Annotated in this window: 46 protein-coding genes and 10 tRNA genes (1 of these 56 running past the window's edge); 19 read left to right on the top strand and 37 right to left on the bottom strand. The window is 57.9% G+C overall.

Going from position 1 to position 55,667, the window contains the following annotated elements; all coding sequences use genetic code 11:
• Positions 1 to 139: 139 nt before the first annotated feature.
• From GHO32_RS15290 to GHO32_RS15265, 6 genes are all read right to left on the bottom strand, one after another.
• A tRNA-Gly gene (locus tag GHO32_RS15290) sits at positions 140 to 215 on the bottom strand.
• A 5-nt stretch (positions 216 to 220) separates the two neighbouring features.
• A tRNA-Glu gene (locus tag GHO32_RS15285) sits at positions 221 to 296 on the bottom strand.
• A 103-nt stretch (positions 297 to 399) separates the two neighbouring features.
• Positions 400 to 475, bottom strand: a tRNA-Gly gene (locus tag GHO32_RS15280).
• A 5-nt stretch (positions 476 to 480) separates the two neighbouring features.
• Positions 481 to 556 (bottom strand) — tRNA-Glu (locus GHO32_RS15275).
• Between the two features lie 103 nt (positions 557 to 659).
• Positions 660 to 735, bottom strand: a tRNA-Gly gene (locus GHO32_RS15270).
• Between the two features lie 2 nt (positions 736 to 737).
• Positions 738 to 813 (bottom strand) — tRNA-Glu (locus tag GHO32_RS15265).
• Positions 814 to 1,186: 373 nt separating this feature from the next.
• Between GHO32_RS15265 and GHO32_RS15260 the strand changes: the two genes are divergently transcribed.
• On the top strand, positions 1,187 to 1,957 hold the full coding sequence (locus GHO32_RS15260; RefSeq protein WP_153333954.1) for a hypothetical protein: 771 nt from the start codon (positions 1,187 to 1,189) through the stop codon (positions 1,955 to 1,957).
• Between the two features lie 160 nt (positions 1,958 to 2,117).
• Here the strand turns inward: GHO32_RS15260 and GHO32_RS15255 are convergent, their stop codons facing one another.
• Positions 2,118 to 2,462, bottom strand: a complete 345-nt coding sequence (locus GHO32_RS15255; RefSeq protein ID WP_048369844.1) for a YggL family protein — start codon at positions 2,460 to 2,462, stop codon at positions 2,118 to 2,120.
• A 232-nt stretch (positions 2,463 to 2,694) separates the two neighbouring features.
• Between GHO32_RS15255 and dacB the strand changes: the two genes are divergently transcribed.
• Positions 2,695 to 4,161: a D-alanyl-D-alanine carboxypeptidase/D-alanyl-D-alanine-endopeptidase gene (gene dacB, locus GHO32_RS15250; protein WP_153333952.1), complete on the top strand. Its 1,467-nt coding sequence runs from the start codon at positions 2,695 to 2,697 to the stop codon at positions 4,159 to 4,161.
• Between the two features lie 79 nt (positions 4,162 to 4,240).
• Here dacB and rlmKL read toward each other — a convergent pair whose 3' ends face one another.
• Positions 4,241 to 6,496, bottom strand: coding sequence for a bifunctional 23S rRNA (guanine(2069)-N(7))-methyltransferase RlmK/23S rRNA (guanine(2445)-N(2))-methyltransferase RlmL (gene rlmKL, locus GHO32_RS15245; RefSeq protein ID WP_153333950.1), 2,256 nt, complete (start codon positions 6,494 to 6,496; stop codon positions 4,241 to 4,243).
• A 543-nt stretch (positions 6,497 to 7,039) separates the two neighbouring features.
• On the opposite strand from rlmKL, the gene rmf reads away from it, so the two are divergent.
• Entirely contained in the window at positions 7,040 to 7,255 is a 216-nt protein-coding gene (gene rmf / locus GHO32_RS15240; RefSeq protein ID WP_082148720.1) for a ribosome modulation factor, read from the top strand.
• 131 nt (positions 7,256 to 7,386) lie between these two features.
• On the opposite strand, the gene GHO32_RS15235 is transcribed toward rmf, so the two are convergent.
• The 9 genes from GHO32_RS15235 to ppsA form a co-directional block, all read right to left on the bottom strand.
• Positions 7,387 to 8,412 carry a quinone-dependent dihydroorotate dehydrogenase gene (locus GHO32_RS15235; protein ID WP_048369838.1) on the bottom strand — a complete coding sequence of 342 codons (1,026 nt, stop codon included), beginning with the start codon at positions 8,410 to 8,412 and terminating at the stop codon, positions 7,387 to 7,389.
• Positions 8,413 to 8,531: 119 nt separating this feature from the next.
• Positions 8,532 to 9,509, bottom strand: a complete 978-nt coding sequence (locus GHO32_RS15230) for an OmpA family protein (protein ID WP_153333948.1) — start codon at positions 9,507 to 9,509, stop codon at positions 8,532 to 8,534.
• Between the two features lie 106 nt (positions 9,510 to 9,615).
• Entirely contained in the window at positions 9,616 to 10,206 is a 591-nt protein-coding gene (gene sigX / locus GHO32_RS15225) for an RNA polymerase sigma factor SigX (protein WP_088500243.1), read from the bottom strand.
• A gap of 93 nt (positions 10,207 to 10,299) precedes the next feature.
• Positions 10,300 to 11,124, bottom strand: coding sequence for a mechanosensitive ion channel domain-containing protein (locus tag GHO32_RS15220; RefSeq protein WP_048369832.1), 825 nt, complete (start codon positions 11,122 to 11,124; stop codon positions 10,300 to 10,302).
• Between the two features lie 2 nt (positions 11,125 to 11,126).
• Complete coding sequence (locus GHO32_RS15215) at positions 11,127 to 11,372, bottom strand: hypothetical protein (protein WP_048369831.1); 246 nt, start codon at positions 11,370 to 11,372, stop codon at positions 11,127 to 11,129.
• 65 nt (positions 11,373 to 11,437) lie between these two features.
• The gene (locus tag GHO32_RS15210; RefSeq protein ID WP_048369830.1) at positions 11,438 to 12,433 is read right to left on the bottom strand and encodes a zinc transporter ZntB; all 996 of its coding nucleotides are present in this window, start codon (positions 12,431 to 12,433) and stop codon (positions 11,438 to 11,440) included.
• Positions 12,434 to 12,474: 41 nt separating this feature from the next.
• Entirely contained in the window at positions 12,475 to 12,966 is a 492-nt protein-coding gene (gene rraA, locus GHO32_RS15205; RefSeq protein ID WP_153333946.1) for a ribonuclease E activity regulator RraA, read from the bottom strand.
• Positions 12,967 to 13,186: 220 nt separating this feature from the next.
• Positions 13,187 to 14,140 (bottom strand): alpha/beta fold hydrolase, encoded by a 954-nt coding sequence (locus GHO32_RS15200; RefSeq protein ID WP_153333944.1) that lies wholly within the window; start codon positions 14,138 to 14,140, stop codon positions 13,187 to 13,189.
• A 102-nt stretch (positions 14,141 to 14,242) separates the two neighbouring features.
• Positions 14,243 to 16,618, bottom strand: coding sequence for a phosphoenolpyruvate synthase (gene ppsA, locus GHO32_RS15195; protein WP_153333942.1), 2,376 nt, complete (start codon positions 16,616 to 16,618; stop codon positions 14,243 to 14,245).
• 178 nt (positions 16,619 to 16,796) lie between these two features.
• On the opposite strand from ppsA, the gene GHO32_RS15190 reads away from it, so the two are divergent.
• Positions 16,797 to 17,615 (top strand): pyruvate, water dikinase regulatory protein, encoded by an 819-nt coding sequence (locus GHO32_RS15190; RefSeq protein ID WP_048386835.1) that lies wholly within the window; start codon positions 16,797 to 16,799, stop codon positions 17,613 to 17,615.
• Between the two features lie 90 nt (positions 17,616 to 17,705).
• Here GHO32_RS15190 and prpD read toward each other — a convergent pair whose 3' ends face one another.
• The 6 genes from prpD to GHO32_RS15160 all read right to left on the bottom strand — a co-directional run bounded on the left by prpD (position 17,706) and on the right by GHO32_RS15160 (position 26,104).
• On the bottom strand, positions 17,706 to 19,190 hold the full coding sequence (gene prpD / locus GHO32_RS15185) for a 2-methylcitrate dehydratase (RefSeq protein ID WP_153333940.1): 1,485 nt from the start codon (positions 19,188 to 19,190) through the stop codon (positions 17,706 to 17,708).
• Between the two features lie 166 nt (positions 19,191 to 19,356).
• The gene (gene prpF, locus GHO32_RS15180; RefSeq protein WP_153333938.1) at positions 19,357 to 20,541 is read right to left on the bottom strand and encodes a 2-methylaconitate cis-trans isomerase PrpF; all 1,185 of its coding nucleotides are present in this window, start codon (positions 20,539 to 20,541) and stop codon (positions 19,357 to 19,359) included.
• A gap of 102 nt (positions 20,542 to 20,643) precedes the next feature.
• The gene (gene acnD, locus GHO32_RS15175; protein WP_153333936.1) at positions 20,644 to 23,235 is read right to left on the bottom strand and encodes a Fe/S-dependent 2-methylisocitrate dehydratase AcnD; all 2,592 of its coding nucleotides are present in this window, start codon (positions 23,233 to 23,235) and stop codon (positions 20,644 to 20,646) included.
• Between the two features lie 75 nt (positions 23,236 to 23,310).
• On the bottom strand, positions 23,311 to 24,438 hold the full coding sequence (prpC, locus tag GHO32_RS15170; protein WP_048369818.1) for a 2-methylcitrate synthase: 1,128 nt from the start codon (positions 24,436 to 24,438) through the stop codon (positions 23,311 to 23,313).
• A gap of 59 nt (positions 24,439 to 24,497) precedes the next feature.
• Positions 24,498 to 25,385 (bottom strand): methylisocitrate lyase, encoded by an 888-nt coding sequence (gene prpB, locus GHO32_RS15165; RefSeq protein WP_048369817.1) that lies wholly within the window; start codon positions 25,383 to 25,385, stop codon positions 24,498 to 24,500.
• Positions 25,382 to 26,104 (bottom strand): GntR family transcriptional regulator, encoded by a 723-nt coding sequence (locus tag GHO32_RS15160; RefSeq protein ID WP_153333934.1) that lies wholly within the window; start codon positions 26,102 to 26,104, stop codon positions 25,382 to 25,384. The genes prpB and GHO32_RS15160 overlap by 4 nt, the downstream gene beginning before the upstream one ends.
• A gap of 281 nt (positions 26,105 to 26,385) precedes the next feature.
• On the opposite strand from GHO32_RS15160, the gene GHO32_RS15155 reads away from it, so the two are divergent.
• The 8 genes from GHO32_RS15155 (at position 26,386) to GHO32_RS15120 (ending at position 35,907) form a co-directional block, all read left to right on the top strand.
• A complete protein-coding gene (locus GHO32_RS15155; protein ID WP_048369813.1) occupies positions 26,386 to 26,922 on the top strand; it encodes an ATP-dependent zinc protease in 537 nt (178 codons plus the stop codon).
• A gap of 5 nt (positions 26,923 to 26,927) precedes the next feature.
• Positions 26,928 to 28,460: an inactive transglutaminase family protein gene (locus GHO32_RS15150; RefSeq protein ID WP_123751834.1), complete on the top strand. Its 1,533-nt coding sequence runs from the start codon at positions 26,928 to 26,930 to the stop codon at positions 28,458 to 28,460.
• Positions 28,460 to 29,443: an alpha-L-glutamate ligase-like protein gene (locus GHO32_RS15145; RefSeq protein ID WP_153333378.1), complete on the top strand. Its 984-nt coding sequence runs from the start codon at positions 28,460 to 28,462 to the stop codon at positions 29,441 to 29,443. The genes GHO32_RS15150 and GHO32_RS15145 overlap by 1 nt, the downstream gene beginning before the upstream one ends.
• A 141-nt stretch (positions 29,444 to 29,584) precedes the next feature.
• Positions 29,585 to 30,928, top strand: coding sequence for an aminodeoxychorismate synthase component I (pabB, locus tag GHO32_RS15140; RefSeq protein WP_153333931.1), 1,344 nt, complete (start codon positions 29,585 to 29,587; stop codon positions 30,926 to 30,928).
• Positions 30,929 to 30,997: 69 nt separating this feature from the next.
• Entirely contained in the window at positions 30,998 to 31,732 is a 735-nt protein-coding gene (locus GHO32_RS15135) for a phosphoadenylyl-sulfate reductase (RefSeq protein WP_048369806.1), read from the top strand.
• Positions 31,733 to 31,890: 158 nt separating this feature from the next.
• Complete coding sequence (locus GHO32_RS15130) at positions 31,891 to 32,409, top strand: sigma-70 family RNA polymerase sigma factor (RefSeq protein WP_048386824.1); 519 nt, start codon at positions 31,891 to 31,893, stop codon at positions 32,407 to 32,409.
• On the top strand, positions 32,409 to 33,395 hold the full coding sequence (locus tag GHO32_RS15125) for a FecR family protein (RefSeq protein ID WP_153333929.1): 987 nt from the start codon (positions 32,409 to 32,411) through the stop codon (positions 33,393 to 33,395). The genes GHO32_RS15130 and GHO32_RS15125 overlap by 1 nt, the downstream gene beginning before the upstream one ends.
• A gap of 76 nt (positions 33,396 to 33,471) precedes the next feature.
• A complete protein-coding gene (locus tag GHO32_RS15120) occupies positions 33,472 to 35,907 on the top strand; it encodes a TonB-dependent siderophore receptor (RefSeq protein ID WP_153333927.1) in 2,436 nt (811 codons plus the stop codon).
• Between the two features lie 175 nt (positions 35,908 to 36,082).
• On the opposite strand, the gene GHO32_RS15115 is transcribed toward GHO32_RS15120, so the two are convergent.
• The 4 genes from GHO32_RS15115 to GHO32_RS15100 form a co-directional block, all read right to left on the bottom strand.
• Positions 36,083 to 36,159: transfer RNA gene (locus tag GHO32_RS15115), tRNA-Asp, on the bottom strand.
• A 19-nt stretch (positions 36,160 to 36,178) separates the two neighbouring features.
• Positions 36,179 to 36,254 (bottom strand) — tRNA-Val (locus GHO32_RS15110).
• Positions 36,255 to 36,473: 219 nt separating this feature from the next.
• Positions 36,474 to 36,550: transfer RNA gene (locus GHO32_RS15105), tRNA-Asp, on the bottom strand.
• A gap of 19 nt (positions 36,551 to 36,569) precedes the next feature.
• Positions 36,570 to 36,645 (bottom strand) — tRNA-Val (locus tag GHO32_RS15100).
• Between the two features lie 161 nt (positions 36,646 to 36,806).
• Between GHO32_RS15100 and rdgC the strand changes: the two genes are divergently transcribed.
• From rdgC to sugE, 3 genes are all read left to right on the top strand, one after another.
• Positions 36,807 to 37,727, top strand: a complete 921-nt coding sequence (rdgC, locus tag GHO32_RS15095; RefSeq protein WP_153333925.1) for a recombination-associated protein RdgC — start codon at positions 36,807 to 36,809, stop codon at positions 37,725 to 37,727.
• Positions 37,728 to 37,849: 122 nt separating this feature from the next.
• Positions 37,850 to 38,815 (top strand): bile acid:sodium symporter family protein, encoded by a 966-nt coding sequence (locus GHO32_RS15090; RefSeq protein ID WP_153333923.1) that lies wholly within the window; start codon positions 37,850 to 37,852, stop codon positions 38,813 to 38,815.
• A gap of 118 nt (positions 38,816 to 38,933) precedes the next feature.
• Positions 38,934 to 39,248, top strand: coding sequence for a quaternary ammonium compound efflux SMR transporter SugE (sugE, locus tag GHO32_RS15085; protein ID WP_048369794.1), 315 nt, complete (start codon positions 38,934 to 38,936; stop codon positions 39,246 to 39,248).
• Between the two features lie 74 nt (positions 39,249 to 39,322).
• Here sugE and GHO32_RS15080 read toward each other — a convergent pair whose 3' ends face one another.
• The 3 genes from GHO32_RS15080 to GHO32_RS15070 form a co-directional block, all read right to left on the bottom strand.
• On the bottom strand, positions 39,323 to 41,197 hold the full coding sequence (locus GHO32_RS15080) for an MFS transporter (protein WP_153333960.1): 1,875 nt from the start codon (positions 41,195 to 41,197) through the stop codon (positions 39,323 to 39,325).
• A gap of 134 nt (positions 41,198 to 41,331) precedes the next feature.
• The gene (locus GHO32_RS15075; protein ID WP_153333921.1) at positions 41,332 to 42,483 is read right to left on the bottom strand and encodes a TDT family transporter; all 1,152 of its coding nucleotides are present in this window, start codon (positions 42,481 to 42,483) and stop codon (positions 41,332 to 41,334) included.
• 120 nt (positions 42,484 to 42,603) lie between these two features.
• Entirely contained in the window at positions 42,604 to 43,800 is a 1,197-nt protein-coding gene (locus GHO32_RS15070; RefSeq protein ID WP_153333919.1) for an MFS transporter, read from the bottom strand.
• 89 nt (positions 43,801 to 43,889) lie between these two features.
• Between GHO32_RS15070 and GHO32_RS15065 the strand changes: the two genes are divergently transcribed.
• Both GHO32_RS15065 and GHO32_RS15060 read left to right on the top strand, forming a co-directional pair.
• Positions 43,890 to 44,483 (top strand): TetR/AcrR family transcriptional regulator, encoded by a 594-nt coding sequence (locus tag GHO32_RS15065; protein WP_153333917.1) that lies wholly within the window; start codon positions 43,890 to 43,892, stop codon positions 44,481 to 44,483.
• Positions 44,484 to 44,556: 73 nt separating this feature from the next.
• Positions 44,557 to 48,024 (top strand): PAS domain-containing hybrid sensor histidine kinase/response regulator, encoded by a 3,468-nt coding sequence (locus tag GHO32_RS15060; protein WP_153333915.1) that lies wholly within the window; start codon positions 44,557 to 44,559, stop codon positions 48,022 to 48,024.
• A 62-nt stretch (positions 48,025 to 48,086) separates the two neighbouring features.
• On the opposite strand, the gene rmuC is transcribed toward GHO32_RS15060, so the two are convergent.
• On the bottom strand, positions 48,087 to 49,451 hold the full coding sequence (rmuC, locus tag GHO32_RS15055; protein WP_178113895.1) for a DNA recombination protein RmuC: 1,365 nt from the start codon (positions 49,449 to 49,451) through the stop codon (positions 48,087 to 48,089).
• Between the two features lie 172 nt (positions 49,452 to 49,623).
• A complete protein-coding gene (locus tag GHO32_RS15050; protein WP_048369784.1) occupies positions 49,624 to 49,947 on the bottom strand; it encodes a hypothetical protein in 324 nt (107 codons plus the stop codon).
• A gap of 973 nt (positions 49,948 to 50,920) precedes the next feature.
• Here GHO32_RS15050 and GHO32_RS15045 point away from each other — a divergent pair.
• Together GHO32_RS15045 and GHO32_RS15040 are read left to right on the top strand one after the other, a co-directional pair.
• Positions 50,921 to 51,145 (top strand): hypothetical protein, encoded by a 225-nt coding sequence (locus GHO32_RS15045; RefSeq protein ID WP_055101665.1) that lies wholly within the window; start codon positions 50,921 to 50,923, stop codon positions 51,143 to 51,145.
• Between the two features lie 653 nt (positions 51,146 to 51,798).
• On the top strand, positions 51,799 to 53,079 hold the full coding sequence (locus tag GHO32_RS15040; protein WP_123751842.1) for an OmpP1/FadL family transporter: 1,281 nt from the start codon (positions 51,799 to 51,801) through the stop codon (positions 53,077 to 53,079).
• Between the two features lie 84 nt (positions 53,080 to 53,163).
• Here the strand turns inward: GHO32_RS15040 and GHO32_RS15035 are convergent, their stop codons facing one another.
• The 5 genes in view from GHO32_RS15035 to GHO32_RS15020 are tightly spaced (at most 55 nt apart) and all read right to left on the bottom strand, a layout consistent with a single transcriptional unit that may run on beyond the window.
• Complete coding sequence (locus tag GHO32_RS15035; RefSeq protein WP_153333913.1) at positions 53,164 to 53,715, bottom strand: glutathione peroxidase; 552 nt, start codon at positions 53,713 to 53,715, stop codon at positions 53,164 to 53,166.
• 55 nt (positions 53,716 to 53,770) lie between these two features.
• Positions 53,771 to 53,893, bottom strand: coding sequence for a hypothetical protein (locus GHO32_RS26885; RefSeq protein WP_256665560.1), 123 nt, complete (start codon positions 53,891 to 53,893; stop codon positions 53,771 to 53,773).
• Positions 53,890 to 55,098, bottom strand: a complete 1,209-nt coding sequence (locus GHO32_RS15030; protein ID WP_153333911.1) for an MFS transporter — start codon at positions 55,096 to 55,098, stop codon at positions 53,890 to 53,892. The genes GHO32_RS26885 and GHO32_RS15030 overlap by 4 nt, the downstream gene beginning before the upstream one ends.
• Before the next feature lie 51 nt (positions 55,099 to 55,149).
• Positions 55,150 to 55,563, bottom strand: coding sequence for a MarR family winged helix-turn-helix transcriptional regulator (locus GHO32_RS15025; protein ID WP_153333909.1), 414 nt, complete (start codon positions 55,561 to 55,563; stop codon positions 55,150 to 55,152).
• A gap of 55 nt (positions 55,564 to 55,618) precedes the next feature.
• Positions 55,619 to 55,667: the 3' portion of an adenosylcobinamide-GDP ribazoletransferase gene (locus GHO32_RS15020; protein ID WP_153338256.1), read on the bottom strand. The gene runs 689 nt beyond the window's last position; the window shows 49 of its 738 coding nt (coding positions 690-738); its start codon lies beyond the right edge, outside the window; it ends in the stop codon at positions 55,619 to 55,621.

The raw sequence follows: 55,667 nt of genomic DNA, 5'->3' as shown, positions 1-55,667 counted from the left end.
GATGCTCGTTTCCAAGCATCGGATTTTGCGGCCTGCGGGCTAAAGGTCAATGAGTCAGTCTTAACTGACTGGCATTAGCCTATAAGGCCTCTTTTTTAATGCTTTAAACAGTGGCTGAGCACTCTTTAAAACAAGAATATGGAGCGGGAAACGAGACTCGAACTCGCGACCCCGACCTTGGCAAGGTCGTGCTCTACCAACTGAGCTATTCCCGCAATAATGGCGTCCCCTAGGGGACTCGAACCCCTGTTACCGCCGTGAAAGGGCGGTGTCCTAGGCCACTAGACGAAGGGGACGTTGCCCGAAACATACGCTGTACGTTTCAGTGCCAACTACACGCACCTAAGTGTGTGCTTTGGCTTTCACTCAACCCCGCCCGAGAGCGAAGCTGCTTAAAAATGGAGCGGGAAACGAGACTCGAACTCGCGACCCCGACCTTGGCAAGGTCGTGCTCTACCAACTGAGCTATTCCCGCAATAATGGCGTCCCCTAGGGGACTCGAACCCCTGTTACCGCCGTGAAAGGGCGGTGTCCTAGGCCACTAGACGAAGGGGACGTTGCCCGAAACGTACACTGTACATTTCAGTGCCAACTACGCTCACCTAAGTGTGCGCTTTGGCTTTCACTCAACCCCGCCCGAGGGCAAAGCTGCTTAAAAATGGAGCGGGAAACGAGACTCGAACTCGCGACCCCGACCTTGGCAAGGTCGTGCTCTACCAACTGAGCTATTCCCGCAATGGCGTCCCCTAGGGGACTCGAACCCCTGTTACCGCCGTGAAAGGGCGGTGTCCTAGGCCACTAGACGAAGGGGACACACTACAACTTCACTGGTTGCATGCGTTTCGCTGTTCGCTTTACGCTGCAATTGGCGCGCATTCTAGAGATGGTTTTGGAAGTCGTCAACCCCAATATGAAAATTTATTGAAATCAATGACTTCCCGTCCTTCTAGGCCTTTTCCTACACAGTGTGACGTATGACTCCTGAGGCCTATATTCCGGCCTCCTACAAGGCGCTATGATGATCAGGCCTGAGTGATGGCCAAATGCACCTATCGAATATGGACCTCTCTATAGATAGCCAACCGCCTGAACTCAGTGAACTAACGCAGCTGTTTCAGATCAAGCCTATTAGCAACACTGCCTGGCACACTCTATGGCAGGCAGACCACCTGAAGAGGTTTTAACGTTGACGCCTTCCATCATCACCCTGCTCGTCGTTGCCGGGATCGTGCTTTTGATCGCCATCGGCTACATCAACCACATGGTGGAACACAACAAGGTGGAAAAAGCCCGGCTCAAAACCGAGCTTAATGACCGTATCCGCCGTTGTAGCGAAGTCAACGAGATCTTTCCCGGGCAACTGATGACGTCGGCACTCAAGTTGTTGCTAACCCGCCTTGAACTCAATGCCACCCAGCGTCTGTTGCTGCTGCAAAAATCCGACGCCAGCTTAAAAGCACGGGTTGCCGAGCTTGAAGCACTGGTTGCGCAAGGTGAGTCGATCCCGGTCAACAACCCGCCCAACCCGATCATGACGGAAGCCAAGGCCAAAGATGTGCGCTTTCTGCTGGAAACGCTGCATGGCCAGATCACCCGCGCCGCCAAAGACCGTGTACTGCCCGCCAATGAAGCCAAGCACTGGCTCAAAGAGATCCGTCACCTGCTGGTGGTGCTGCATATTGAGTTCTTCAATAACCTTGGCCAGTTGGCGTTCCAGCAAAACCAGCCGGGTCAGGCGCGCCTGGCCTATGAGCGCGGCGTGCAGTATTTGCGCAAACAGGCCGACCCTGCCCCGTATGGCCAGTCACTCAAAGCGTTTGAAGCACAATTGGTGCGCGCCAATGCCCTGCTGCAAAGCACGCTGGAGCCCAGCAGCGATGAGGTCAACGCGCTAACTGAAGGCCTTAAAACCGATGAAGCTGAGGGCGACTGGAAGAAGAAAGCCATTTACGACTAAAAATCTGTGCCATGCCCGTAGTCGTTGCCGAGCCTTGCGAGGCTAAGTCCGCAGAGAGGCGCATACAGTGTCAGCTCATGAATTTTTGAAGCAGCGCCCAGGACGGGCAAAGGTATGAAACACACAAAGGCAGCCACGCAGGCTGCCTTTATGTTTGACGTCAGGCTACCGGATTGATTGGCTTTTCCGGGTACCACACGTCCAGCAGCGGGCTTACTTCAACGCTAGTCAGCTCTGGACGAGCTTTCAACCAGGCTTCAACAGCAGCACGTTGCTCTTCGCTGACCGAGCCGCGCTTTTGCAGGCAAACCAGACCGTAGTCGTCGCCGCCAACATAGCCCAGGCCGTTAGCTTCCATGGCTTCTTTCAAGAAAGCGTCAAGGAATGCGTCGACAGCCTCATCCGACAGGTCTTCTTTGAAATCCAGGTTCAGCTCAAAACCCAGCTCCTGAAATTCATCAACGCACAGTTTTTTGCGCAGACGCTGGGAACGATTAGTAGCCATTGAACAATCCTCTTAAGTAATTACCGGCGGCACTTTACCAGCTTCAGGCTGGCGCTGCCCGGTTGCATGTGAGCGACTCATCGTTTTATCCATTAAATAAGTCAATCCCTGGCCTACGCTGATGCACAAGCCCGATAACCTTGGGGCATAATGCCAACACTTTTATGACCATCGAGGGACTTTTTGTTCATGCCCTCTTATTTTCCCCCTCGCCTGCAGGGTTTTACTTTTGATGATTAAATCTTTACGACCATTGTTTCTGGCCAGCCTGTTTTTGCCGCTCGCCTTCGGCGCCAATGCCGCCCCTGTCAACGCCACCCTGACTCCGAAAGTCCAGCAAGCGCTCAAGACCAACAAGCTGCAAGACGACGCGCTGTCCCTGGTATTGCTGCCGCTGACCGGCCCGGGTGTTCCAACCGTCTTCAACGCCGATGTATCGATGAACCCGGCGTCCACCATGAAACTGGTGACCACCTATGCAGCCCTGGAAATGCTCGGCCCGACCCACCAGTGGAAAACCGAGTTCTACACCGACGGCACCCTGAACAACGGTATTTTGCAGGGCAACCTGTACCTCAAGGGCGGCGGCGACCCCAAGCTCAACATGGAGAAGCTCTGGCTATTGATGCGCGACCTGCGGGCCAACGGCGTACAGCAAATCACCGGCGACCTGGTACTGGATCGCAATTTCTTCGAACAACCGCAATTGCCGGTGTTCAACGATGACGGCAATGACGAAAACAAGCCGTTCCTGGTCAAACCCGACGCACTGATGGTCAACCTCAAAGCCTTGCGCTTTGTGGCGCGTAACGATTCGGGCAAGGTGCTGGTCTCGGTGGAGCCGCCTATTGCGAGCATCCGCATCGACAATCAGGTCAAGGCCATCAACGCCAAGCAATGCACCGGCGATGTTCGCTACAACCCCGTCACCCAAACCGACGGCTCGGTAATTGTCACCGTCAGCGGGCAACTGGCTGATGGCTGCAACTCTCAGACGTATCTGTCCTTGCTTGATCACGCGACCTACACCGCCGGAGCCGTGCGCGCCATCTGGAAGGAGCTGGGCGGCAGCATTCAGGGGCAGGACCGTCAGGCCAGCGTCCCTAAAGGGGCAAAACTGCTGGCTCGTGCCTACTCGCCAGACCTGGCTGAGATCATTCGCGACATCAATAAATACAGCAACAACACCATGGCCCAGCAGCTGTTCCTCAGCCTCGGCGCTCAGTTCCGTACCGACGCAGACGGCGATGACGCCAAAGCCGCGCAGCGTGTGATACGCCAATGGCTGGCCAAAAAAGGCATCACAGCGCCGCATCTGGTCATGGAGAACGGCTCCGGCCTGTCGCGTGCCGAGCGTGTGAGCGCACGTGAAATGGCGCAAATGCTTCAAGCCGCCTGGAAAAGCCCCTACGCTGCCGAGTTCATCAGTTCCCTGCCGATCGCGGGCAAAGACGGCACGATGCGCAAGCGCCTGAAAACCACAGCAATGAACGGTCAGGCACACATCAAGACAGGCACCCTGAATACCGTGCGCGCCATTTCCGGCTTTAGCCGCGACAGCAACGGCGACACCTGGGCCGTGGTCGCCATCCTGAACGACCCGCGCCCGTGGGGTGCGTCTTCGATTCTCGACCAGGTATTGCTAGACCTGTATCGCCAGCCAGCCGTGGCTAACCGCGCAGTATCTATCGCGCCATAACGTCAGGCAGGCAATGAAAAACGCCCCCGATCGCAAGAAAGGGGGCGTTTTTTATGGACTGATTACCGCCAGGGCAGCATCAGCGGGCCGTGATTTTCCAGGCTCGGTGGATTTTGCTGTTACGGGCAAAGTCCGGATCGATGGTGCTCGCGGTAATTTCTTCTACGAAATAACGCGCGGCCAGATGCTCGTCCAGAACAAACTTGCGGAAGTTGTTCGAGAAGTACAGCACGCCGCCCGGAGCCAGACGTGCCATGGCCAGATCGAGCAACTGCACGTGGTCACGCTGAACGTCGAAGATGCCTTCCATGCGCTTGGAGTTGGAGAAGGTCGGCGGATCAATGAAGATCAAGTCGTACTCTTCACGGCAGGCATCCAGCCAGGCCATCACATCGCCCTGCTCCAGACGGTTTTTGTCCGAGAAACCGTTCAGTGACAGGTTACGGCGCGCCCAGTCCAGATACGTCTTGGACAAGTCAACGCTGGTGGTGCTGCGCGCACCGCCTTTGGCTGCGTGCACGCTCGCCGTGGCGGTGTAGCAGTACAGGTTGAGGAAGCGTTTGCCGGCCGCCTCTTTCTGGATGCGCATGCGCATTGGACGGTGATCCAGAAACAAGCCGGTGTCCAGGTAATCGGTGAGGTTCACCAGCAGCTTTACGCCACCTTCCATCACTTCGGTGAACTTACCCTGCGCGCTTTGACGCTCGTATTGCTTGGTGCCGCTCTGACGCTCACGGCGCTTGACGATCACCCGGCTCTTGTCGATGTTCAGCGCCTGCGGGATCGCCGCCAGGGCGTCGAACATACGGGCCGAGGCTTTTTCCGGGTCTACCGATTTCGGCGCTGCGTATTCCTGGACATGGACCCAATCGTGATACAGGTCGATCGCCATGGAGTACTCAGGCATGTCGGCGTCGTAAACGCGGTAGCAATCAATCCCCTCGCGCTTGACCCATTTGCCCAGTGCCTTGAGGTTTTTTTGCAGACGGTTGGCAAACATCTGCCCGCCTTCGCTCAAGCGCGGTTGCTCGATGACCACCGGTGCAGGCTTGATCGGGTTGCCGTTCTTGTTGAACTTCTGCTCCACGGGGGCTTCGACCACAGACTCAGCCTGTTCACGCTCGGCCTGACGCTGCTCCGGGGTACGACGTTCGCCTGTCACGAACTGATCCGGGGTGACCTTGATCAACAGCAACTTGCACGGCAAGGCGCCGTTCCAGAACGAATACTGCTTGTGGCTGCGAATGCCCATGCGCTTGCCCAGATCCGGGGCGCCGGTAAACACCGCCGCTTCCCAGTTCAGACAGGCCTGACGCAGACGCTCACCGAGGTTCTGGTAGAGATAGAGCAAGCTTGCTTCATCGCCCAGACGCTCGCCGTACGGCGGGTTGCAGATCACCAGGCCTTTCTGGTTTTGATCAGGGCGCGGCTCAAAGGTCGCCACTTCACCCTGGTAAATCTTGATCCAGTGGCTCAGCCCAGCCCGCTCGATGTTGTTGCGCGCAGGCTGGATCAGACGTGGGTCGGCCTCGTATCCGCGAATCCACAGCGGTGGCTTGGCCATGCCGATTTCGGCACGCTCAGTGGCTTCATCATGGAGTTTTTTCCAGATGGCCGGTACGTGACCCAGCCAGGCATCAAAGCCCCAGTGAATGCGGTTAAGGTTCGGCGCAATGTCGGCGGCGATCATTGCGCCCTCGACCAGAAACGTACCCACACCGCACATCGGGTCAGCCAGTGCGGCGCCCTCAGCGGCCATGCGCGGCCAGCCGGCACGAATCAACACGGCGGCGGCGAGGTTTTCTTTGAGGGGCGCAGCACCTTGCTGCAGACGGTAGCCACGCTGGTGCAGGCTGCTGCCCGACAGGTCCAGGGACAGAATCGCTTCGCCGCGATCCAGGCGCAGGTGGATACGCAAGTCCGGGCTGAACTTGTCAATCGACGGGCGCTCACCAGACGGCGTGCGCAGCTTGTCGACGATAGCGTCTTTGACCTTCAAGGCACCGAAGTGGGTGTTATCGATGCCCGAGCCATGCCCGCTGAATTCAACGGCCAGGGTGCCGTCCGGGACCATGTGGTCATGCCAGTCAACGTCCAGCACGCCGTTATACAGGTCTTCGGCATTCTTCATCGGGAAGCGCTTGAGGACCAGCAAAACGCGGTTGGCAAGGCGTGACCACAGACACAGGCGGTAGGCAGTTTCCATATCTGCCACGCCACGAATGGCCGAGGTGTGCTCGCGAGCTTCCTCAAGACCAAGGCCAATAGCCTCCTCGAGGAGCAGACCTTCAAGGCCTTTAGGGCAGGTAAGGAAGAGTTCGTTACGATCCGACATGGGATTCCTGAGCTTTTAGCTTTCTGTGGGCAGGCAACGCATCGCCTGCTCCGTTTTCAATCAAGCGCTTTTCTTGAAGAGCGCTCGCGTGGCACGAAACTGTGCCGTTCCACTTCAGCAACAACACCCACCCTGAGGCAGAGTGAGTCTAGACGCTGAGGCAGGTCATTCATTAAGAAACAATTGGTCATATTCAGACCCTTCGTCGAATAGTGCCCGATTCAATCAGGCAGCTATTAGCAACGGAGAATGAAACTCATCATCTTTGCAAGCGCTCGTCCTGTCAGGGTTTAACCGGAGCCGGGCGAGTAAAAACAGCCTGTCTTATGGCTGTAACACCATTTTCGTTACGTGCTTATGACAAAACGATCATTCCCTCACCCGAGTGCATTGGTTAGAACTGGACTCAGGTTGTCGCCGCACAGGCAACAACAGAAAGGCTCGCCACGCCGGCAGCGAGCACCCCCGACGGCAGATCAGTCTGCCCCGACCTTTGGAAGGTCGACGCTAAATAAAACAGTCAACAAGTGAGGGAAACACCCTATGAGAAGACTTAAGCGTGATCCGTTGGAAAGAGCATTTTTGCGCGGATATCAAAATGGCGTACATGGTAAATCCCGTGAGCTTTGCCCATTTACTCTACCGTCGGTACGTCAAGCCTGGATTAACGGCTGGCGCGAAGGACGCGGCGACAACTGGGACGGTATGACTGGCACTGCGGGCATCCACAGACTCAACGAAATTAACGCCGTCGGCTAACACTGGACACCTTCCGACATCACCTTGAAGCGACACCGATTTAACCTTGCCGTCCTATCCAGGCGGCGGGCTTCGGCCCAAGGGCTCCTTAAAGGAGCCCTTTTTTATGCCTGCACGCCAGGCGCTACGCGTTACTTGCGTGGCAACGCTGCAATGGCATCAACCGATTCACGAATCAGCGCCGGGCCTTTGTAGATAAAGCCTGAGTAGATTTGCACAAGGCTGGCACCCGCGGCGATTTTCTCAGCCGCGTGCTTGCCTTCTGTAATCCCGCCAGCCGCGATGATCGGCAAACGCCCTGCCAGCTCAGCGGCCAGCACCTTGACGGTATGCGTGCTTTTTTCGAGCACCGGGGCGCCCGACAAGCCGCCCGCCTCATCCCCATGGGCCAAACCTTCAACGCCGACACGGCTAAGCGTGGTGTTGGTGGCGATAACAGCGTCCATGCCGGTCTCCAGCAGCGCCTGAGCCACGAGCACGGTTTCTTCGTCACTCATGTCCGGTGCGATCTTGATCGCCAGCGGTACGCGCTTGCCGTGGCGCTGCGTCAGTTCGTTCTGACGCAGTTGTAGGGCTTCGAGCAACTGCTTGAGCGAATCACCGAACTGCAAGCTGCGCAAACCCGGTGTGTTCGGCGAACTGACGTTGACGGTGACGTAGCTGGCGTGGGCATACACCTTGTCCAGGCAGATCAGATAATCGTCGACGGCACGCTCAACCGGCGTATCGAAGTTCTTGCCGATATTGATGCCCAGAATGCCGCTGTAGCGGGCCGCCTGAACGCGACTAAGTAAATGATCAACCCCAAGATTGTTAAAGCCCATGCGGTTGATAATGGCCTGAGCTTCCGGCAAGCGAAAAATACGTGGCTTTGGATTGCCTGGCTGAGGGCGCGGCGTGACCGTGCCGATCTCAACAAAGCCAAAACCCAATTGGGCGAAACCATCGATGGCTGCGCCGTTTTTATCCAGACCGGCAGCCAGACCGACCGGGTTTGGAAAATTCAGCCCCATGACTGTCACTGGCAGCTTCGCCGGTGCCTTGCACAACAAACCATTAAGCCCCAGACGGCCGCCCGCCCCGATCAAATCCAGCGACAGATCGTGAGAGGCTTCAGGGGACAGTTTGAAAAGCAGCTGGCGGGCCAGGTTATACATGGGCGCAATGGACTCGAAGGGTGACGGAAAGTGGGCGCAATTATAGCCGCGCCGCCTGGCAAATCACAGGCAAAGAAAAACCCGGCCTGAGCCGGGTTTTTCTGGCAGCTTATCTAAAATTAATTAGATTGAGCTTGTACAACGGCTTCAACGCGACGGTTCAGAGCGCGGCCTTCGTCAGTTGCGTTAGTCGCAACTGGATCTGCCTTACCGTGACCAACTGCGTCTACACGGCCAGCCGAAACACCTTGCTGTACCAGAGCCTGACGCACAGAGTCAGCACGACGCTGGGACAGTTTCAGGTTGTAAGCATCGGTACCGACGCTGTCAGTGTAACCATTCACAGTAGTGCTGGTCGCAGGGTACTGTTGCATGAACTGAGCAACGTTCTTGATGTCTGGCAGGTACTGAGACTTAACAACGGCTTTGTCGAAGTCGAACTTAACGTCCAGCTCAACTTTAACCACTTCAGCGATCGGAGCTTCTGGTTCTGGCTCAGCGATTGGTGCTGGAGCTGGAACTGGAGCAGGAGCTACTTTGCCACCGCTGCCACCGAAGTTCACACCCAGACCAACGGTAGGAGCGTAGTCCCAACGGCCGTTGTCCAGTTTGTAGTCAGCTTCAACACCAGCACGGGCGAACAGGTTGTCAGTGATGTACCACTTAACACCGGCGCCAGCAGTCAGGAAAGTCGACTTGTCGCGACCGCTGTGGCCATCAGCCTCAACGTTGGTCATGCTCTTGTGAGCAACACCGCCGGAAACGTATGGACGCAGAGCGTCGCCTACGGTGCCGAAGTGGTACTGAGCGTTCAGACCAAAGTTGTCACCTTGCAGCTTCTGGTGACCAGTGCCGTCGTTCGAACGGGTGTGAGTGGTCTTGTCGTACGCGAAGTTGATCGAAACGTCATCAGTGATGAAGTAACCGATCGAGGCGCCTGGGTTGTAACCGTCTTCAACGTGGTTGACGCTGTCGTTGTACTGTTTTTTGTAGAACAGTTCACCCTCGACCGCGCCTTGGCCTTGTGCCAGGGCACCGAACGAAGTTGCGGCTACAAAGGAACCAATGGCAATGCCCAAGGTGTTTTTCAGTTTCATCCGTTAAATCCCCATCTGGTGATTGTAAAGCAGTCCCACATACCGGGGGACAACTCGGCGGCAAGTCTATCAGACCTTGCCTACACGTAGAGCCATTTGCACTGAACTAAGTTTCAGCAAGACCTGCAAATTTCTCACGCAATTTATCAAGAGCGCGCTTGTATCTCATCTTCGTCGCGCTCAAACCCATATGCATTATGTCTGCGATTTCCTGAAATTCCAGTTCTGCGACAAAACGCAGCACTAAAATTTCGCGATCAATCGGATTCACATGCACCAACCAGCGATCAAGTCCGCCCTTTTCCTCAGGTTTCGGCGCCTTTTCCTCAGACGCTTCCTCAAGGGGGTCAATACTTAATGCGTCCATCAAGCGACGCTTTCGCCGTTCCTTTCGATACTGTGTGATGCATTCGTTGTAAGTGATGCTATATAGCCATGTCTTGAATTTCGATTTTCCTTCGAAATTTTTCAAGCCGTACAACACCTTAAGCATCACTTCCTGACAGACATCATCCGCGTCCCTATCGTTCCCTAAGTACCTTGAACAAACGTTGAACAAAGTGCGTTGATAGCGACGCATCAATTCTTCATAAGCACGCGTCACGTGAAACAACTCATCATGCGCGCGCGCAACCAACTCCTCATCAGAGAGCTCGCGGGGATCGTAGCGCATGGATAGCGATTGGGCTTTATTCAAAACGAGTCGTGCCGACAGTCAGGTCAATGGCCACCGCATCAGCCTTCAAAGCAGGCATTTTTACGGCGGCATACATTAGCAGGGTTTGCCGCATTAGCGGCTTGTCACGTGCTGCTCCAGCAAGATCCGATTGGAAATTGAGACTAGCTCACCTTCCTCGGTCAGCAACGTGGTTTTAACCGTGCCGATCTCTTCGATCTGCCCTTCGACCTCGCCAACTCGCACTTCTTGCCCAACCTGGTACAACTCACGCACATAGATCCCGGCCAGAATCTGACCGGCAATTTCACGACTTCCCAAGCCCATGGCCAGGGCCACAGCCAGACCAACGGTAATCAAAACAATCACAATCACGTGGTTCAGCAGGTCGGTTTTGACCTCCAACTGACTGATAGCCACAGAAATACTGATGATGATGACCAGCCCCTGAGCAACACGCCCCAGGCCACTTGCATAATCAAACCCGACGCTCTCGGCCGCTCCCCGCACCAGGCCATTGAGCAACTGTGCAAGTAGCACACCCGCCAACAACACTAGCAAAGCTCCGAAAACCTTGGGCAAATAAACCGTAAAAATATCCAGTGCCGCAGAAACGCGGTCCAGCCCCAGCGATTGCGCCGCCGACACCAGAAACACCAGCAGGATGAACCAGTAGACAATTTTGCCGATGAGGATCGAGATCGGCACCTTGATGCCGATGCGAGCCAGAATCTTGGTCAGGCCGGTGCCGCCCATGAGGCGATCGAGGCCCAACTTTGCGAGCAACTTGGACAGCAGGGTATCGAGCAGTTTGGCAACCACGAAGCCCAGCAGTACGACAACCAGCGCCCCGAAAAGGTTCGGGATGAAGTTGGCAATTTTAGTCCACAGGGCAGTCATTGCCGTGACCAGGCTCTGAGTCCAGAGATCAAGTTCCATGTTCAATCAGCCTTATCAACAGGGCGAGCAGCAGGTTTGCGCCGCGAAACGGGCGCAATATGGGCCGAACCGCTATTCAATGCAATCGTCAGCGCTTGCATCCAGCGACCGGGCAGGCTGAAAAGATCACCCGCGCCTACCTGGCGATTGGCGGTTTTCAGCACTCGCCCCAAACACGCATCATCGTCACGGCTGGATGACGGCGTTTTGAGCATTTCACGTAGCGACTGTTCAAACGGATCGTGCATATGCACCTCTCGGTATCTCAGTGAAAGACGCAAGCCACTTTAATCGGGTCACATTTCGCGCCCATTCAAAGCCACTGCAAACGTCGATAAAACCACCACTGCACGACGGCAATCACCACCATCAGGCTGCAAACCACCGGAAAACCCCAGGGATTATTAGAGAACGGCACGCCGCCCACATTGATCCCGAGCAAGCCCGTGAGAAATGTAATCGGTAAAAAGATCCCGGTGATCACCCCGAAGCGGTACATGATGCGGCTCATGCGCTCGCTCATGCGCCGGTCTACGGCCTCAAGCACCAGCCCCACGCGCTCTCGCGTGAGTTCGAGTTCTTCCAGGTAACGCGTCAGGCTGTTGTTGAGCTCGTTCCAGTAATCGAGCACATCACTGCTGAACCACGGGATTTTTGTTCGCGCGAGTTGCCCGAAAATATCCCGTTGTGGCGCCAGAAAACGACGTAAACCGGCAGCTCTTCGACGGATCGGCAAAATAGCACCGTGCTCCGGGGTATACCGTTCGTCGGCATCTATCTTATCTTCTTCGTCATCGACGATTTCGGACAGGTCGCCGATCAAGTCCTGGACCTTCAACGTCAGGTTTTGAGCGAGGTACAAGATCAATTCGGCGGAATCTTTCGGGCCATCGCCTTGCTCAAAATCACTGAGCATTTCATCAATGGCACGCAGCCTTCGCAAACGCAGTGAGATAACCCGCTGCGAGCTGCCGAAGATGCGCAGCGAAACCATGTCTTCCGGCTCAGCGCCCGGATTGAGGTTAACCCCGCGCAAAAACAGCAACAGTTCGTTGTTGGGCAAGGTCAACAGACGGGGACGGGTGTTTTCTTCGAGCAGCAAATCACAACTGAAATCGCTCAAACCACTGGAACCGCGCAGCCAGGTCTGGGCTTGCGGGTGACTGCGATCCCAGTGCAACCAAAGGCTTTCATGACTTTGCAGTTCCAGCGTGTCCAGCTCAGTACGCGGGATATGGCGAGCACCGCCCTTACCGTCCAGAACCAGGGCATACACCAGCCCCCACTGTGCGTTGTCTTCCTCTTGCATCCGTGGTCCTTGTGATTAGAGCGTTGAGCTTTTGCCCTGAATCATGTCGGCATTTTCAGAGCTGAAGGCGAAATAATAACGCCATTGTTATCGGCATAAATGAATTCTCCGGGACGGAACGTGACACCCGCAAAGGTCACCGCCACGTTCAAATCGCCAATGCCGCGCTTGTCAGTCTTCATCGGGTGGCTGGCCAGCGCCTGAACGCCCAGGTTTGTCTGTGCAATCACGTCGACGTCACGGATGCAGCCGTAAATCACCAAACCTTCCCAGCCATTTTTAGCGGCCTTTTCCGCCAGCATGTCGCCCAGCAACGCCCGGCGCAGGGAACCGCCGCCATCTACCACCAACACCTTGCCATGCCCCTTGAGTTCAACCTGCTCCTTGACCAGCGAGTTGTCTTCAAAGCACTTGATGGTCACGATCTCACCACCAAAGGAATCACGCCCGCCAAAGTTGCTGAACATGGGGTCCAGCACGTGCACCAGCTCTGGATAGGCATCGCACAAGTCGGGGGTAAGGTAGTGATTCATGAACTAGCTCCTGTTTAAGGTGGGCACAGCAAGATGAAAAACGGCAGCACTACTGTTATAGACGTTCTGACAAGCGCTGGCGTTAAACATGCCACGCACTCGCCAATGAGAACTCATTAGCTAACCAGTCACGAAATGTGACCAGAAACACCACGAGCGTCATATAGTAGCCGCAACCACTACCCGCCGAAACCCCCTACGCCTTGCCGAGCGAGTTCAATCAACGCATCTCAGCGTTGGTTAGCCAGTTGAGCACCCGCGGCCACACCTCTTGCTGAGCCGCCGGGCTCACCAGCATGTCGACATGGTTAAAGTCAGAGCTGAACCCCTGCTCGCGCCCCAGGCACACAAACTGGCGCTGCGCGGCGCCCAGTTGGTCATACAGCTTGCGGCAAGCCCACTCCGGCGTTTGTCGGTCGCCCGCCGCGGCCACCACCAGCACCGGCAGTTCAACCTGTGCCAAGCCGGCCCACCAATCGCGATCCGCGTCTTTAAAACGGCCCATAAAGCCATTCCAGCGCAGGGTTTCGAGTGCGATGCCGACCGGCTCATCTTCAGGGCCACGTTTAAGACGGGTGCCTGACAACTGCGCAAAACGCTTCAACAACAGGTAAGCGCCCCACTGCACCGGCGGGATTTTCAGCGACCAGTAGCGGCGATTGATCTGACAGCCGAAAAACGCCGCCGAGGCCACGTCTGCCGCCTGCAGATACTCACCGCCAAGGGCCGCCGCCAGGCTGATAGCGCCTTGGGAATGGCCGATCCAATGCGGCGTTTGCCCGCTTTGCTCACGCACAAACGCACCAATGGCTGGCAAATCGTAGCGGGCGTAATCCGCCACCCGGTTTTTGGCCCAGTGAATATTGCGCGACGACAAGCCATGGCCGCGCATTTCAGGCAGCCACACATCAAAGCCGGCCCGGGCCAAAAAGGCCCCCAGCCCGACACCTTTGGGCGAATACCAGAACCGACGATTGGAAAAACTGCCGTGCAACAAAATGACCGGCACACCCCGCACCTGGCCCGCATCGGCCATGCCCAGACGGGTCACCACCAACTCCACGGAAATATCCGGGCTGTTGGCGGGCTTCAAGCGATAAACGTCTTCGCTCAGATCACCCCGACGCTCAGCGCTGATCAGGGCAACGGGAAATAAATGGCTGCTGCTTTGCATAATGCTCTTGCACAAAAAAGGGCGAATTCGAACACGAACTCGCCCTAACACGTATAGAGAGCAAGGCAACCGATGGGTTGCCCTGCCCCTTCTCTCAACGACTCAAGCTTGCGCTTGGCCTTCAGCCAGGAAGAACCAGGTTTCCAGTACGGTATCCGGGTTCAACGACACGCTTTCAATGCCTTGCTCCATCAGCCACAGCGCCAGATCCGGGTGATCGGATGGGCCCTGACCGCAAATACCGATGTATTTGCCAGCCTTGTTGCACGCCTGAATAGCGTTGGACAGCAGCTTTTTAACGGCCGGGTTACGCTCGTCAAACAAGTGAGCAATCACACCGGAGTCACGGTCCAGGCCCAGGGTCAACTGAGTCAGGTCGTTGGAACCGATCGAGAAACCGTCGAAGAATTCAAGGAATTCATCAGCCAGAATCGCGTTGGATGGCAGCTCGCACATCATGATGATGCGCAGGCCGTTTTCGCCACGCTTGAGGCCGTTTTCAGCCAGCAAGTCGATCACCTGGCTCGCTTCGCCCAGGGTCCGTACGAACGGCACCATGATTTCAACGTTGGTAAAGCCCATGTCGTTGCGCACGCGCTTGAGGGCACGGCACTCGAGCTCGAAGCAATCGCGGAAGTTTTCGCTGATGTAACGCGAAGCACCACGGAAGCCCAGCATCGGGTTTTCTTCTTCCGGCTCGTACAGTTTGCCGCCGATCAGGTTGGCGTATTCGTTGGACTTGAAGTCCGACAGACGCACGATCACTTTTTTCGGGGTAAACGCGCCAGCCAGGGTGCTGATGCCTTCAACCAGTTTGTCGACGTAGAAATCAACCGGGTCGCTGTAACCCGCGATGCGCTTGTCGACGCTGTCTTTGATTTCTTGCGGCAAACCGTCGTAGTTCAGCAGTGCCTTTGGGTGCACGCCGATCATACGGTTGATGATGAACTCCAGACGGGCCAGGCCCACACCGGCGTTCGGCAGTTGTGCGAAGTCAAACGCACGGTCCGGGTTGCCCACGTTCATCATGATTTTGAACGGCAGTTCCGGCATGGCATCGACGGAGTTTTTCTTGATGTCGAAGCCCAGTTCACCTTCAAAGATGAAACCGGTATCGCCTTCAGCACACGAAACCGTCACGCCCTGACCGTCTTTGAGCAACTGAGTGGCGTTGCCGCAACCGACGACCGCAGGGATGCCCAGCTCACGCGCGATGATCGCGGCGTGGCAGGTACGGCCACCACGGTTGGTAACGATAGCGCTGGCGCGCTTCATGACCGGTTCCCAGTCCGGGTCAGTCATGTCCGACACCAACACGTCGCCCGGCTGGACTTTGTCCATCTCGGAGACGTCTTTAATGATGCGAACCTTGCCCGCGCCGATGCGCTGGCCAATGGCGCGACCTTCAACCAGCACCGTGCCGGTTTCTTTGAGCAGGTAACGCTCCATCACGTTGGCCTGGGTGCGGCTCTTCACGGTTTCAGGACGGGCCTGAACAATGTACAGCTTGCCGTCGTCGCCATCTTTGGCCCATTCGATGTCCATCGGGCACTTGTAGTGCTTCTCGATGATCATCGCTTGCTTGGCCAGCTCGTTGATTTCAGCGTCGCTCAGGCAGAAACGCTCGCGGTCCGCCTTCTCTACGTCGATGACCTTGACCGATTTACCGGCCTTGGCTTCGTCGCCGTAGATCATTTTGATCGCTTTGCTACCCAGGTTGCGGCGCAGGATCGCTGGGCGACCGGCTTCCAGGGTTGGTTTGTGAACGTAGAACTCGTCCGGGTTGACCGCGCCTTGTACGACGGTTTCGCCCAGGCCGTAGGCGCCGGTGATGAACACCACGTCACGGAAGCCCGACTCGGTGTCCAGGGTGAACATCACGCCTGCGGTGCCGGTTTCGGAGCGCACCATGCGCTGTACGCCAGCCGACAGGGCCACCAGCTTGTGGTCAAAACCTTGGTGCACGCGGTAAGAAATCGCACGGTCGTTGAACAGGGAAGCGAACACTTCCTTGGCCGCACGAATCACGTTTTCAACGCCACGGATGTTCAGGAAGGTTTCTTGCTGACCGGCAAAGGAGGCGTCCGGCAAGTCTTCGGCGGTGGCCGAAGAACGTACGGCAACGGCCATGTCCGGGTTGCCTTGCGAGAGGGTCGCAAACGCAGCACGGATTTCAGCGTTGAGTTTCTCAGGGAACTCGGCTTCCATGATCCATTGACGGATCTGGGCGCCGGTCTTGGCCAGGGCGTTGACGTCATCAACATCCAGCGCGTCCAACGCTGCATGGATCTGATCATTCAAGCCGCTCAGCTCAAGAAAATCACGGTATGCCTGGGAAGTCGTCGCAAAACCACCGGGAACCGATACACCAGCGCCTGCAAGGTTGCTGATCATCTCGCCGAGGGATGCGTTCTTGCCCCCCACATGCTCCACATCATGGACGCCGAGCTTATCGAGGGAAACTACGTACTCTACCAAGGTGATCTCTCCACTAACTGTGTTGGAAAAGCTCAGGGTGCCGGACACTCCGTCTATGGAGTCTCTCGGCGATTGTGGCCTGGACCTGGAAAATAAGTGACACTGCCTGCCATAACGGGCGACAAAATCGCGCCTATCATATCCAAGAAACGTCACCAGCTTAAGGCCCAAGGCGCAAATGAAACGATCTGCTTTCTTTATATCCGACGGCACCGGCATTACAGCTGAAACCCTCGGCCAGAGTTTGTTGGCGCAATTCGAAAACGTGACCTTCAGCAAATTCACACGCCCTTATATAGATAGCGTGGAAAAAGCGCGGGCAATGGTACAACAAATCGACAACGCCGCCGAAAAAGACGGTGTTCGCCCGATAATCTTCGACACTATCGTCAATCAGGATATTCGCGAAGTCCTCGCCACCGCCAATGGCTTCATGATCGACATTTTTTCCAGCTTCCTGGCGCCTCTGGAGCAGGAACTGGCGGAACATTCCTCCTATTCAGTGGGTAAATCCCACTCAATTGGTCATAACTCCAACTATATGGAGCGTATCGAGGCGGTGAACTTTGCCCTCGACAACGACGATGGCGCGCGCACGCATAAATACGACAAGGCCGACTTGATTCTGGTGGGCGTGTCGCGTTGCGGCAAAACCCCGACCTGCCTGTACATGGCCATGCAATTCGGCATTCGCGCGGCCAACTACCCGTTGACCGAAGACGACATGGAAAGCCTGAAGCTGCCCGCGGCCTTGCGCGCGCACAAGCACAAGCTGTTCGGCCTGACCATCGACCCGGATCGCCTCACCGCCATTCGCAACGAGCGCAAGCCCAACAGCCGCTACTCCAGCTACGCCCAGTGCGAATTTGAAGTGCGCGAAGTCGAAAGCCTGTTCCAGCGCGAAAACATCCCGCACATCAACTCCACGCATTTCTCGGTAGAAGAAATCTCGGCCAAGATCCTGGTCGAAAAAGGCGTGGAGCGACGCTTCAAATAACCCCACCGCCTTGTAGGAGCGAGCTTGCCTCGCGATCTTTTAAACCCTCAAAAGATCGCGAGACAAGCTCGCTCCTACAGGGGATTGGGTTTAAATCACCAGCAAATCTACAAATGTATGAACCGGCGTCGCTTCAAGCTTCGCCTGATCTTTGCACAGTTCAAAAATCTGCTTGCAGCGCTGGCCGACAAAGCGCGTGGCCAGGTTGGCCTTGAACTTGTCTTCCAGCAACGGAATGCCCTCAGCACGGCGCCGACGATGGCCAATCGGGTACTCCACCACTACTTGCTCGGTGTGGCTGCCGTCCTTGAAAAACACCTGAATGGCGTTGGCAATCGAACGTTTGTCGGCCTCCAGGTATTCGCGGGTGTAGCGCGGTTCTTCGACAATGACCATCTTCTCGCGCAGCTCATCAATGATCGGATGCGCGGCGTGGAAGTCGTCTTCGTACTGTTCCGCCACCAGATTGCCAAATGCCAGCGGCACGGCAGTCATGTATTGAATGCAGTGATCTCGATCCGCCGCATTGGCCAACTGGCCTTGCTTGGAAATGATCCGGATCGCGGATTCATGGGTAGTAATCACGATTTTGTCGATCTCATGCAGGCGATCTTTCACCTGCGGGTGCAAGGTCACGGCCGCCTCGCACGCCGTTTGCGCATGGAACTCGGCCGGAAAACTGATCTTGAACAGCACGTTTTCCATCACATAGGTGCCATAAGGCTGTGACAGGCTGAATTGGCGCTGCCCTTCAGGCTTAAGCGCCAGGTCCTTGTTGGTGTGGCTGAACAGCACGTCGTAAAAGCCCCACTGCGGCGCCGTCAGCACGCCCGGAATACCCATTTCACCGCGCAGCGCAATATCCGCCAGACGCACGCCGCGGCTCGACGCATCCCCCGCCGCCCACGACTTGCGCGACCCGGCGTTCGGCGCGTGGCGATAGGTGCGCAAGGCCTGACCATCGACAAATGCATGGGACAACGCCGCCAGCAACTGCTCGCGGTCAGCGCCCATCAGCTTGGCGCAGACCGCCGTCGATGCGACTTTCACCAGCAGCACATGGTCAAGGCCGACGCGATTGAAAGAGTTTTCCAGAGCAATGACGCCTTGAATCTCATGCGCCATGATCATCGCCTCCAGCACCGCACGCATGGTCAACGGCGTTTCGCCATTGGCCACACGCTTTTGCGAGAGGTGGTCGGCCACCGCCAAAATCCCGCCCAGGTTATCCGAAGGATGCCCCCACTCCGCCGCCAGCCAGGTGTCGTTGTAATCCAGCCAACGCACTATACAGCCGATGTCCCACGCAGCCTTGACTGGGTCCAGGCGGTACGACGTACCGGGCACGCGTGCGCCGAACGGCACCACCGTGCCCTCGACAATCGGGCCCAGGTGTTTGGTGCATTCCGGAAAACGTAACGCCAGCAGGCCGCAGCCCAAGGTGTCCATCAGGCAGTTACGGGCGGTGTTCAGGGCTTCTTGGGAAGTGATGCGGTAAGTCAGGACGTAGTCGGCAATGTCCTGCAAGACCTTGTCATAGTCGGGACGGTTGTTGAGGTCGACGTTGGCGCTCATGTGGAGTGACTCCAAGTGGGTGAATGAGTGTCGTGTTCCATCCTCAGGGTCAGGCTGGCAGGTCTGAATGCCCGCTCTACATACCAGTTGTAGGAGCGAGCTTGCCTCGCGATCTGTTGGGTCGTTAAGAGATCGCGAGACAAGCTCGCTCCTACAGGTTTTTATTTCAAATCGGGGGCACCCGCACCCAACCTTCCATCAAGACCCGCGCGCTGCGGCTCATGATGGCTTTGGTCACGGTCCATTCGCCGTCAATCTGCTGCGCTTGTGCGCCCACCCGCAAGGTGCCCGACGGGTGGCCGAAGCGCACGGCGCTGCGCAATTCGCCACCCGCCGCCAAGTTGACCAGGGTGCCCGGAATGGCGGCTGCCGTGCCAATCGCAACCGCAGCGGTGCCCATCATGGCGTGGTGCAGTTTGCCCATCGACAAGGCACGCACCAGCAAATCAATGCTGTTCGCGCTCACCGGCTTACCGCTGGACGACAGGTAATCTGCAGGCTTGGCTACAAACGCCACTTTGGGGGTGTGCTGGCGTTTAGCGGCATCGTCGAGGTTATCGATCAGGCCCATGCGCAACGCACCGTGGGCACGAATGGTTTCGAACAGCGCCAGCGCTTTCGCATCCGCGTTGATGTCGTTCTGCAGTTCCGTGCCGGTGTAACCGATGTCGTGGGCATTGACGAAAATGGTCGGGATGCCGGCATTGATCATCGTGACTTTAAGGGTGCCGACGCCCGGCACTTCCAGATCGTCCACCAGGTTGCCGGTGGGGAACATCGAACCGCCCGCGCCCTCTTCTTCTGCCGCCGGGTTGAGGAACTCAAGCTGAACCTCTGCGGCCGGAAAGGTCACGCCATCCAGTTCAAAGTCGCCGGTTTCCTGGACCGCGCCGTCAGTGATAGGCACGTGGGCAATAATGGTTTTGCTGATGTTGGCTTGCCAGATGCGCACCACCGCCGTGCCGTTACGCGGAATGCGGCTCGGGTCGACCAGGCCGCTGCTGATGGCGAACGAACCGACCGCCGCCGACAGGTTGCCGCAGTTGCCGCTCCAGTCGACAAAAGGCTTGTCGATCGACACCTGACCAAACAGGTAGTCGACGTCATGGTCAGCGTGCAGGCTTTTGCTGACGATCACGGTTTTGCTGGTGCTGGACGTGGCGGCGCCCATGCCGTCGATTTGTTTCTCATACGGGTCCGGGCTGCCGATCACCCGCAGCAACAGCGCATCACGGGCCGCCCCCGGCACCTGAGCCACGTCAGGCAAGTCGAGCAGGCTGAAAAACACCCCTTTACTGGTACCGCCCCGCATATACGTCGCCGGGATTTTGATTTGCGCTGCAAAAGCCATGAATAGAATCCTGTCATGTCCTCTGTAGGAGCGAGCTCGCCTCGCGATCTTTTGATCTTTTAAAAAGATCGCGAGACAAGCTCGCTCCTACGGGATGTGTGGTTAAGCGGTTGCCGACTCCAGGAAGTCCTGGGCAAAGCGCTGCAACACGCCGCCTGCTTCGTAGATCGACACTTCTTCAGCCGTGTCCAGGCGGCAGGTCACCGGCACCTCGGCGCGCTCGCCATTTTTACGGGTAATCACCAGTGTCAGCGTGGCACGCGGGGTGCGCTCGCCAATCACGTCATAGGTTTCACTGCCGTCGATGTGCAAGGTTTTGCGGTTGGTGCCCGGCATGAACTCCAGTGGCAACACGCCCATGCCCACCAGGTTGGTACGGTGAATGCGCTCAAACCCTTCGGCGGCAATCGCCTCCACACCCGCCAGCCGCACGCCCTTGGCCGCCCAGTCACGGGACGAACCCTGGCCATAGTCGGCACCGGCAATAATGATCAGCGGCTGCTTGCGATCCATGTAGGTTTCAATCGCTTCCCACATGCGCATCACTTGGCCTTCAGGCTCGAGGCGGGTCAGCGAACCCTGCTTGACCTTGCCGTCCTCGATGACCATTTCGTTGAACAGTTTCGGGTTGGCAAAGGTCGCGCGCTGAGCGGTCAAGTGGTCGCCACGGTGGGTGGCATAGGAGTTGAAGTCGACTTCCGGCAAGCCCATTTTCGCCAGGTATTCACCGGCGGCGCTGTCGAGCATGATCGCGTTGGACGGCGACAAGTGATCGGTGGTGATGTTGTCCGGCAGCACGGCCAGCGGGCGCATGCCCTTGAGCGGACGCGCACCGGCCAGCGCCCCTTCCCAGTACGGCGGGCGGCGAATATAGGTGCTTTGCGGGCGCCAGTCGTACAGCGGCTCCACTTTCGGGCCGGTGTCTTCGTGAATGGCAAACATCGGAATGTACACCTGGCGGAACTGCTCCGGTTTCACCGAGGCCTTGACCACGGCGTCGATTTCTTCGTCCGTCGGCCAGATGTCTTTCAGGCGAATTTCGTTGCCCTGAGCGTCCAGGCCCAAGACGTCTTTTTCGATGTCAAAACGAATGGTCCCGGCAATCGCATAAGCCACCACCAGCGGCGGCGAGGCCAGGAAGGCTTGCTTGGCGTACGGGTGAATGCGCCCGTCAAAGTTGCGGTTCCCCGACAGCACGGCCGTGGCATAGAGGTCACGGTCGATAATTTCTTGTTGAATCACCGGGTCCAGCGCCCCGGACATGCCATTGCAGGTGGTGCAGGCAAACGCCACAACGCCAAACCCCAGTTGCTCCAGCTCGTCAGTCAGGCCCGCTTCATTCAGGTACAGCGCTACAGTTTTCGAGCCCGGCGCCAGCGACGATTTAACCCACGGCTTGCGGGTCAGCCCCAGTTTGTTGGCGTTGCGGGCCAGCAAACCGGCGGCAATCACGTTGCGCGGGTTGCTGGTGTTGGTGCAACTGGTGATCGCAGCGATGATCACCGCGCCATCGGGCATTTGTCCCGGCACTTCATCCCACTGCCCGGCGATGCCTTTGCTCGCCAGATCGCTGGTCGCCACCCGCGCATGCGGGTTGCTTGGGCCAGCCATGTTGCGCACCACCGACGACAGGTCAAAGCTCAGGTTGCGCTCGTACTGCGCACCTTTGAGGCTGTCTGCCCACAGACCGTTGACCTTGGCGTAGTGCTCCACCAATTGCACTTGCTGGTCTTCGCGGCCAGTCAGTTTGAGGTAATCAATGGTTTGTTGGTCGATGTAGAACATCGCTGCCGTGGCGCCGTATTCCGGGGCCATGTTGGAAATGGTCGCGCGGTCGCCCAGGGTCAGCGCCGCAGCGCCTTCGCCATAGAACTCCAGCCAGGCGCCGACCACTTTTTGCTTGCGCAGGAACTCGGTCAGTGCCAGCACCATGTCGGTGGCGGTGATGCCCGGTTGCAGCTTGCCGGTCAGCTCAACGCCGACGATTTCTGGCAGGCGCATCCACGAGGCCCGGCCGAGCATCACGCTTTCGGCTTCGAGGCCGCCGACGCCGATGGCGATCACGCCCAGCGAGTCGACGTGCGGGGTGTGGCTGTCGGTGCCGACGCAAGTGTCGGGGAAGGCTACGCCGTCACGCACCTGAATCACCGGAGACATTTTCTCCAGGTTGATCTGGTGCATGATGCCGTTGCCCGGCGGGATCACGTCGACGTTTTTAAAGGCTTTTTTGGTCCACTCGATAAAGTGGAAACGGTCTTCGTTGCGGCGGTCTTCGATGGCGCGGTTCTTTTCAAACGCCTCGGGATCGTAACCGCCACATTCCACGGCCAGCGAGTGATCGACAATCAGTTGGGTCGGCACCACCGGGTTGACTTGCGCCGGGTCGCCGCCTTGTTGGGCGATGGCATCACGCAGGCCGGCAAGGTCAACCAGAGCGGTTTGACCAAGGATGTCGTGGCACACCACACGCGCCGGGAACCACGGAAAATCGAGGTCGCGCTTGCGCTCAATCAACTGGCTCAGGGAGGCATTTAACGTGGCCGGATCGCAACGCCGCACCAGGTTTTCGGCCAGCACGCGCGCGGTATAAGGCAGTGTGTCGTAGGCACCGGGGGTGATCGCATCGACCGCCGCACGGGTGTCGAAGTAATCCAGCCGGGTGCCCGGCAGCGTTTTACGAAATTCAGTATTCATGGTGCGGGACTCGATCACGGTTAGGTCAGAGGGCGAGTGGCCGCGCCGGTAAAGGGGCGGCCACTGCCCTGCTTGTCAGCGACGCTCGATTGGCACGAACTTGCGCTGTTCAACGCCGATGTACTCGGCGCTTGGACGGATGATGCGGTTGTTGGCGCGCTGTTCGAACACGTGTGCAGCCCAGCCGGTCAGGCGCGAGCAGACAAAGATCGGGGTGAACAGCTTGGTCGGGATGCCCATGAAGTGGTACGCCGAGGCATGGTAGAAGTCGGCGTTGGGGAACAGCTTCTTTTGCTCCCACATGGTTTTGTCGATGGCTTCGGACACCGGGAACAGCACGGTATCGCCCACTTCTTCAGCCAGCTTTTTCGACCAACCCTTAATCACCTCGTTACGCGGGTCGCTGTCTTTGTAGATCGCGTGGCCAAAGCCCATGATCTTGTCTTTGCGCGCCAGCATGCCGAGAGTGCCCTCGACCGCGTCTTCAGCCGAGGCAAAGCGCTCGATCATTTCCATGGCCGCTTCGTTGGCGCCACCGTGCAGCGGGCCGCGCAGCGAGCCGATGGCCGCAGTGATGCACGAATACAGATCGGACAGCGTCGATGCACAGACACGGGCGGTGAAGGTTGAGGCGTTGAACTCGTGTTCGGCATAGAGGATCAGCGACACGTTCATCACTTTGACGTGCAACTCGCTCGGCTTTTTGCCGTGCAGCAGGTGCAGGAAGTGACCGCCAATCGACGCTTCATCGCTCACGCACTCGATGCGCTTGGCGTCGTGGCTGAAGCGGTACCAGTAGCACATGATCGCCGGGAAGGCGGCCAGCAGGCGGTTGGTCTTGTCCAACTGCTCGGAGAAGTCTTTCTCCGGCTCCAGATTGCCCAGAAACGAGCAACCGGTGCGCATCACATCCATCGGGTGGGCGTCTGCGGGGATGCGTTCCAGCACTTCTTTTAGCGCTTGCGGCAAGTCGCGCAGGGTTTTCAGCTTGGCGGTGTAGTCAGCCAGCTGGGTTTTAGTCGGCAGTTCGCCGTACAGCAGCAGGTAAGCCACTTCTTCGAACTGGGCATCGGCTGCCAGTTCACGCACGTCATAACCCCGATAAGTGAGGCCGGCGCCTTCCTGACCGACCGTCGACAGGGCTGTTTGCCCGGCCACCTGGCCACGTAATCCGGCACCGCTCAATACTTTTGCTTCGGCCATTGCGCTCTCCAATCTTGAATTTGTTAGGGATTCGGCAAGTCTTTGTACATATCTCTGGGTTATTTCTTCGCTGCAAACAGCGCGTCGAGCTTCTGCTCGAATTCGTGGTAGTTGATGGCGTCGTACAGCTCCATGCGGGTTTGCATGGTGTCGATCACGTTTTGCTGGGTGCCGTCGCGGCGGATGGCGCCGTAGACGTTCTCTGCTGCCTTGTTCATCGCCCGGAACGCCGACAGCGGGTACAGCACCAGCGAGACATCAACGCTGGCCAATTGTTCGGTGGTGTACAGCGGCGTTGCGCCGAACTCGGTGATGTTGGCCAGAATCGGCGCCTTGACCCGGTCGGCAAACAGTTTGTACATCTCAAGCTCGGTGATGGCTTCCGGGAAGACCATGTCGGCACCGGCTTCAACACACGCCGCCGCACGCTCAAGCGCCGACTCCAGGCCTTCGACCGCCAGCGCATCTGTGCGCGCCATGATCACGAAGCTGTCATCAGTACGCGCATCCACTGCAGCTTTAATACGGTCGATCATTTCTTGCTGCGAAACGATCTCTTTGTTCGGGCGATGGCCACAGCGCTTGGCGCCGACCTGGTCTTCGATGTGAATGGCCGCAGCGCCAAATTTGATCATCGACTTGACCGTGCGCGAAACGTTGAAGAACGACGAACCAAAGCCCGTGTCCACGTCTACCAGCAGCGGCAGGTCGCACACGTCAGTGATACGGCGCACGTCGGTCAGCACGTCGTCCAGGCCGGTAATGCCCAGGTCCGGCACGCCCAGCGAACCCGCAGCGACACCGCCACCCGACAGGTAAATCGCCTTGAAACCGGCACGCTTGGCCAGCAGTGCGTGGTTGGCGTTGATCGCACCGACGACTTGCAACGGGTGTTCGCTGGCGACTGCATCACGGAAACGCTGGCCTGGACTGTTTTTATTGCTCATGACTCACCTCGTGGAGTGGCTGTCTGCTGGGCGCTGTCTTGGTAGTGACGCGCGATATTGCGTTTGGAAGCGCCGATGTGGCGGCGCATCAACAACTCGGCCAGTTCGCCGTCGCGATCGGCAATGGCATCGAGAATCCGGTGGTGCTCGGCAAACGCCTGGTGCGGGCGATTGGGGGTGGCAGAAAACTGGATGCGGTACATGCGCACCAGTTGATACAACTCACCGCAGAGCATCTGGGTCAGCGTGCGATTGCCGCTGCCTTGAATAATCTTGTAATGAAAATCAAAGTCGCCTTCTTGCTGGTAATACCCGACACCCGCCTGAAACGCCTCATCGCGCTCATGGGTTTCGAGCACCTGGCGCAACTCGGCGATGTCTTCATCGCTCATGCGCTCGGCCGCCAAACGGCAGGCCATGCCTTCAAGGGACTCGCGGATTTCGTAGAGTTCGATCAGCTCGGCATGGCTCAACGAGACCACGCGGGCGCCGACATGCGGGACGCGCACCAGCAAACGCTGGCCTTCAAGCCGATGAATCGCCTCACGCAGGGGGCCGCGGCTGATGCCGTAGGTGCGCGCCAGTTCAGGCTCGGAGATCTTGCTGCCCGGGGCGATTTCGCCTTTGACAATGGCCGCCTGAATGCGTCGAAAGACGTTCTCGGACAAGGTTTCCGAGTCATCCTGGGTAACCAGGGACGGCTCCAGTGCTTGCTGCATATTGTCGACACCTTCGAAATCAATAGCGCCAAAACTAGCCATTTAAGCGCTATCAGTCAAAGGATAAATGTGGATTGTCGACAATCGTCGAATAAGACCTTGGTGGAATCGACATCACTTACCGCCCGCGCAGACGGCGCGAACGCTGGCGCCATAAAACCATCATGTTAGAATGCCCGCCGCATCCGCCCTGCCCCCATCCATCGGGCAGCCGCACGAGGAAACTTGCATCGTTGCCAGTCGCCTTGAACTGAAGATTGCAAGAGATCACGCCTCAATTTATGAAATTCATCACCCTCTTCACCTTTCTATGTCTGCTGTCCCTGCCGGGCCTGAGCCTTGGCGGCGAAAAAACCGTGTACGGCCTGAATGAATACGCCGAACTGGCAGGGATTGACCTGCTGGTTGCAGCCAAACTCGACACCGGCGCCAAAACCGCCTCGCTGAGCGCCCGCGACATCAAACGTTTTAAACGTGACGGTGAAAGCTGGGTGCGCTTTTACCTGGCCATCGACGACGCCCACAGCCACCCCATCGAACGCCCGCTGGCCCGTGTGAGCAAGATCAAACGCCGCTCGGGTGACTACGACCCGCAGGCCGACAAGAACTACACCTCGCGCCCGGTCATCAGCCTGGAAATTTGTATGGGCAAGGCTTTACGCACCATCGAAGTGAACTTGACCGACCGAAGTGCGTTCCAATACCCGCTGTTGATTGGCTCCGAAGCGCTTAAACGCTTTGATGCGCTGGTCGACCCCAGTCTTAAATACGCTGCTGGCAAACCTGCCTGCGTCGCTAACGCTCAAATCGCAGAGTAATTGAAATGCGCGCTCTTACCCTTCACCTGAAAATCTTGATCACCATTCTGTTGGTGTTGGGCATTTCAATTACCGCCTACCAGATTTTCGTCATCGGCATCCCTGTGACCGAAGACGCGACCGACGACCTGTGGAACATCGACGCCAAGGTCGAGTTCGTGGCCAACGCCAAAGACCCGGTCAAAATCCAGATGTTCGTCCCGCCGCTTAACCGCGATTACGTCAGCCTCAATGAGAGCTTTATCTCGAACAACTACGGGGTGAGCGTCAACCGCGTCGACGGCAACCGCAAGGTCACCTGGTCGGCACGCAGGGTCAGCGGCAAGCAAACCCTTTACTACCGCCTGGTCCTGACCAAGCGTTATTCGGGCGACAAAACCAAGGTCAAAGGCCCGGTGTTCCGCGACAGCATCGCCGTCGACGGCCCCGAAAAAATCGCCGCCGAAGCCCTGCTCGCGCCGATTCGCCAGCACTCTGCCGACGTCGAAACCTTTATCAGCGAAACCATCAAGCGGGTGAACAACCTCAATGATGACAACGTCAAATTGCTGCTGGCGGGCGACCCGTCGACCCCGCACAAAGCCCAGATCATTGAATTGCTGCTGTCGATTGCCCACGTCCCGATGGAGCGCGTGCACACCATCCGCCTGGTCGCCGATCAACCGCAAAACCCGGAGCTGTGGCTGCGCAGCTTCAACGGCAATGACTGGCTGTACTTCAACCCGGAATCGGGCGAGCAAGGCCTGCCGTCTGACCGCCTGCTGTGGTGGATCGGCGACGAGCCGCTGGTGACGATGGATGGCGGCAAAAAAGCCAACGTCACGTTCAGCCTCAACAACAGCGAAATGAACGCCATTCGCCTGGCCAAGTTGACCGACGAGAACACTGACGCCAACTTCCTGGAGTACTCGCTGTACGGCTTGCCGCTGCAAACCCAGCAGACCTTCATGATCATGGTGATGATCCCGATTGGTGTATTGGTGATTCTGGTCTTGCGCAACCTGATCGGCCTGCAAACCCTCGGCACCTTTACCCCGGTACTGATCGCCCTGGCGTTCCGCGAAACCCAACTGGAGTTCGGCATCATCCTGTTTACGGTGATAACGGCGCTCGGGTTAATGCTGCGTTCCTATCTGGAACACCTGAAGCTGCAGATGCTGCCCAGGTTGTCGGTGGTGCTGACGTTCGTGGTGATCCTGATCGCCGCCATCAGCCTGTTCAGCCACAAACTGGGCCTTGAACGCGGGCTGTCGGTGGCACTGTTCCCGATGGTGATTCTGACCATGACCATCGAGCGCCTGTCGATCACCTGGGAAGAGCGTGGCGGCGGCCATGCCATGAAAGTCGCTATCGGCACCCTGTTCGCCGCCACCTTGGCCTACCTGGTGATGAGCGTGCCTGAGCTGGTGTACTTCGTGTTCACCTTCCCGGCCGTGCTGCTGATTCTGGTGGCCTTCATGCTGGCCATGGGTCGCTATCGCGGCTACCGCCTGACCGAACTGGTGCGTTTCAAAGCGTTCTTGAAGGCTGACTCCTGATGTTTGGCTTCTGGAAGACCTGGAAGGCCCTGGAAGCCAAGGGCATCATGGGCATCAATCGGCGCAATGCGGACTACGTACTCAAGTACAACAAACGCAGCCTGTACCCGATTGTGGATGACAAGATCATCACCAAAGAGCGCGCCATTGCCGCCGGCATTGATGTGCCGGAGTTGTACGGGGTGATCTCCACCGAGAAAGAAATCGAGAAACTCGATGACATCATCGGTGGCCGCTCGGACTTCGTGATCAAGCCCGCGCAAGGCGCGGGCGGCGATGGCATCCTGGTGATTGCTGACCGCTTCGAAGACCGCTTTCGCACCGTGTCGGGCAAGATCATCAGCCACGAAGAAATCGAACATCAGATTTCCAGCATCCTCACCGGCCTGTATTCGCTGGGCGGGCACCGTGACCGGGCACTGATCGAGTACCGTGTCACGCCTGACCAGATCTTCAAAAGCATCAGCTACGAAGGCGTGCCGGACATTCGCATCATTGTGCTGATGGGCTACCCGGTAATGGCCATGCTGCGCTTGCCGACCCGCCAATCGGGCGGCAAGGCCAACCTGCACCAGGGCGCCATCGGTGTGGGTGTTGACCTGGCAACCGGCCTGACCCTGCGCGGCACGTGGCTGAACAGCATCATCAGCAAGCACCCGGACACCACCAATGCGGTGGACGGCGTGCAACTGCCCAACTGGGACGGCTTCATGAAGCTGGCCGCCGGTTGCTATGAGCTATGCGGCCTGGGCTATATCGGGGTCGACATGGTGCTGGACCAGGACAAAGGCCCGTTGATTCTCGAACTCAATGCCCGCCCGGGCCTTAACATCCAGATCGCCAACAACTGCGGCCTGACCCTGCGCACCCACGCCGTTGAAGCCCACCTCGCCGAACTGGCAGAAAAAGGCATTCAAGAAACCCCCGAAGAGCGCGTGCGCTTTACCCAAGAGCTGTTCGGGCATATCCATCAGAGCGAATAACCTGTAGGAGCGAGCTTGCCTCGCGATCTTTTGGCCTTTAAAAGATCGCGAGACAAGCTCGCTCCTACAACGGCCACATAGCCTTGACGTCCTACACGAGACTACAATCAGCACCCCGCTCCGTTGGCTGATTGGCGTCGCATGTTGACCTGCTCTGTACACCCCCTGCCCTACCACCCCAACCCTGCCGTTTATTTTGCGGCGATTCGCCATGCCCCTGGCGCTGTGTTGCTGGACAGCGGGCGTCCCGCCGCAGAGCGCGGGCGCTATGACCTGCTGAGCGCCTGGCCAGTCGAAGCGTTAAGCGTGCGGGCGGATGAATCAGGGCGCGGGTTTCTGCAACGTCTGCGTGATGCGCTAAAACAACTGGGCGACGCTGAACTGCCTGCGCCCTATGAGCTGCCTTTTGTCGGCGGGCTGATCGGCTACCTGAGCTATGACTTCGGCCGCCAGCTTGAACACCTGCCCGCCCAGTCGCTCAACGACCTGCATTTACCCGATGCACGGCTCGGGCTGTATGCCTGGGCGCTGGTCAGCGACCACCAGGCGGCGACCAGCCAACTGGTGTTTCACCCCAGCCTGGCAGTGGCCGAGCGCGAGCGCCTGATTGAGCTGTTCGCTCAGCCCGCGCAGACCGAACCCGGCACGTTCTCGCTCAAACACCCCATGCAGCCCGACATCAGCGCTGAGTTTTACCAACACGCCCTGCAAAAAATCCAGCACTACATTCAGGCGGGCGACTGCTACCAAGTCAATTACACCCAGCGTTTCAGCGCCCCGTGCGAGGGCGACCCGTGGGCTGCCTATTGCGCCTTGCGCGAAGCATGCCCGACGCCGTTTTCAGGCTTTGTCAGCCTGCCCGAAGACACGGCCATCCTCAGCCTGTCGCCCGAGCGCTTTGTGCATGTCAGCCAGAATCAGGTCGAAACCCGACCGATCAAAGGCACGCGCCCACGGGGGCAAAATCCGGCAGAAGATGCCGCCAACGCCGCCCAATTGCTGGCAAGCACCAAGGACCGGGCGGAAAACCTGATGATCGTCGACTTGTTGCGCAATGACCTGGGCCGCACCTGCCGCACCGGCTCGGTGAGCGTGCCGCAATTGATCGCCCTCGAAAGCTACCCTAACGTTCACCACTTGGTGAGCAGCGTTGTCGGTGAACTGGCACCGGGCAAAGACGCGCTGGACCTGATCGGTGACAGCTTCCCCGGCGGCTCGATTACCGGTGCACCGAAAATCCGCGCCATGCAGATCATTGATGAGCTGGAACCCACCCGGCGTAGCATTTACTGCGGCTCGCTGCTGTACCTGGATGTGCGCGGAGAAATGGACAGCTCAATCGCCATTCGCAGCCTGCTGGTCAAAGATGGCCGGGTCAATTGCTGGGGCGGCGGCGGGATCGTTGCCGACTCTGACTGGCACGATGAATATCAAGAATCGATCACCAAAGTGAAGGTGCTGCTCGACACGCTGCAAACCCTGTAGCGCGCGGTTTTTGCTACCATCCGCCCCACTAGAGAGCGCCCAGCGCCATTCACCGTAGGAAACCGCCTGATGAGCCATCCGTTCGACGTTGCGCAAACAGCCGCGACATACGCCAGCAAGTCCCCGCAGGACATTCTCAAACTCGCCTTTGAACATTTTGGCGACGAACTCTGGATCTCGTTCAGCGGCGCCGAAGACGTGGTGCTGGTGGACATGGCCTGGAAGCTCAACAAGAACGTCAAAGTGTTCAGCCTCGACACCGGGCGCCTGCACCCCGAGACCTATCGCTTTATTGAACAAGTGCGCGATCACTACAAGATCCAGATCGAACTGATCTCGCCGGACCAGACCAAGCTGGAACCGTTCGTCAAAGAAAAAGGCTTGTTCAGCTTTTACAAAGACGGCCACGGCGAATGCTGCGGCGTGCGCAAGATCGAACCCCTGCGCCGCAAACTGTCGACTGTTAAAGCCTGGGCGACCGGCCAGCGCCGTGACCAAAGCCCTGGCACCCGCAGCCAGGTCGCGGCACTGGAAATTGACGGCGCGTTCTCGACGCCAGAGCGCCCGCTGTACAAATTCAACCCGCTGGCGCAAATGACCAGCGAGGAAGTCTGGGGCTACATCCGCATGCTCGAGCTGCCGTACAACAGCCTGCATGAGCGCGGTTACATCAGCATTGGCTGTGAGCCTTGCACCCGCCCGGTCCTGCCTAACCAGCACGAACGCGAAGGCCGCTGGTGGTGGGAAGAAGCGACGCAAAAGGAATGCGGCCTGCACGCCGGCAACCTGATCGCCAAGCACTAAACACCCCACCCTGTAGGAGCGAGCTTGTCTCGCGATCTTTTAAAGATCAAAAGATCGCGAGACAAGCTCGCTCCTACAGTTGTTTCGCCCGCTTGCGTTTACCCCGAACTTACGTTCAGAATTAGCAATAATTCTCAATAACGTTTGAGTAATATTCTATGTCTTCGGGTGAACCTCCGTTTCAGGCCGCGATTTCAGACCTGTACTGCGAACATCACGGCTGGTTGTTTGGCTGGCTGCGCCGAAAACTCGGCTGTGCGCACAATGCTGCCGATCTGGCTCAGGACACCTTCGCCCGAATTCTCAATGCTCGTGAGTCGGTGGCCTCCCTGCGCGAGCCGCGAGCGTTTCTGAGCACCACCGCCCGTCGGTTGATCATCGATCAAGTGCGCCGCAAGCATATCGAAAACGCTTATCTGCAAGAGCTGGCCCTGACCGCCGAGGCACTGGAAGGCTTTCAGTCCCCCGAACACATCCTCAGCACCCTAGAAGCCCTTGAACACATCGCCTTTATGCTCGAAGGCCTGCACGACAACGTCCGCCAGGCGTTTGTCCTGTATTACCTCGACGGCCTGACCCAAAGCGAGATCGCCCGCCAACTGGGGTTATCCGACCGCACCGTGCGCAAATACCTGATTCAAGCCTTGCTGCACTGCAGCCATAGTCTGGACACCTGATGCCAGCATCTCGCCAGATCATCGATGAGCAAGCGGCCGAATGGATGTTGCGCCTGCACGAAGAAGGCTTCAGCGACGCAGTGCGTCTTGAGTTCGAGTGCTGGAAGCAGCAGAGCCCGCAACATGCCGCCGCCGCGCAGCGCATGCAAGACGCTATCAGTCGCCTGCAATCGCTGCGCGAACAGTCGGCACCGGCAAAGGCCGCACTGAATGCCGCCTTTACCGGGCGTAAATCCACGGCCCCGCGCAAGCAGATACTGCGTGTTGTGCTGATTGCTGCATGCCTGGCCTTGCCCGTGACCCTGACGCTAAAAAGCCAGTACCCCGAACGCTGGCTGGCCGATATCAGCACCGGACCCAACGACTGGAAGACCCTGCACCTGGCGGACGACTCTACCCTCACCCTCAGCGGTGCCAGCGCCGTCAACGTGCACTTCAACAGCACGGAGCGACGGATTGAATTGCTCCAGGGCGAAATTTTGGTCGAGGTGGCGCATGACCGCTCCCGCCCCTTTATCGTGCAGACCGCGCAGGGCACCATGCGCGCTCTGGGCACCCGTTTTGTGGTCAATCATCTGGCAGACACCACCGTGCTGAGCATGCTGCAGTCGCGGGTGGCGGCGCAAAGTGCCAACGAGCAACAAACCCTGGAAGTGGGCGCCGGCTCAAGGGCGCTGATCAGCCGCGACGCGGTAAAACTGTCTGGCACGGTAGACCCCGCCAGCATCAACGAAGCCTGGCGTCGCCATCAGTTGGTGGTCGAAAACCAGCCGCTGGATCAGGTGCTGGATGAGATAGCGCGCCATCGCCGCGGCCATCTGCAGTTTGATCGCAACGCCTTGGCCAACTTGCGCGTGACGGCCGTGTTGCCGCTGGATGACACCGACCGGGCGCTGCAATTGATCGCCGACACCCTGCCGTTGAGCATCAAAACCTATACCCCGTGGCTGATTGTGATCAGCCAGTTGCCGCCGCCTAAAAAATAATAATTCGCATTCGTTCCGCTTTTTCAGCGTCAGCCGTCAAGGAAGGTATACAGACCCATAAAGGATTGCGTTCTCCATGCTGACCTCCTCCCTTCGCCGCGGGCGTTTTCGCCCTCAGGCCTGCAAGCCGCTGACACTGGCCATTCATTTGATTGTGGCGTCGGCGGCCGGCGTGTTGAGCACCTCGATCGCCCAGGCGCAAACGGCCGTGCAGACTTACGATATTCCTGCCGGACCGCTGAGCAGCGCCTTGAATCGCTTCGCACAACAGGCGGGCGTGGCGATCATTTTTCAGTCACACAACCTTGAAGGGCTGACCACACCTGGTCTGCATGGGGTCTACAACGAACAAAGCGGCTTTGAAACACTGCTGCACGGCAGCGGCTACACCGTGGTCAAGAGCACTAACGGTTACATGCTCGACGCCTTGCCCGCGGCGGGTAGCGCGCTGGAATTGGGCGCAACCCAGGTCAGCGCCAACCAGTTGGGCACCATCACTGAAGGCTCGGGTTCCTACACCCCCGGCAGCATCGCCACCGCCACGCGCATGGTGCTGACACCCCGCGAAACCCCGCAGTCCATTTCGGTTGTCACGCGCCAGGCAATGGACGATTTTGGTCTCACCTCGATTGATGACGTGATGCGCCATACCCCCGGCATCACCGTGGCCACCTATGACAGCGACCGCACCAGCTATTATTCGCGCGGCTTTGCGATCAAGAACTTCCAATACGACGGCATCCCGATCCTGCAAGACCCGCAATACTCCGCCGGGCACACCCTCACCGACACCGCGATTTATGACCGCGTAGAAATCCTCAAGGGCGCAACGGGCTTGCTCACCGGCGCTGGCGGCCCCGGCGGCACCATCAACATGGTGCGTAAAAAGCCCACCCGCGAGCTCAAGGCCCACATCGATGTCGGCGCCGGCTCGTGGGACAACTACCGCTCGGAAATCGACGTCAGCGGGCCACTGACCGAAAGCGGCAATGTGCGGGGCCGGGCCGTAGCGGCCTACCAGGACAAGCACTCGTTCATGGACCACTACAAACGCGACAGTGAGGTCTATTACGGGATTCTTGAGATTGATCTGGACCCCGACACCTTGCTCACACTCGGCGCCGATTATCAGGACAACAACCCCAAAGGCTCCAGCTGGTCGGGCAGCGCTTCGCTGTTCAACTCCGCCGGTGAGCGCATCAGCACCCCGCGCTCGTTCAACAACGGCGCCAAGTGGAGCAGCTGGAAGCAATACACGCGCACCGCGTTCGCCACCCTCGAACACAGTTTTGACAATGGCTGGGTCGCCAAAGCCCAGTACAACCACCAGATCAACGGCTACAACGCCCCGCTCGGTGCTTTGCTGTTCCCCAATGTAGAAACAGGCGAAGCACGGCTGCTGGCGCGCAAATACACCGGCGAATACGTCAGCGACAGCGGCGACATCTACGCCACTGGCCCATTCGAATTCCTGGGCCGCGAGCATGAACTGGTGGTTGGCGGTTCGGTATCGCGCTCGCACTGGACCGGCAACGACTACACCAGCGCCATCCAGTTTAAAAGCATGTACGACTACTACAACTGGAAAGGCGATGCGTATGAGCCGGACTGGGGCAACGTGACCTCGCGAAACGACGAAACCACCCGTCAGACCGGCACCTACATCACTGGCCGTTTCAGCCTTACCGATGACCTGACCCTGATGCTCGGCACCCGCGTGGCCGACTACACCCTCACCGGCACCAGCCAGGCCAAGGACACCGGCAAGGTGTTGCCGTATGCGGGGTTGATTTACGACATCAATCAAAACATCTCGGCCTACGCCAGCTACACCGAAATCTTCTTGCCTCAGTCGTATTACCGCGACCGCAACAACAAAATGCTTGAGCCCGATGAAGGCACCAACTACGAGATCGGTTTAAAGGGCGAGTTCTTTGACGGACGCCTGAATTCAAGCCTGGCCTACTTCGAAGTGCACCAGGACAACCGCCCGGAAGACGACACCGCCTACAACGCGAACCCGACCAACCCGGACATCGAGTACGCCTACAAGGGCATCAAGGCCACGACCAAGGGTTACGAAGCAGAAATCTCGGGCGAACTGCTGCCCGGCTGGCAACTGCAAGCGGGCTACACGCACAAGGTCAGCCGCGAAAAAGGCGGCAAGAAGGTGTCTACCTGGGAGCCCGAAGACCAGATCAACCTGTACACCAGCTATAAGCTGACCGGCGACTGGGACAAACTCACCCTGGGCGGTGGCGTACGCTGGCAAGGCACGGGCTGGCAAATGCTGACCAACTGGAACAAGGGCGGCACCGTGGAGAAGTTTTCCCAAGACCCGTACTGGCTGGTGGATCTGATGGCGCGCTACCAGATCAGCAAAAACCTCTCGGCCACGGTCAACCTGAACAACGTGTTCGACAAGTCGTATTACACCAACATCGGTTTCTACAACTCGTCGTATTACGGTGATCCGCGCAACGTGATGGTGAGCACGCGCTGGGATTTCTAAAGCGCCTGTGTAGTAAACCTGTAGGAGCGAGCTTGTCTCGCGATCTTTTGAGTTTTAAAAGATCGCGAGGCAAGCTCGCTCCTACAGGCCGTATAAAACACACGCGCACAAAAAAGCCCGCACTAGGCGGGCTTTCTGTGGAACACAAGCGTTCAAGGGGCTTGTGTTCCGAATATGGCGCAGCGGACGGGACTCGAACCCGCGACCCCCGGCGTGACAGGCCGGTATTCTAACCGACTGAACTACCGCTGCGCGTAACACTGAAAGCGAATGGTGGGTGATGACGGGATCGAACCGCCGACCCTCTGCTTGTAAGGCAGATGCTCTCCCAGCTGAGCTAATCACCCTTTCACTTCACTCTCGTTGCGGGGCGCATTCTCTCACACTTTTTGTGTAAGTGGTTGTTTTTATTCAAGTTTTTTTCAAAACCGTTTAAAAACTACCGTTTCCAACGCCCTGCATCTTTGATTCAACAGCGAGCTGCTGAATCGAAGCCTTTCAGGAAAAGCCTGCATTCAGCGGACCTTTCCAACCACAAGCGTTCAAGGGGCTTGTGGTACAAAAAATGGCGCAGCGGACGGGACTCGAACCCGCGACCCCCGGCGTGACAGGCCGGTATTCTAACCGACTGAACTACCGCTGCGCGTAACACTGTGAGCGAATGGTGGGTGATGACGGGATCGAACCGCCGACCCTCTGCTTGTAAGGCAGATGCTCTCCCAGCTGAGCTAATCACCCTTTCACTCTCGGTGTGGCGCGCATTCTACGGAGCGACCTATAGTCTGGCAAGCACTTTTTAAAATAATTTTCTTATGCACGACAAAGGCTTAGCGCAGGGTTGGCCTATTAAGGCTATCAAGCGAATAATGCCCTCTTTGTATAAAGGAGTGATTCACCCCATGTGGTTCAAAAACCTGCTTATCTATCGCCTGACCCAAGATCTGCCTTTTGATGCGCAGGTGCTGGAAACGGCACTGGCCACCAAACCGGCCCGCCCGTGTGCAAGCCAGGAATTAGCCACCTACGGTTTCGTCGCCCCTTTCGGCAAAGGCGAAGACGCACCGCTGGTTCACGCCAGCCAGGACTTCCTGCTGATTGCCGCCCGTAAAGAAGAACGCATCCTGCCAGGCAGCGTTGTGCGTGATGCATTAAAGGAGAAGGTCGAAGAGATCGAAGCCGAACAAATGCGCAAGGTCTATAAGAAGGAGCGTGACCAGCTCAAGGATGAAATCATCCAGGCCTTCCTGCCGCGTGCCTTTATTCGCCGTTCGGCCACCTTTGCCGCCATCGCGCCAAAACAGGGCCTGATCCTGGTCAACGCCTCCAGCCCTAAGCGCGCTGAAGACTTGCTGTCCACCCTGCATGAAGTGATCGGCTCACTCCCGGTTCGCCCGCTGGGCGTAAAAGTCGCGCCAAGCGCCACCATGACCGAATGGGTCAAAACCCAAAAAGCGGCCGACAACTTCTTTGTGCTGGACGAGTGCGAACTGCGCGACACCCACGAAGACGGCGGGATTATCCGCTGCAAGCGTCAGGACCTGACCAGTGATGAAATCCAGTTGCACCTGAGCACTGGCAAAGTCGTGACCCAACTGTCGCTGGCCTGGCAAGACAAGCTGTCGTTTGTGCTGGACGACAAACTGGTGGTCAAACGCCTGAAGTTTGAAGACCTGCTGCAAGACGAAGCCGAACAGAACGGCGGTGACGACGACCTTGGCCAACAAGACGCCAGCTTCACCCTGATGATGCTGACCTTCGGCGAGTTCTTGCCGCAGTTGTTTGAAGCGCTGGGCGGCGAAGAAATCCCACAAGGGATTTAACCCTGACGCCCGTGGGAGCGGGCTTGCTCGCGATTGGATCGACTCGTACATCAAAATGACCGAGTGGCTTGCATCGCGAGCAAGCCCGCTCCCACAAAAGCCTGACCATAATAAGGAACACCATGCGTGCACTTGCTGCTTTAAGCCGCTTTGTCGGTAATACCTTTGCTTACTGGGTGCTTATTTTTGCCGTGCTGGCGTTTCTGCAGCCCGGCTGGTTTATCGGCCTCAAAAGCGCCATCGTGCCGCTTCTGGGTGTAGTGATGTTCGGCATGGGCCTGACCCTTAAACTCGATGACTTCGCTGAAGTCGCCCGCCACCCGTGGCGCGTTGCGCTAGGCGTGGTTGCTCATTTCGTGATCATGCCCGGTGTGGCGTGGTTGCTCTGCCAGATTTTCCACCTGCCGCCCGAGATTGCCGTCGGGGTGATTCTGGTGGGTTGCTGCCCAAGCGGCACGTCTTCCAATGTCATGACCTGGCTGGCGCGGGGCGACCTGGCCCTGTCCGTGGCGATTGCGGCCGTGACCACCCTCCTCGCCCCATTACTGACCCCGGCGCTGATCTGGCTGCTGGCGTCGGCCTGGTTGCCGGTGTCGTTTATGGAGCTGTTCTGGTCAATCCTGCAAGTGGTGCTGCTGCCGATTGTGCTGGGCGTGCTGGTACAACGCTTGCTCGGCGCCCGCGTGCACTTCGCGGTCGACGTGCTGCCGCTGGTATCGGTGGTCAGCATTGTGATTATCGTTGCCGCCGTGGTGGCCGCCAGTCAGGCAAAAATCGCCGAGTCGGGCCTGTTGATCATGGCCGTGGTCATGTTGCATAACAGCTTTGGCTACTTGCTCGGCTACTTTACCGGCCGCCTGTTCAAACTGCCCTTGGCCCAACGCAAATCCCTGGCCCTGGAAGTCGGCATGCAGAACTCCGGCTTGGGCGCTGCATTGGCCAGCGCGCACTTTTCGCCGCTGGCAGCCGTGCCCAGTGCGCTGTTCAGTGTGTGGCACAACATTTCGGGGGCGCTGCTGTCGACGTATTTCCGCCGAATGAGTGAAAAGGATGATCGCTTAAAGGCCAACCAGCCATCCGCTGACTGAAAACTCGGGGTTGATCGTCAGAAAAATCGTGTGCAATATAGTGCGCACTGCGGGGACGACCCTGCGACTCATCGAGTGATTAATCTGGGGACGACCCCATCAATTGATGGAGATAACCATGTCCTGGATTATTCTGTTTTTTGCCGGTCTGTTTGAAGTGGGCTGGGCCGTCGGCCTCAAATACACCGAAGGCTTCACCCGGCCAATCCCCACCGCTTTGACCGTTGCAGCCATGCTGGTCAGCCTTGGCCTGCTCGGCCTGGCCATGAAAGAGCTGCCACTGGGCACCGCTTATGCCATCTGGACGGGCGTCGGCGCAGTCGGCACGGTCATCGCCGGGATCATCCTGTTTGGTGAGTCCATGGCACTGTTCCGATTGGCCAGCGTTGCACTGATCATTGCCGGTCTGGCCGGGCTTAAACTCAGCAGCTAAACGCCAGAACGTGTCTCGCGATCTTCTAACCCTCAAAAGATCGCGAGACTGGCTCGCCCTCCCCAGCCTTTACCTCACGCCACATCTCCGCGCAATTCACTGACCCGCTCACGCAACAGCTTTTGTGTGGCTTCGCTGGCCGGTATCGGCGCGCCCGCCACCAGGGTGACCCGCGACCACAAGCGGTGGAAAAAACCCTTGTTCGGGTCACGGCTGAAAAAGCTGCCCCACAGGCCTTGCAACGCCATCGGAATCACCGGCACCGGCGTCTGCTCCAAAATCACCCGAACACCCGCCTTGAACTCGCTGATCTGGCCATCACTGGTCAACTTGCCTTCCGGGAAGATGCACACCAGCTCACCGTCATTCAAATACTGGGCAATCTTTCTGAACGCACGCTCGTAGGTCGCCTCGTCTTCTGAACGCCCGGCAATCGGAATCGCGCCCGCCGTCCGGAAGATAAAGTTGAGCACCGGCAAGTTGTAGATTTTGTAATACATCACAAAGCGAATCGGACGACGCACTGCGCCACCAATCAACAACGCGTCCACGAACGACACGTGGTTGCACACCAACAAGGCCGCCCCTTCATCCGGGATGGCTTCCAGGTTTTTGTGTTTGACGCGGTACATGGAATGGCTGAGCAGCCAGATCATGAAACGCATGGTGAATTCAGGGACGATTTTGAAGATGTAGGTGTTCACCGCGATGTTCAGCAACGACACCACCAGAAACAGCTCTGGAATCGTCAGCTTGGCCACGCTCAGCAGCAGAATGGTGACGACGGCCGACACCACCATAAACAGCGCATTGAGAATGTTGTTGGCGGCGATGACCCGGGCGCGTTCGTTTTCGGCGGTGCGCGACTGGATCAGCGCGTACAACGGCACTATATAGAAGCCGCCAAACACGCCCAGCCCCAGAATATCCAGCAGCACCCACCAGGCCTGGCTAAAGCCCAGTACGCCGAGCCAGTCGTTGGCCTGGATGTTTTGCGGCATGTGCCCCGAATGCCACCACAGCAACAGGCCAAATACAGTCAGACCAAATGAGCCAAACGGCACCAGACCGATTTCGACCTTACGCCCCGAGAGCTTTTCGCACAGCATCGAACCCACGGCAATGCCCACCGAAAACACGGTCAGAATCAGCGTCACCACGGTTTCGTCGCCGTACAGCCACTCTTTGGCGTAGGCCGGGATTTGCGTGAGATAAATCGCCCCGACAAACCAGAACCACGAGTTGCCAACCACTGAACGCGACACGGCAGGCGTCTGATTCAAGCCCAGGCGCAGCGTGGCCCAGGTCTCACTGAAGATGTTCCAGTTAAGGCGCAACTCTGGAGTGTCGGCGGCAACTCGCGGTATGGCGCGACTGGCCAGATACCCGAGCACGGCCACCGAGACAATCACCCCTGACACGATCACCGTGTAGTGCTGCGACGAGAGCATGATCCCGGCGCCGATGGTGCCCGCCAGAATCGACAGGAAGGTGCCCATTTCAACCAGGCCGTTACCGCCCACCAGTTCATCGTCGTGCAGGGTCTGCGGCAAGATCGAGTACTTCACCGGACCGAACAGCGCCGAGTGGGTGCCCATGGCAAACAGCGCAACCAGCATCAAGGTCAAATGATCGAACGCAAAACCGATGGCGCCGACGACCATGATTGCTATTTCGCCCAGCTTGATCAGACGAATCAGTTGGTCTTTGGGGTATTTTTCGCCAAATTGCCCGGCCAGCGCCGAGAACAAAAAGAACGGGATGATGAAGAGCAGCGCACACAGGTTGACCCAGATGCCGCGATCCCCGTCGATGCTCAACTTATAAAGGATGGCGAGAATCAGCGACTGCTTGAACAGGTTGTCATTGAGCGCACCCAGGGACTGGGTGACAAAGAACGGCAGGAAGCGACGCTTCCCGAGCAAACTGAACTGCGAAGGGTGACTCATCATCCATGTACTCAAGTTGCGCCGGAGGCTTTCTCTTTGGAGTGTGGTTTTAACACTCAAGACACAACCTTACCCAGGTTCTGTAACGAAAAACGTCAATTCCGGCGTTTTCGCACAGAGCCTGGGCACATGGATTACTTCTTAAGACCGGCGATGCACGGCGACACAAACAACTCGCCGCGCCAGGCACCTTTAAGGGTGCGCGAACCGACAATGAACCACATCATCACCAGCATCGCGACCAGCACACAGCCCACCACATCGAAAAAACCCAGCTGCAACACATGGCCCAGACGCAAGGTGGCCAGCGAGTAAACGCCCAGCGGGAAGGTAAAGCCCCACCAGCCCAGGTTGAACGGAATACCGGCACGGAAATAGCGGATAGTGATCAGCAGCGCCATCAGGATCCACCACAGCCCGAAGCCCCACAGCGCGATACCCGAGATCAAACCCAAGCCTTCAGCGATTTCACCGATGCGGGCAAAACCATTGGCGGCAAAAATCGCGGGCGAATCAGCCCCCAACAGCAACATACCCAGTGCACCGGTACCAATCGGCCCCAGCGCCAGCCAGCTCGACGCGGCCATGTTTTCGTGCGGCAACTTGTGCAGCGCCATACGCAACATCAGGATGGTCAAAATGCTGAAAGCGACCGGCACCGAAAACGCCCACAGCACATAGCTGGTGATCAGCACATGGAACTGCATCACCGGGTCAGTCAGATGCGGAGCGAGCAAGCCACCACTGGCCGCCGCCACTTCAGCCGCCACCACCGGCAACAGCCAGACCGCGGTCATCTGGTCGATGCTGTGATCCTGACGGGTGAACATCATGTAAGGGATCATCACCCCGAACGCCAGCGACATGGCCACATCCAGCCACCACAGCACATGCGCCACCTGGACCATATCGCTGCCCCAGCGGGCGACACCAAACAACAGAAAACCGTTGATGATGGTCGCCAGGCCCATGGGGATGGTGCCGAAAAACATCGACACGGTGGAGTGACCGAAGATCCTCCGCGCTTCATCGAAATACAGCACCCAGCGTGCGCCGTAGAGCAGGCTGAACAGAATGAACAAACCGATGTTGAACAGCCAGAGGCCTTCGGCAACGGCATGCAGCCCCGGGATCGGCACCGGCAATTGCGCCAGCGCCAGGGCCAGGACGCCTGTGCCCATGGTGGCGGCAAACCAGTTCGGGGTGAACTGGCGAATCATTTCACGTGGGTGCTGCAATTGGCTCAGTGGCCGAAAGTCAGCTTTGGCAGTTGTTGTGCAATTCATGGGCTCCTCCTGTTCCTCTTGTGAGGTGATTCAAGAGTAGAACTGAATCGAATATCTATATAACGGGTAATTTCTCTAACTGTTATCTGTTTTACCTATATATGTGCGAAAGGCGCGGACTCAAGCCTTGCAAGTACTGGCAGCTCGCCTTAAAAACACACTCAACAGTGCCCCCAGCGCCAGCACAATCAACACCACACTGAAGCCGTCGGCGGTTCTGACCAGACCAAAAATGCGTGTCAGGCTCCCCACCAGCAATACCGGCAGGCAGAACGCCAGATAACTGAGGATATAAAAAGCCGACATCAAGCCCGCCCGCTCATGGGGCAGCGCCAACGGCACGACACTGCGGATGCTGCCTAAAAAGCCGGTGCCAAAACCACTGCCAGCCACTAGCGAGCCAAAGAAAAACAGCCCGAGGTTGCCGCTGTGAACGGCCAGCATGATTGTGCTGACCCCCACCACCAGCAGACTGGAACCCAGCGTCAGCACCCGCGTGGCAGATTGATTGCGCATGCTGAAAATAGCCAGGGCGCCACTCAAGGTCAGCACGGCCACCATCGCCCCGCCCACCAGAAAAGAGTTTGAGCCCGTGGCGGCACGTATCAGTGACGGCACCAGCGCCAGATAAAAGCCCCCCATCGCCCACACGGCAACGTTGACCGGCAACACCTGCCACATCGCCGCACGCGCTTGGGACGGGATGTGCAAGCGGGGCCGCAACGAACCCAGTACGCCGGGTTGCGGGCTGACGCTCTCGGGCAATCGCCAGACATATACGGCCTGGGCGGCCAGCAAGCCAAGCAATACCCAGTACGCGAGGTGCAACGGTTGCGGCGCGAACTCCACCAGCACGCTGGTGCCAAATGCCCCGCAGGCCATGCCCACCAAGGGTGAAATGCTATTGATCAGCGGCCCCTGCTGGCGGTCGTTGTCCAGCATTGCAGCGCCCAGCGCACTGGTTGCCATGCCCGTGGCAAAGCCTTGCAACACGCGCGCAGCAATCAGCCAGGCCACGCTGTCCGCGCTGAGAAACAAACCCATCGCCAGCATGTCGAGGATCAACGCGCAAAAAATGACTGGTCTACGCCCCAAATAATCCGACAATGAGCCCACTGTCAGCAGCGCCGTCAGCAAGCTCAAGGCATAAACGCCGAAGATCAGGGTCAAGGTGGCGGCCGAAAAGTGCATGTTTTCCTGGTAGATACGATACAGCGGCGTGGGCGCCGCCGAAGCCGCCAGAAAGGTCAGGACGGTAAGCCCGAGAAACACCATGCTGGAACGGTTTGGAGCCGGGGTATCAGTGCTGTTGGACATACCATCCTCGCTAAAGCTAAGAATTTGCTTTTGCGGAGTGTGCGACGGCCTGCGGCTTAAAGCAAATTCTTTGTGTTAAGGTTTTACGCATGAACCAACCTAAGGAAGTACGCACCGGCGGGCGAAGTGCCCGCGTGCAGGAATCAATCCATTCGGCGGTGCGCCAATTGCTCAAGGAGCACGAGCGCGCCAACGTCACCGTGCCCATGGTGGCCACCCTCGCCGGGGTCACCCCGTCGACCATTTATCGGCGCTGGGGCGACTTGAACGTGTTGCTCGCCGACGTTGCCCTGGAGCGCATGCGCCCCGACACCGAGCCACTTGCCACGGGCAGTTTGCGCGGGGATATCCAGGCATGGGCCGAGCAGTATCTGGATGAAATGAACTCCGAACCCGGGCGCAACATGATGCGCGACGTGCAAAGCAGCCCGACCAAAGGGACCTGCGTGCAGATCCTCGGCGCTCAATTGCGGATTATCCTCGAACGTCACCGTGGGCACGTCGACCAACTGCCGGACATTGACCGCCTGCTGAACGTGATCGTCGCCCCGGTGGTGTTTCGCATCTTGTTTGCAGAAGCGCCATTAACGCTCGAACAACTCAATGAACAGATTGACCTGGCACACTGGGCCAATAAGCCGCCCTGCGACACCAGGCCGCGCTCAGACCATGGTCGAGCCTGACGCGGTTTAAACATCGTGCGAGACTAGACTTGCGGGCCGGATCGCCCGGGTCTATCTACCTTCAGGAGTCTCCATGTCGTTGTCCAGCGGGCTGATTGCCGCCGTCGCCCTGGCTTATATGGCCATCATGTTCGCCATTGCCTTTTATGGTGACCGGCGCAGCAAACCGCTGCCGCCGCGGGTACGCGCGTGGGTCTACAGTTTGTCGCTGGCGGTGTACTGCACCAGTTGGACCTTCTTTGGCGCTGTGGGCCAGGCCGCCGAACAACTCTGGGCGTTCTTGCCGATTTATCTGGGGCCGGTGCTGCTGTTGGTCTGCGCACCCTGGGTCCTGCAAAAAATGGTGATGATCAGCAAGCAAGAGAACATCACCTCGATTGCCGACTTTATTGCCGCACGCTATGGCAAATCCCAGTCACTGGCGATTGTCGTGGCCTTGATCTGCCTCGTCGGCGTGCTGCCTTACATCGCCCTGCAACTTAAAGGCATCGTGCTCGGCGTTAACCTGCTGATCGGTGCCGGCGCCGACGCCACCGGCACCCGCGCCCAGGACACGGCGTTGCTGGTATCGCTGGTGCTAGCCCTGTTCACCATCGTGTTTGGTACCCGCAACCTCGACTCCACCGAGCACCACCGGGGCATGGTGCTGGCCATTGCCTTCGAATCGCTGGTCAAGCTCTTCGCCTTTTTAGCGGTCGGCGCGTTTGTCACCTTCGGCCTGTATGACGGTTTTGACGACCTGTTCAGCCAGGCCATGCTGGCGCCGCGTCTTGAAGAGTACTGGAAAGAAACCATCAACTGGCCGTCGATGGTGGTGCAAACCGGCGTCGCCATGATGGCGATCATCTGCCTGCCCCGGCAGTTCCACGTCACCGTGGTTGAGAACATCGAGCCGCAAGACCTGCGCCTGGCCAAATGGGTGTTCCCGGCCTACCTGATATTAGCGGCGCTGTTTGTGGTGCCGATTGCCCTGGCCGGGCAAATGATGCTGCCAAGCTCGGTGCTGCCCGACTCATTCGTGATCAGCCTGCCACTGGCACAGGCTCACCCGGCGCTGGCGTTGCTGGCCTTTATTGGCGGCGCCTCGGCCGCCACCGGCATGGTGATTGTGGCCAGCGTGGCGCTGTCGACCATGGTGTCCAACGACATGCTGTTGCCGTGGTTGTTACGCCACAAAAACGCCGAGCGCCCGTTCGAGGTGTTCCGTTACTGGATGCTCTCGGTGCGCCGCGTGTCGATCGTGGTCATCCTGCTGCTGGCGTATGTCAGTTACCGCCTGCTGGGCTCCACGGCCAGCCTGGCCACCATCGGGCAAATTTCCTTCGCGGCGGTCACTCAACTGGCGCCCGCAATGCTTGGCGCGCTGTACTGGAAACAAGCCAACCGCCGGGGTGTTTTTGCCGGGTTGGCGACCGGTACGTTTATCTGGTTTTACACCTTGGTGCTGCCGCTGATCGCCCACAGCATGGGCTGGCATTTGAGCCACTTTCCGGGGCTGGCGTGGCTGCACAGCAACCCGCTGGGCCTGCCGATCACCCCGCTGACACAGGGTGTGGTGCTGTCGCTGGCCGGTAACTTCACCCTGTTTGCCTGGGTCTCTGTGCTGTCGCGTACACGGGTGTCGGAGCACTGGCAGGCCGGTCGATTTATCGGCCAGGAAATCAGCAGCCACCCCAGCGGCCGCTCCATGCTCTCGGTGCAAATCAACGACCTGCTGACACTGGCGGCCCGCTTTGTCGGCGAAGAACGCGCCCGCCAGAGCTTTATCCGCTTCGCCTACCGCCAGGGCAAAGGCTTCAACCCCAATCAGAACGCAGATGGCGAATGGATCGCCCATACCGAGCGCCTGCTGGCCGGTGTACTGGGCGCATCGTCAACCCGCGCGGTGGTAAAAGCTGCCATTGAAGGCCGGGAAATGCAGCTTGAAGACGTCGTACGCATTGCCGACGAAGCGTCAGAAGTGTTGCAGTTCAACCGTGCCTTGCTCCAGGGCGCAATTGAAAACATCACTCAGGGCATCAGCGTGGTCGACCAGTCCCTTCGGCTTGTGGCCTGGAACCGCCGCTACCTGGAACTGTTCGATTACCCGGAGGGGCTGATCAGCGTTGGCCGCCCGATTGCCGATATTATTCGTCACAACGCCGAACGCGGCCTGTGCGGCCCCGGCGAGGCAGAAGTGCACGTTGCGCGTCGCTTGCACTGGATGCGTCAAGGCCGGGCGCACACCTCTGAACGCCTGTTCCCCAATGGCCGGGTGATCGAGCTTATCGGCAACCCCATGCCGGGCGGCGGATTCGTCATGAGTTTTACCGACATTACCGCGTTCCGTGAGGCCGAACAGGCGCTCACCGAGGCCAACGAAGGCCTGGAACAGCGCGTCGCCGAGCGAACCCGTGAACTGTCGGAACTGAACAAGGCGCTGACCGAAGCCAAAGGCATTGCCGAGGCCGCCAACCAATCGAAGACTCGCTTTCTGGCCGCTGTCAGCCATGACCTGATGCAACCCATGAATGCGGCGCGGCTGTTTTCGGCCGCCCTTTCACACCAGGAAGACTTAAGCCCGGAAGCACAGAAACTGGTGCAGCACCTGGACAGCTCGCTGCGCTCAGCCGAGGACTTGATCAGCGACTTGCTGGATATTTCCCGACTGGAAAACGGCAAATTCACACCCGACATCAAGCCTTTTGCAATCAACGACCTGTTCAATACCCTGGGCACCGAATTTACCGCCCAGGCACAAGAGCAAGGCCTCAAGTTCCGGGTACGTGGCAGCCGCTTGCGGGTCAGCAGCGACATAAAGCTGCTGCGGCGCATCCTGCAAAACTTCCTGACCAACGCCTTCCGTTACGCCAAGGGCCCGATATTGCTGGGCGTGCGTCGTCGTGGCCAGCATTTGTGCCTGGAGGTCTGGGATCGCGGGCCCGGTATCCCGCAAGACAAGCTGCAAGTGATTTTTGAAGAATTCAAACGCCTGGACAGCCACCAGACCCGCGCCGAAAAAGGCCTGGGGCTGGGCTTGGCGATTGCTGACGGCCTGTGCCGAGTGCTCGGGCACACCCTGCAGGTGCGCTCATGGCCGGGCAAAGGCAGCGTATTCAGCGTCAGCGTACCGCTGGCACAGGCCCAAGCCGCGCCACAAGCAGTGCCCAGCGAGCCAAAAAGCCAGTCGGTGACGGGTGCACAAGTGCTGTGTATCGACAACGAAGACAGCATCCTGATCGGCATGCAGAGCCTGTTGACGCGCTGGGGCTGCCGCGTGTGGACCGCCAGAAACCGCGATGAATGCGCGGCCTTGCTCAACGACGGCGTGCGCCCGCAACTGGTGCTGGTCGACTACCACCTGGACAACGGCGAAACCGGCACCGAGCTGATGGGCTGGCTGCGCGCGCAATTGGGCGAGCCTGTGCCGGGCGTGGTCATCAGCGCCGACGGACGCCAGGAAATGATTGCCGAAGTGCATGCGGCGGGGCTTGAGTATTTGGGTAAGCCGGTCAAACCGGCGGTGTTGAGAGCACTGCTGAGCCGGCATGTGCCGTTGTGATCCCCTGTAGCCGCTGCCGAAGCATGAGGCTGCGATGGGTTGCGCAGCGGCCCTACAAGAACTTACTCAGCCGGATGCGCTACGCCGTTGATGTCGGTCATGGCCCGCTCCAGCAGTTCGGGGGGCAAGCTTTTACTGGCCCGTGCGCCGAGCAATTTGAGCTGTTCGCTGCGGCTAACCAGGTTGCCGCGCCCATCGGTCAGTTTATTGCGTGCTGCTGCGTAGGCTTTATCCAGTTGCTGAAGACGATTGCCGACTTCATCCAGGTCCTGGATAAACAGCACAAACTTGTCGTACAGCCAACCGGCCCTCTCGGCGATTTCTCGGGCGTTCTGGCTCTGACGTTCCTGCTTCCACAGGCTGTCGATCACCCGCAAGGTGGCGAGCAATGTGGTCGGGCTTACGATCACAATGTTGCGATCAAAGGCTTCCTGAAACAGGTTGGGTTCGGCTTGCAGCGCCGCGGAAAAAGCCGCTTCGATAGGCACGAACAACAACACGAAATCCAGGCTGTGCAGGCCTTCCAGACGCTTATAGTCTTTGCCGGCCAGGCCTTTGACGTGATTACGCAGTGACAGCACATGCTGTTTCAGCGCCGCCTGCCCGATCACGTCGTCATCGGCACCGACAAACTGCTGATACGCCGTCAGGCTGACTTTGGAGTCGACCACCACTTGCTTGTTGCCCGGCAACAGGATCAACACGTCCGGCTGAAAGCGCTCGCCATCCGGCCCTTTAAGGCTGACCTGGGTTTGATACTCGCGGCCCTTTTCGAGCCCGGCATGCTCAAGCACCCGCTCCAGAATCAGCTCGCCCCAGTTGCCCTGGGTCTTTTGCCCTTTCAAGGCGCGCGTCAGGTTGGTGGCTTCGTCGCTCAAGCGCAGGTTAAGTTGCTGCAGACGCTCCAGCTCTTTGCCCAGCGAGAAGCGCTCACGGGCTTCCTGCTGATAACTTTCTTCAACGCGCTTTTCGAAAGACTGAATGCGCTCTTTAAGCGGGTCGAGCAATTGGCCCAGACGCTCATTGCTGGTTTGCGCAAAACGTTGTTCGCGCTCATCAAAGATCTTGCCGGCCAGCTCCGAGAACTGCGCGCGCAATTCATCTCGTGACCCTTGCAGATCGCTCAAACGTTGTTGATGGCTTTCTTGTTGCTCGCGCAGTTCGGCGCTCAGACCGGCAGCCTGAGCGCCAAGGTGACGCAGCTCGGCTTCTTTCTGTGCGCGTTCCAGGTTCCAGGCGTGGGCAGCATCACGCGCGTTGTCGCGCTCTACCTGCAACAGCTCGACCTCACGGCGCAGCGCCGCCAGATCGGCCTGCTTGGCCGTGTTGGCCTGCCCCAAGTCACTGATTTCATCGCGGCTGGCGTCCAGCTGCGCACTCAGACCGTCCTGAGCCAACTGGGCCATATTCAGGCGCTCTTCGAGCAGGTTCAACTCGGCTTGATGCCCGCTGGCGCGCCGCTGCAATTGCCAGACGAACGCCAACAACGGCACGCCTGCCAACGCCAAGCCCAGCAAAATACTGCTCAGGTCCAGGGCCATAACCACTCCGCGCAAGGTAAAAAAGCAAGGTTAACCAAGCTCAGGGCACGAAGACAGCTCAGTCTTCGATCTTGCTCAATTCCTGTTGAGCAACGCGGTCACCGGCGCGGGCGGCCTGACGCAAAAGCTCGTGACCAATGCGTTGATCCCGGGAGCTTCCACAATCACGGCACATCAATTGCCCCAAACGGCTTTGCGCCAGCACCACACCTTGGCGGGCAGGCTGCTTGAGCAAATGGCCGGCAACGTGTTTGACGCTGGATTTAGCGCCCAGATGAGGGTTGTCCAGCAACCAGACCGCAATGCGCAAAGAAAAGCGTTTGGGCGCTGCAGGCGATGTGCTGGAGCGAGTAGCAGAGGAAGTAGCTGTGCGAAACTTCATAAAACACTGTAGGGCAGAACAGAAGGCGCGCCACTCTACTCCTTTTTTCGCTTGGGTAAAGCCGAAAAAAGTCTATACCCGCGATCTAGAGCAAGCGCGCGTGACAATCCACAGATCCTGTGGATAAGTCAGTGGACAACCCTCGTTTACCCCCCGCAAACCCCCACCCTACGGGGCCTAGAGTCAAACTGTCGATTTTTTCACCAATTAAAAAAAACGATGTTTTTCATTGACTTAAATTTGCGGAACAGGCTAGACAGCTGCCGTGATCGACCTCGCAGACGAATATGTTGGTTGTGTTGCAAATGTGCAAAAGATCACATTCCGCGCAGCGCTCAGGGCGATTCAGAGGCAAAAAATGTAGGACTCACCCGCAAAAAAAAACCCACTGAACAGCCGCGTGACGCTCGGGCCCCAGGCAAGCCCGCGTGGAATATTGCCCAAAACAGGCTAATAACAGCCCCATTACGGCCTATTGTGCGTGAGGCCCCGATCACCGTTACAGGATGTTTTTTCGCTAGCACACTTGCATTTAAATTTTCAACCCGATAGTATCCGCAGCGTTAGTACCAAGCTGAAAGTCAATTCGGGCCGAATAAATCCCTCAGCAGCCTCTCAAATAGATGGCCGAGCTGATAAAACGGGATCGACCCCCAAGATGGTTTCCAGGTAAATCTTGTGCCGATACAGCCTTTGAACAAGCAAAGGGTATCGCGAAGTTTTTTACTCTGACCGAACCAACCTGCAAATTGATCAGGATCTTCACCCAGAGCACGGAACCTTAGCTCTTGTTGTGATTGCCTGCCCTCCTAAGTACCTACCTGCCAGCCCAAGCGCCACATACTTAATGCGCTCCAACTGGCGGCTTTGTTCCAGACAGGTTCTTCGTCCCGCCAAAATGGCCCGACGTCACTGGAACGTTTTAACGCAGCACGGATCATATCCGTGTCTTTTGTAGGAACACCTAATAACTATGAATACTCAAATCCAGACTCAGGATGCCATTCGCACCCTAACCAACGCTTTTGCTCCAATGAACTGCCTGATTATGGCCGCTCGCAAAGGCTGCTTCAGCTTCACCCTGGTCAACGAACACGGCATCGCCCGTCACAGCGAACGCCTGTACCCCGATCAATATTCCAGCGCAGAGCCTCTGCAAGCTGTGATCGAGCGTACTCGTCAGGCACTTATCGCCTAAGACCCGCAAGCGCTTACCCAACAAGCCCTGCCAGAACAGCAGGGCTTTTTGTTGGGCGTCATTTAAGAAATATCCGGCATCGCTTAAGCACTTGCGGATATATCGCTTACACCTAGAAGCTACAAACGATTTAAAAACAGAGCTTTACAACAGAGATATGACACTACACTTCAACTCAAGCGGTAAAAACCGCTTCCGGCGCACCCTCACGACCCACAGCTGCCAAGCGCCTGGGTGCCGCCGGCCAATTTCAGGCGCCGAAGCTGCACAGGGAGCATGCCGGGGAGCTGAAGCTTTACATCACTGCATAAAAGTTAACCTGACCAAACAAAAATACACTTTGGACGCCTATGTTTTGTTGCCAGGCATTGCAGCCAGCCAACCTTTACACCGACAGCACACCCGCAAGACCTGCTGTGGCGCCAAGTAGTTGAGCTAAAAGGACGTTTGCACACTTTCAAGGATGTTGGGCGCGACTGCATGACCGTTCTCAACCAAGCGGCTTGAGATTTTTCAACCCACTGTAAACCTGTAAATGATCGGAAAACGGTCGGATTGTCCTACAAAACATCGTTATCTTCTGCGATTTAGCCTATAGCGCTCTTACAAAAATGTTGGTAGCTTTCGTCCGGTGATCAAAAGGAGTTCTAATAATGAAAAAAGTAATGCTCAAGACCACACTTAGCCTCGCTGTCACTTTGGCTTCCAGCCAGATTTTCGCAAGCGGCTTCGCCCTCAACGAACAAAGCGTTAGCGGTATGGGGACCGGCTTCGCAGGTCGTTCATCTTCTGCTGACGATGCAAGTACCGTTTTCGGTAACCCTGCCGGTATGTCCCGCCTAAGCGGACAACAGGTCACAGGCGGTATCGCCGTGATCGACGCCTCAACCGATATCAAAAATGCCAACGGCAACGTCAAAGGCAGCAACAAAGGCGACATGGTTCCCTTCACTGGCGTACCAATGGGCTTCTACACCAACAAGCTCAATGACCAGTGGGCCGTCGGCTTCGGCGTGTACGCGCCTTTTGGTCTCGCCACTGAATATGAACATAACTTCCAGGGCCGCGCCTTCGGCAGCACCAGCGACGTAAAAGTCGTGACCCTGCAGCCAACTGTCAGCTACGCCTTCAACGATCGCGTTTCGGTAGGTTTTGGCCCGACCATCAACCGCATCTCCGGCAAGCTGGAGTCGGATCTCGCGCTGGTTCCGGGCACACCTGAAGCCCACGTCAAAATCAAGGGTGATGACACCGCACTGGGCTGGAACGCCGGCGTTCTGGTGCAAGCCACAGACACTACTCGTGTCGGTCTGACCTACCACTCCAAAGTGACCTACAAGCTGAAAGGCCACACCGAAATCGGAGCGGGCGCAGGTACTCCGCCACAGTTGCTGCAAAGCAACCGCTATGACGCTTCGCTGTCGATCGACACCCCGGAATCCTGGGACTTGTCCGTTACCCAAGACCTGTCTGATGCCTGGAAGGTCTATGCCGGTAGCACCTGGACCCGCTGGAGCCGCCTGAAAGACATCACCGTGCAGAACAAAGGCGTGACCATGGCCAACGCCGGTGCTGGCGGCGCTCAAGCGTTCACGACCATCAAAGAAGAACAAAACTGGCACGACACCTGGGCTTACGCCATCGGTACGTCGTATCAGTTGAACAAGCAGTGGGTACTGCGTACCGGTCTGACCTGGGACCAATCGCCTACCAACAATGAAAATCGCTCGCCACGCATCCCTACCGGTGACCGGACGATCTTCAGCTTGGGTGCCGGTTATGCCGTTAACGAGAACCTGGTTATCGACGTGGCTTACTCTTACCTGAAAGAAGAGTCGGTCAAAGTTAACGATTCCAAAGGCATCAACAACTACAGCGCCAAGTACGAAAACAGCGCCAACGGCTTTGCTGTCGGTGCAACGTACAAGTTCTAAGCTTGCGAGAGCCTGACGCTCACGCGGCCTGAACTAAAAAGCCCCGCTCTCTTTGCAGAGGCGGGGCTTTTTCTTGTGCAGGAATCAGGACTTTGAGGCGATGGCTTTTTCTATAGCTTCAATCAACTCCGGGTTGTCCGGCTTGGTCAGGCTCGAGAAACTGGCAATCACATTGCCTTTGCGGTCCACCACGTACTTGTAGAAATTCCACTTGGGCGTGCTGCTTTGTTCAGCCAATACCTTGAACAGGTGCGTTGCATCGTCACCCCGCACCTTTTGCGGCTCGGTCATGGTGAAGGTCACACCGTAGTTGACGTAGCAGACCTTGGCCGTCTCTTCGCCATCTTTGGCCTCTTGCTTGAAGTCATTGGACGGTACGCCGAGCACTTCTAGCCCCTGGCCCTTAAAGCGCTGGTTCAAGGCCTCCAGTCCTTTGAACTGGGGCGCAAAGCCGCAAAAACTGGCCGTGTTCACAATCAACAAAGGCTTGCCGGCAAACTGCTTGCACAGATCGATCGACTCTTTGGCCCGCAGCTTGGGCAATGAACCTTCAAGCAAGGACGGGCAATCAGCCGCCCAGACAGAACCCGCGCACGCCATCAACAGTACGGGCATCGCAATCCAGCGCTTTAGCATTGTTCGTGTCCTTTATAGAGGTGCAGGCACAGAACTTACTCGCCCCGGCACGGCACTAGCAAGTGCCCATGCCTAACTCCAGCAAGGCCAGGCCACCTTGATGCCAGCCCCACCAGCTCAGGGCCAGCAGCAAAAAGCCTGCGCTGATGGCACCCAACCAAAGCCACAGTGAACTCACGCCATGCTCCCTCGTGCCTGCAAACGCGCAACCGGACGCTCACGCACCGGCCAGTTCAAGGCTGCTGCCAACAGACTGAGCACGATCGAGCCTTGCCAGATCAGTTCGTAACTGCCGGTTTGATCATAGACCACGCCGCCCAGCCAACCGCCCAGAAATGCGCCCAGTTGATGGAACAAAAAGACAATCCCGCCCAGCATCGACAAGTTACGCACGCCAAACATTGTGGCGACGGTACCGTTGGTCAGTGGCACGGTCGAGAGCCACAAAAAGCCCATGGCCATGCCAAACAGATAAGCGCTGAATTGCGACAGCGGCGCCCACAGAAACACCACGATCACCACGGCGCGCGCCAGGTACAACGCGGTCAGTAAACGCGGTTTGGACATACGCCCGCCCAGCCATCCGGCGGTGTAAGTACCAAAAATATTAAACAGGCCAATCAGGGCCAATACCGTGGTGCCTACGGTGGCAGGCAAATGCTGATCGACCAGATAGGCCGGCAAGTGGATGCCGATAAACACCACCTGAAACCCGCAGACAAAAAAACCAAACGCCAGCAGCCAGAAGCCCGAGTGAGTGCACGCCTCACGCAGCGCTTCCTTGAGCGTTTGCTCGCCGCCCAGACTCGGCGCTGGCCGGTCCTTGAGCATGCTCACCAACGGCACGATCATGGCCACCAGCAAGCCCAGCACCAGCAAGGCGGACGACCAGCCAAGCCAGCCGATCAGCCCCAGCGTGCCGGGCAGCATTGCGAACTGGCCAAAGGAGCCCGCCGCACTGGCGATCCCCATGCCCATGCTGCGTTTCTCGGGCGGCAAGGCACGGCCGACCACACCCAAAATGACCGAAAACGACGTACCGGACAGGCCGATGCCAATCAACAAGCCAGCACTCAGCGACAGCGTCAGCAACGAGTCCGACATGCCCATCAGCACCAGCCCGACGGCATAAAGCACACCGCCGACAATCACCACCTTGGCGGCGCCAAAGCGATCGGCCAACGCACCGGTGAACGGTTGAGCCAGGCCCCAGATCAGGTTCTGCAAGGCAATGGCGAAGGCAAACACCTCTCGCCCCCAGCCGAACTGCGCACTCATGGGCGGCAAGAACAGACCAAAGCCGTGCCTGACCCCCAACGACAGCGCCAAAATCAACGCACTGCCCAGCAATACCCACCCGCTCGTTCGCCACACCGATGTCATTGTTATTCTCCTGATGCGGGTATATACCCATTCTTATTCGTAAAACGGGTGCTAATCGACACCCGCCAGCTCATCCAATAACTGCAGCAACTGTTCGCGCCGGTCTTCTCCCAAGCGCGCGACCAACCGCTGTTGTGCGGCCTCCCAGGCTGGCCAGGCGGCATTGAAGCGCCTCTCACCCTCTTCGGTCAGGCAAACCAGCCGATTACGATGGTCCTCACCTTCAGACATCTTCACCAGGCCAGCGCCTTCCAGCACCCGCAGGTTACGCCCCAAAGTACTGCGATCCAGCCCCATGGCCTCGGCCAGGCTGGAAATACTCGGCTGGTCCAGTCGCTTGAGGTTGCTCATCAATGAAAACTGCGCAACGTTGATCCCGAAGCCATCCAGGGCCCCGTCGTAATGTCGGCTGATGCCCCGCGAAACACGTCGCAGGTTGGTGCATAAACACTGGGTTGGTAACATTTTGTATGTATATACCCGCAATGAAGGAGAATCAAGATTTAAACAACACCGGGTGTCAGCCTGCCACCAGCGCCAACCCCACTAAAACCAGTACTTCCAGCAGC

It is taken from the genome of Pseudomonas sp. FSL R10-2189 (assembly GCF_009600325.1).
In the GTDB taxonomy this organism is placed as follows: domain Bacteria; phylum Pseudomonadota; class Gammaproteobacteria; order Pseudomonadales; family Pseudomonadaceae; genus Aquipseudomonas; species Aquipseudomonas helleri.
The sequence above is the reverse complement of the archived record's forward strand: the minus strand, read 5'-3'. Positions and strand labels throughout refer to the sequence as shown.

Excerpts from the sequence above, each read along its gene's own strand:
- GHO32_RS15150 (WP_123751834.1), top strand. The coding sequence starts at position 26,928 with ATGCGCGCTCTTACCCTTCACCTGAAAATCTTGATCACCATTCTGTTG.
- GHO32_RS15130 (WP_048386824.1), top strand. The coding sequence starts at position 31,891 with ATGTCTTCGGGTGAACCTCCGTTTCAGGCCGCGATTTCAGACCTGTAC.
- prpF (WP_153333938.1), bottom strand. The coding sequence starts at position 20,541 with ATGGCTTTTGCAGCGCAAATCAAAATCCCGGCGACGTATATGCGGGGC.
- GHO32_RS15120 (WP_153333927.1), top strand. The coding sequence starts at position 33,472 with ATGCTGACCTCCTCCCTTCGCCGCGGGCGTTTTCGCCCTCAGGCCTGC.
- GHO32_RS15200 (WP_153333944.1), bottom strand. The coding sequence starts at position 14,140 with ATGCAAAGCAGCAGCCATTTATTTCCCGTTGCCCTGATCAGCGCTGAG.
- dacB (WP_153333952.1), top strand. The coding sequence starts at position 2,695 with ATGATTAAATCTTTACGACCATTGTTTCTGGCCAGCCTGTTTTTGCCG.
- GHO32_RS15235 (WP_048369838.1), bottom strand. The coding sequence starts at position 8,412 with ATGTATAACCTGGCCCGCCAGCTGCTTTTCAAACTGTCCCCTGAAGCC.
- GHO32_RS15190 (WP_048386835.1), top strand. The coding sequence starts at position 16,797 with ATGAAACGATCTGCTTTCTTTATATCCGACGGCACCGGCATTACAGCT.
- rmf (WP_082148720.1), top strand. The coding sequence starts at position 7,040 with ATGAGAAGACTTAAGCGTGATCCGTTGGAAAGAGCATTTTTGCGCGGA.
- GHO32_RS15075 (WP_153333921.1), bottom strand. The coding sequence starts at position 42,483 with ATGAATTGCACAACAACTGCCAAAGCTGACTTTCGGCCACTGAGCCAA.
- GHO32_RS15220 (WP_048369832.1), bottom strand. The coding sequence starts at position 11,124 with ATGGAACTTGATCTCTGGACTCAGAGCCTGGTCACGGCAATGACTGCC.
- GHO32_RS15065 (WP_153333917.1), top strand. The coding sequence starts at position 43,890 with ATGAACCAACCTAAGGAAGTACGCACCGGCGGGCGAAGTGCCCGCGTG.
- GHO32_RS15135 (WP_048369806.1), top strand. The coding sequence starts at position 30,998 with ATGAGCCATCCGTTCGACGTTGCGCAAACAGCCGCGACATACGCCAGC.
- GHO32_RS15050 (WP_048369784.1), bottom strand. The coding sequence starts at position 49,947 with ATGAAGTTTCGCACAGCTACTTCCTCTGCTACTCGCTCCAGCACATCG.
- GHO32_RS15070 (WP_153333919.1), bottom strand. The coding sequence starts at position 43,800 with ATGTCCAACAGCACTGATACCCCGGCTCCAAACCGTTCCAGCATGGTG.
- GHO32_RS15035 (WP_153333913.1), bottom strand. The coding sequence starts at position 53,715 with ATGCTAAAGCGCTGGATTGCGATGCCCGTACTGTTGATGGCGTGCGCG.
- rdgC (WP_153333925.1), top strand. The coding sequence starts at position 36,807 with ATGTGGTTCAAAAACCTGCTTATCTATCGCCTGACCCAAGATCTGCCT.
- GHO32_RS15030 (WP_153333911.1), bottom strand. The coding sequence starts at position 55,098 with ATGACATCGGTGTGGCGAACGAGCGGGTGGGTATTGCTGGGCAGTGCG.
- GHO32_RS15210 (WP_048369830.1), bottom strand. The coding sequence starts at position 12,433 with ATGCAAGAGGAAGACAACGCACAGTGGGGGCTGGTGTATGCCCTGGTT.
- GHO32_RS15145 (WP_153333378.1), top strand. The coding sequence starts at position 28,460 with ATGTTTGGCTTCTGGAAGACCTGGAAGGCCCTGGAAGCCAAGGGCATC.
- rlmKL (WP_153333950.1), bottom strand. The coding sequence starts at position 6,496 with ATGTCGGATCGTAACGAACTCTTCCTTACCTGCCCTAAAGGCCTTGAA.
- GHO32_RS15215 (WP_048369831.1), bottom strand. The coding sequence starts at position 11,372 with ATGCACGATCCGTTTGAACAGTCGCTACGTGAAATGCTCAAAACGCCG.
- GHO32_RS15025 (WP_153333909.1), bottom strand. The coding sequence starts at position 55,563 with ATGTTACCAACCCAGTGTTTATGCACCAACCTGCGACGTGTTTCGCGG.
- prpC (WP_048369818.1), bottom strand. The coding sequence starts at position 24,438 with ATGGCCGAAGCAAAAGTATTGAGCGGTGCCGGATTACGTGGCCAGGTG.
- sugE (WP_048369794.1), top strand. The coding sequence starts at position 38,934 with ATGTCCTGGATTATTCTGTTTTTTGCCGGTCTGTTTGAAGTGGGCTGG.
- GHO32_RS15255 (WP_048369844.1), bottom strand. The coding sequence starts at position 2,462 with ATGGCTACTAATCGTTCCCAGCGTCTGCGCAAAAAACTGTGCGTTGAT.
- GHO32_RS15230 (WP_153333948.1), bottom strand. The coding sequence starts at position 9,509 with ATGAAACTGAAAAACACCTTGGGCATTGCCATTGGTTCCTTTGTAGCC.
- prpB (WP_048369817.1), bottom strand. The coding sequence starts at position 25,385 with ATGAGCAATAAAAACAGTCCAGGCCAGCGTTTCCGTGATGCAGTCGCC.
- GHO32_RS15040 (WP_123751842.1), top strand. The coding sequence starts at position 51,799 with ATGAAAAAAGTAATGCTCAAGACCACACTTAGCCTCGCTGTCACTTTG.
- prpD (WP_153333940.1), bottom strand. The coding sequence starts at position 19,190 with ATGAGCGCCAACGTCGACCTCAACAACCGTCCCGACTATGACAAGGTC.
- GHO32_RS15090 (WP_153333923.1), top strand. The coding sequence starts at position 37,850 with ATGCGTGCACTTGCTGCTTTAAGCCGCTTTGTCGGTAATACCTTTGCT.
- rraA (WP_153333946.1), bottom strand. The coding sequence starts at position 12,966 with ATGAATCACTACCTTACCCCCGACTTGTGCGATGCCTATCCAGAGCTG.
- pabB (WP_153333931.1), top strand. The coding sequence starts at position 29,585 with ATGTTGACCTGCTCTGTACACCCCCTGCCCTACCACCCCAACCCTGCC.
- GHO32_RS15160 (WP_153333934.1), bottom strand. The coding sequence starts at position 26,104 with ATGCAGCAAGCACTGGAGCCGTCCCTGGTTACCCAGGATGACTCGGAA.
- GHO32_RS15060 (WP_153333915.1), top strand. The coding sequence starts at position 44,557 with ATGTCGTTGTCCAGCGGGCTGATTGCCGCCGTCGCCCTGGCTTATATG.
- acnD (WP_153333936.1), bottom strand. The coding sequence starts at position 23,235 with ATGAATACTGAATTTCGTAAAACGCTGCCGGGCACCCGGCTGGATTAC.
- GHO32_RS15155 (WP_048369813.1), top strand. The coding sequence starts at position 26,386 with ATGAAATTCATCACCCTCTTCACCTTTCTATGTCTGCTGTCCCTGCCG.
- GHO32_RS15080 (WP_153333960.1), bottom strand. The coding sequence starts at position 41,197 with ATGAGTCACCCTTCGCAGTTCAGTTTGCTCGGGAAGCGTCGCTTCCTG.
- GHO32_RS15045 (WP_055101665.1), top strand. The coding sequence starts at position 50,921 with ATGAATACTCAAATCCAGACTCAGGATGCCATTCGCACCCTAACCAAC.
- GHO32_RS15125 (WP_153333929.1), top strand. The coding sequence starts at position 32,409 with ATGCCAGCATCTCGCCAGATCATCGATGAGCAAGCGGCCGAATGGATG.